This window comes from Bradyrhizobium cenepequi (genome assembly GCF_020329485.1).
In the GTDB taxonomy this organism is placed as follows: domain Bacteria; phylum Pseudomonadota; class Alphaproteobacteria; order Rhizobiales; family Xanthobacteraceae; genus Bradyrhizobium; species Bradyrhizobium cenepequi.
Genome location: NZ_JAGKJI010000004.1, coordinates 1 through 56,743, shown reverse-complemented (window position 1 = coordinate 56,743; position 56,743 = coordinate 1). Strand labels below are relative to the sequence as shown.

Here is a 56,743-nt window from a genome sequence, read left to right as displayed (position 1 = left end):
TAATCAAAATGATCGATGAACTCGAGGATCTCGACGTCTTTGTATTTGAGCTTCATCTCAACGAGACCGTCGTGGAGTTCGTGTTCATTCAGTGTTGTGAGTGCGGACATATAGCAGCCTTCGACCATCTTGAAGTAACGCTCTTTGGGAATGGCATGCGGAAAGTCAACAGAGTTCCACTGAACGCGGAACCCGGCGCGCTGCAGTTGCTCAAAGAGCTCATGTGGATCGGCATGCCAGCTACGGCAGCGCTCCAGCGCCTTTTGGAACAGCGGGTATTGCACGTCAGGTGGAACGTGTACGAGTAGCAGAACGCCGCCTGGCGCAAGCCGAGCATGGAGATTAGCGAACAATTTGCTGCGATCAGCGATGTGATGAATGGTCTCCTTGATCAATATCTTGTCGTAAATTCCCTCCTCTTTGGAGAATTCAAAGCCGTCCATGACGATCGGTCGGATAGGCGCGTCGTCAGGAACCTTGGCTAACATCTCGGCATAGGGATCCACCCCAATCACCGGTCTCTTTAATGCGACTTGCTTTAAGATATCGAGACTATAGATGCAGGTGCCGCACCCAAGATCCACCAACGTATCGTCTTCGTTGAGCCGCAATTGCTCGATCATTTTCGAGCTCAGGACACGTACGAACCTCGGCGAGTAGTACAGAAAGTTATCGTAGTCATTCGCCAGCCTGACGTAGTGAGTATCGAGAACGCGCCTTATGTCGTTGCCGTCTCGACGCTCCTGGACCAAAGGATTTTCCATACCGTTTTATTCCCTCTTGCCGCGACCGATCGCGGTCCGTGTTCCAAAAACGCAATGCATCTCTGCGTCTCGTTCGTTGTGCTGGATGGCCAAGCTCCACCGCTTCAATTATTTCCACCGCTTCAACTTAAAATGAACGCTGGTGGCGCCAGCGCGTGTTCCCGCCCTTGTTGACGCGAAACGCGAAACTGAGAGTTGCCGAAACGGGCTTGTCGGCCGGATGGACGAAAGTGCTAACCAGTGGCGGGATTGAACTCGTCCATCGTGTCGTTCGTGTGATCATCAATTTACATATGAAGAAAGGAAACGTTACCGCGCTAAGCTCATTAGTACCTCATGGAAACTATCGATGCTCTGCGAGAAGATCGTGCCAGTGGGGGGTACTTATTTCGGAAACCCACGGCTGTTGATGGGCGCCCGGTGTGGGAACTGATCGCCGATTGTCCGCCGCTGGATACCAATTCGCTATATTGCAATCTGCTTCAATGCACCCACTTTGCTGACACTTGCGTCGTCGCGGAGGAGGAAGAGCGCGTCCATGGGTGGATCTCCGGCTATCGCCTGCCCACGGAACCCCAAACGCTATTCATCTGGCAAGTAGCTGTTCACCCAGATGCCAGGAAATGCGGTTTGGCGAGGTCATTGATCAGAGTCCTTCTGGCGCGCAACGCGGCCAGCGGCGTACGGCAACTAAAGGCCACCGTGACATCAGACAACCAGGCTTCGTGGGCATTGTTTCGCTCTATCGCCGACTCTTTGCGTGTTCCAATGACAAGCGAGGAGTATTTCAGACGCAAGGCGCATTTTGGCGGACGACACGAGACTGAGCACATGCTGACCATCGGACCCTGGATCGCGTTGGACGCAACCGAGTGTGGTCCCGGTTCCAGTTCAATCGCATAAACTCAATCACATAGAGAAGAGAGGAAGGCATCGATGTCGTTTGACCCGGCTAGCCATGTGAAGACCCGACGATCAACCGTCTTTGAGCGGCGAGAATCGAGAGTGCGCAGCTACGCTCTCAGTTTTCCGACAAAATTCGTGCGGGCCTCTGGCGCTTATCTCTATGGCTCAGACAACAGAGAGTATCTGGATTTCCTGTCGGGGTGCTCATCGCTCAATTACGGACACAACCATCCAATTTTGAAGGATGCGCTGATGAGCTACATCGCGCGCGATGGGCTTGCCCACAGCCTTGATATGGAGACCGATAGCAAGGAAGCGTTTCTTGAAGAGTTCGAGACGACGATTCTGCACCGACGTGACCTTGATTATGTTGTCCAGTTCCCAGGTCCAACGGGCGCCAACGCAGTCGAGGCGGCGCTCAAGATCGCGCGGAAAGCGACGGGGCGCAGTAACGTCATCGCCTTTACCAACAGCTTTCATGGCTGCAGTCTCGGCGCGCTTGCTCTGACAGGTAACGCGCTTCATCGCTGCGGATCTGGCGTCGGCCTCGACAATGTCACACGGATGCCGTTCGACCAATATTTTGGCGGGGACGTCGACACCTCGACCTATCTCGACAAGATGCTGACGGACCCATCGGGCGGCGTTGATGCGCCAGCGGCGTTTATCGTGGAGACAGTCCAGGGTGAAGGCGGCCTGAATGCGGCCTCATTCGAATGGCTGCGTGAGATTGAGCGAATTGCCCGAAAACATGGTGCGTGCTTCATTATTGACGATGTTCAAGCCGGAATCGGCCGGACGGGTACGTTCTTCAGTTTCGAGCCCGCCGGGGTCAAACCCGACATCGTCGTCCTGGCAAAATCCGTGTCCGGGTATGGTCTGCCCATGGCCCTGACTCTTCTCCGCCGCGACCTGGACATCTGGAAGCGCGGCGAACACAGCGGGACCTTCCGCGGCAATTGCCACGCGTTTGTGACTGCGAAGGCCGCACTTGAGAGGTTCTGGCGCGATGATGCATTCGAGAAGTCCGTGCGCCGCAAAGGCCAGATTCTGAAGGATCGGCTTCAAGCCGTTGCTGGCCAGTACAACGGCAAGATTGCGCGGGTAAAGGGCCGCAGCATGATGCGAGGCCTTGACGTGAAGTCGGGCGCGGTAGCAGACAAGATCGTACGCCGGTGCTTTGACAACGGTCTCATCGTCGAGACCAGCGGTGCCGATAACGAGGTGGTCAAATGTCTGGCGCCACTGACGATTGGCGAGCGTGATCTGGAAAAAGGCCTCGATATTCTGGCCGACGCTGCGCACGCTGCACTTGCCGACAGGACCAAGGCCGAAGTCGCTGCCTAGAGAGAGGAGTCGATCGTGATCGTCCGTAGTTACCATGAGGCCAAAGACACTGAACGTCGCGTCGATTCCGAGGGATGGCACAGCGTACGCCTTCTCTTGAAGGACGACGGGATGGGGTTCTCATTCCATATCACAACCATTCACAAGGGCAGCGAGCTCAAGATGCACTACACGAACCACGTGGAGTGCGTTTATTGCATCTCCGGTGACGGCAGCATCGAGAATCTCGCAACTGGCGATATTTTCGAGATTAGGCCGGGCGTAATGTACGCGCTCGACCAACACGATGATCATCTGCTGCGCGCCAATACCGAGATGATAACGGCCTGCATATTCAATCCACCTGTGACAGGCCGTGAAGTGCACGATGAAAACGGCGCATATCCACTTGCAGAGAAACCAGCATCGAGCGTGGAGCCATGACTAACGATTTCTATGTATCTCGTCGATCCACAACGCCTGCGGCCATAGTCCGGCAGGACCCGGTCGTATACAGCGCGTGGAGCCCGCGCTCTCCGCTCACGCGAGAGCAGGCAATGGCCTATGAACGGGACGGCTTCCTTGCTTTAGAGGATCTGTTCACCGCAGCCGAAGTTAAAGGGCTTCAGGCTGAAGCGGTCCGGCTCCAGACCGGTGCGGATAAATTGGAAGGTGAAACGATCATCACGGAGCCCGGCGGCGACACCGTTCGCTCCGTTTTCAAAATCCATAAGCAGAGCAATGTTTTTCAGCGCCTTGCAACGGACGCTCGATTGGCGGCAATCGCGCAATTCCTGCTGGGAGACGATGTCTATATCCATCAGTCACGCCTCAATCTCAAGCAAGGCTTCCACGGCGAAGACTTCTATTGGCACTCCGATTTCGAAACCTGGCATGTGGAGGACGGCATGCCTCGCATGAGGGCCCTTTCTATGTCGGTTCTCCTGATGGAAAATACGCCGGTCAACGGCCCCACAATGTTCATGCCGGGCTCGCACAAGACGTTTGTCAGCTGCGTTGGCGAGACGCCGGGCGATCACTACAAGCACTCGCTCAAGAAGCAGGAATATGGCGTGCCCGACCAGGCGAGCCTGTCCAGGTTCGCGGAAGGAGGAATAGCTATGCCAACGGGGCCTGCTGGAACTGTCGTCATTTTCGACTGCAATACGATCCACGGGTCGAACACCAACATCACGCCATATCCGCGCTGGAATGCGTTCTTTGTCTTCAATGCGGTATCGAACAAGCTCCAGGCCCCATTCGGGCCGGCTAAGCCGCGGCCGGAAATCATCGCAGCTCGAAACGACGTCGAGACGATTAGACCGATTTCGGGCCCGCTGTTCCAGGATGCAGCGTAAGGGACGACGACGCGATCTCGAAATACGGACGGCCGCTCGTCGTCGAAAAGATCTGCGGGCGGCGTCCGAATAGAGATGCGGTGTTTATCATCTCGGCTAACGAGAGCTTACGAGAAGGCAATCAGAGCGAACCGCCACAGCACCGCTGAAAAGGTCACCTGTTCGCCGCGGCTCTGACCGGTTCCAGGCCATGCTTCTGCTTCTCCGCATCGTGGGCACTAATGGTTGGCGCCGAGCCCTCCAATGGTTGCTGCGCCGTCTCGCGCATCATCAGCACGGCGACCAGACCGACCAACGCCGCCAGCATCGCGTAGTAAGCGGGCATGTAGTCGTTGCCGGTGACGCGGACCAATGTCTCGGCCATCAATGGCGCAGTGCCGCCGAACAGGCTCGCCGACACGTTGTACGCAATGGACATTCCGCCGTACCTGATTGAGGTCGGGAACATGGCCGGCAGTGTCGATGGTGTTGTTCCGATGAACAGTGTCTGACACAGCCCCAGAATGAGAAGTCCTGCCAGGATGGTTGCCATCTGGCCCTGTTGCACGAGCCACAATGCCGGCCAGGACAGCACCAAGTATCCCCCGCAAGCTGCTAGCAGCACGGGGCGCCGTCCGACTCGGTCCCCGAGTCGCCCAACGAGGGGGATCGCCGCCAGCATCGCCAGCATGGTCAGGACGTTGAGAAAGAGGCTATGCGCGTTGTCGTAACCGAGCGTCCCTGTCAGGTAATTTGGCATATAGGTGAGCACGAGATAGTTGGTAACGTTGAGAGCGAGCACGAGGGCCATGCAGAGGAGGAGTGCGCGGCTGTGCTCAAAGACGATCTCATGCAGCCTGCTCTCGACTGAGCGCGCATGCGCCTGCTCTTCGATCTCGGCGAAGGCCGGGGTCTCTGAAAGGCGGAAGCGGAGGAACAGCCCGATGACGCCAAGCGGGCCGGCAACAAGGAACGGAATCCGCCAGCCCCACGCCACCATTGCGGCATCACCGAGTGCCACTGTCAGGCCGGTGACCAGCGCCGCACCAGAGACAAATCCGGTGATCGTTCCGAATTCAAGGAACGATGCCAGGAAGCCGCGTTGTCGGTCGGGTGCGAACTCGGTAATGAACGTTGAGGCGCCGCTGTATTCGCCGCCGGTGGAAAAGCCCTGCACGAGGCGAGCGACGTAGAGCAGGATCGCCGCCCAGATGCCGATCGAGGTATAGTTCGGGATCAAGCCAATCGAGAAGGTGGCGGTCGCCATCATTATAATCGTCGTGGCGAGGACTCCCCTGCGACCGATCTGGTCGCCGAGCATTCCGAAGAAGAAGCCGCCGATCGGCCGGACCAGAAATGCCAACGCAAACGCAGCTAGACTGTAAATCAATCCCTTGCTGCCGCTTTCAGGAAAGAACACTTTGCCGAGTACGACGGCAAGGTAACTGTAAATGCCGAAATCGAACCACTCCATCATGTTTCCGATGGCGGTGGCACTTACGGCGCGCTTGACGTCGTCCTCGTGTATAACCAGAGGTGCCGTGGACGAAGCGGCGGTCTTCTGACGTGCATCGATCATCGGGATCCCAACGAAGGGTTGGACGCCAAGCGCTGGGCCGACGCCGTATGCGGAACTCATGAACATGGCCCTGTTCCCGGGATGCGAACGAACAGGGCCATTAACATCCAACAAGCAAAGCTATGTGCAGTTCCGCGCTCCTGCATCCCTTTTGCGCATGCGCAAATTCGCCATCATCAAGTTCGTCAGCAACATCGGCGCCGACGACGTGCATGATTGTGGCACCAGAGAGCGAGATGCAGGTGAAAAACTGCTAAACGGTTGAAGTAGAAGCAAAATACGGAAGATCAAGCGCCTGGCTGTTTTCCGTCGCCCCGATGATGGACTGAAATGAAAGTACAACTCTCTCGATGGGATAGTAGGCGGCGTGTGCACGATATGTGCACTGCGAGATCAAGAAACATCTAGCGAGGACGGTGTCGCGGTCGTTCTTTGGACTGATGTGAGGTCCACCGTGCTTTGGACAACCCAATGATTTGGGTTGCGAGAGCAGGCAGGGCTATCGCATATAGCTGTTTGGTGGCTGTGAACGAGGCGAGCCTCATGGTTCGAGACGCGCCGCAAGCGGCGCTCCTCACCATGAGGGTCTAAGATTCCGCCGCGAAATCCGACCTCATCCTGAGGAGCCGCGCAGCGGCGTCTCGAAGATGGGCCGCGAAGGGACCGCCCACCAAATTCTAATTCATATGCGATTCCCCTGCGAGAGCAGGGGAGGTTGCGTACGACTTACGAGCTGATTGTGCTTGTTAGGAGTAGAGTTCTGTGTTCGCTCAAGCGTTTCAACGACCTCACCACGGCGAAGGGAGCAAAATGGAAGGCGCGCTTTCTGGTGTTCGCCAATATCAAGCGGGAAGGCGACTTCGCGCGCGCCTATTGACGGTGCAAGGTTCGGCCGCGATCGGCGGATGTGGAGAATGACATCTGACACGTCCCCGCTGCTCGGCCTCGACGCCGTACGTGCCAAGCAAGCGCTCGGCGATCGCATCGAGCGTCAAATCGTTCTCCTTGCGCCGCAGCTCCAGGAGCCAGTCCCGATGCGGCTTCAGCACAGAACGCCAGTCCCCACCGGTCGGCAAAGGCGCCGTGCGGGATCTACGCCTGGCGCGGACCGAAGCCGACATCCGCGCAGCCGAAGGCAGAATGGCGGTAGCGATGCCGGCCCTTCGTCCCGGCAGCGCGATGGGCTGGCGGATAGCTACTTCCGTAGGTGTCGGACCAAGCAGACGTCCCGCGCCAAGCAATGGACTGCCACTGCTGTTCGGGATCGGTACCGGGAGCAGTAGGAACCTGCTAGGCTGATGCCCGCGAAGTCCCATGCTGCGGTCCGGTAGCCACGGCACAACCGCCTTATTAGAGGTCGCGATGCAGTTGTCGAAGCAAGCGGTCGGCGAAGCGACCTTCGTCCAGCGCCTGTCCGGTCGGTGGGCGGCTCATGCACCGTCGTTGCCGCTCGTGACGGACGACTTCATCTACCGTTCGGCAGACCGGCAGAACATCTTTCTGCGCACCGCCATCGATGACGAAATCTCGGCGGTGTTTGGAAGGTTCAAACTCGATCGGCCGGCGATCGTCCATCTTCAGCCCGGCTCACGCTTCCTTCTCACATTCTATCTGGCCGGCAACATCGCCGGCGAGACGATCGGTCGACGCTCAATGCCGCTGGACCTCAGGACAGGGTACGCTCACCTGCGCGCGTCCAATGAACGAGGCGGGTTCCTCGTCGGCTTACCGGCGGGGCCGGCCTCATTTTTTCAGGTCAGGTTGACGCCGGGCGCCTTGATGCGTGTTGCCCGTGACCTGCAGCTCGACCTCGACAATGAAAAGGCGCCGGCCCTCGACGCCCATGATGGGAGCGTAATCGTCAATGCGCCGTGGTCGGGGCGCGAGCAGTCGATCCTGGAGGGCTTTGCGCCATGGGAAGCCAGTGAACGGATGATGTTGCATGCGCTTGCCGGCCGTGGCGCCGAACTCACCTGTGCCTTCGTGAGCCACGTTTTCCGCAGCGTGGCGGCCGAGACGCGCACGAGCCGCGAGGAGGGGTTCGAGCACATGCTCGCGGGGCGATCCGCGTGTGCCATCCCCACCCGTCTGAAGGCCGTGGAGAACATGACGGGTCAGGCGCGGTCAACCTTGTGGCGAACCAGCAAGGCGCGACATGGTGAACCGCCTGCGCGGATCATGCGTCACCAGCGGCTCGAGCAAGCCCTCCTGGCCCTGAGATCGACCGATCGCACCGTTACCGACATCGCACTCGATGCCGGATGGGTTTGCCCGTCCAAGTTCGCCGCCGCCTTCCGCCGGCGCTTTGGGCAATCGCCGAGCGAGGCTCGACGGGCCGCAGCCGTGCAACAAAAGGCCTGAACCTGCGCAACATTCGGCACTGCGCCGCTTTCGGAACCCACTAAGCTTTCCCTTGCCGCAAGGAGAGCTCGATGGATCGTCGTCAGTTCGTCGCCGCGATGGTCGGCATGGTTGCCGCAGGGCCGGCGCGTGGCCAGGCCTATCCGGCCCGCCCCATCACCTTCATTGTGCCCTATGCCGCGGGCGGACCGCTGGACGCGACCGCGCGTCTGATTGGCGAGGGGGTGTCCCGACGTGTGGGACAGCCCGTGGTCGTGGAGAACCGGACCGGTGCGAGCGGCATGCTTGGCGCGAACGCGGTCGCCAAAGCGCAGCCCGACGGCTACACGCTCCTGTTCACGGTCATCGACACGCAAGTCAACAATGTCGCGCTGTTCAAGACCATCGCCTATGATCCTGTAAAGGATTTTGCGCCGATAACCCAGGCTTTCCTGGCGCCGATGATTCTGGTGACAGGCGGAAAGTTCACGGCCCACACGCCGCAGGAATTCGCCGAACAGGTCAAGATCGGCGGCCACCCGCTCGCTTACGGTTCGTGGGGCATCGGCGGATCGGCCCATCTCGCCGGCGAAGCGTTATGGAATCGGCACTTTAAGCTTGGGATGACGCACATTCCCTATCGGGGCGAGGCGCCAATCGTCAACGATCTGCTCAGCAGCCAGATTCCGGTGTCGTTCGCATCCATCGCCAATACGCGGCAGCATATCGAGACTGGCGCACTGAAGGCGCTCGCCATCTCCGGTACCAAGAGATCGTCGGCGCTGCCCGACTTGCCGACCCTGACCGAGCTTGGCTTCGCCGATCCGGTGTTCAAGATCGGTGTCTGGCTCGGCGCATTTGCCCCCGGACAAACGCCGCCACCGATCGTCGACCGGTTGTCTCAGGAGATGCGGGCGGTCGTGCGCAGTCCGGAAGTCTCGGACAGGATGGTACGGCTCGGCTTCGAGCCTGTCGCGTCGACGCCGGAGAAATTTGCCAGCAGTCTGGAGACCGAGATTGCCACCATCAAGGCCGTCTTCCGCGACCTCGGGATTGAACAGCAATGAGCGATCCGCTCGATGCACTTCTGGATCATGCCTTTTCCGTCGAGACAGCAAAAATCCCGACGGAGACGATGAATTTCCAACTGCGCCGTGTTCTCGACAATCTTGGCTGTCTCGTCGCTGGCCATGATCAAGCCGGGACGCCTGTGGCGCTGTCGCTTGCACGGCGCTGGAGCGGCGCGCGCGAGGCGACGGTGATTGGATCAACCGAAAAACTTGCAGCGCCGCAAGCGGCTTTCGTCAATGCGGTGAGAGCGCGAGCCCTCGATTTTTGTGATGTGCTGTCGCCCGGATGGCATCCGAGTTCGTCGGATGTGCCGGTCGCTCTCGCTGCGGCCGAACTGTCCGGTGCCGGCGGCGACGCAGTACTTGCCGCCCTGGCCGTTGGACAGGATGTGGGCCAGAGGATCAATCGGGCGGCGCAGGCAAACGGCTTCTTTTATCGAGGCTTCGACAGCAACGTGCTTGGGTTGTTTTCGGGCGCCATCATCGCGGGCCGGCTCCTTGGGCTCACACGCACGCAGATGGGCGACGCCGTCGGGCTTGCCTTCGATTTCGGTATCGGCACCTTCCAGCACTATCAAGACAAGGTGCTTGCCGTAAGGATCAGTCAGGGGCTCGTGGCCCGCCACGCTCTCGAGGCCGTGTTCCTGGCTCGATCGGGGATCACCGGACCGAAGCGGGCTCTTGCGGGTGAATGCGGCTTCTTTCGGCTCTATGGGCCCGCAGAGCCGGATCTGACGGTTCTCGGCGAAAACCTCGGAGAGCGCTTCCTCGGTGAGGAGGCCACCTGCATCAAGCTCTACCCAAGTTGTGGAGTGACCTTGGCGCTGACCGAAGCATTGCTCGCCGCACGTGCGCGCGGCGACATTGCATTCGACCAGATCGCCGATGTAGCGCTGCGCATCTCCCCGACCATGAACGTCATCTGCGGCGGTCCCTACGCGCCCGCGGAGACACCCGAAGTCGACGCGCAGTTCAACGTCCGCTACGTCGCCGCCAATGCAATCATGCGCGGCCGCGCAACCCTGGACGAGTTCACCGCAAGTGCTGCGACTGCGCCAGACATTGTCAGCTTCGCGCAGCGTATCGATGTCGCGGAAGAACCTGCGTTCGGTCATTTCGATCAGTGCGAAGCAATGGTCTCCGGCAAGGACGGCACCAGGCGCATCATCCCGGCGCGGTTCGGACGAGGCTGGCCTGAGAACCCGCCAACGCAAGACGATCTCATCGCGAAGTTTCGCCAGTGTGCCGCCTTTTCCGGAAGGTCGAGCTGGCGCGACGCCGACGCCCTCATTGTGGCGATCAAGGCTCTGCGTTCGGCACCGTCGGTCGAACCGGTGATCGCGCTCTTTGCCGCATGAGGGCCCGTCGCGCCGATCTGATCGGCCTTGTCGGCGGAATGACGTGGCATTCAACCGCGCGATATTACCGTCTGCTGAATGAGCGCAGCGAGGCCTTGCGGGGACCGCGCTCTACTCCGGAAAGTCTCATCATGACGCTCGATTTTGCGCCGTTGTTTCAGATGGCCTTGAAAGACGAATGGCCGGCGATTGCAGACCGGCTCATGGGCGCTGTCGTGACACTTGCGGCTGGCGGTGCGGGCCTGGTGGCGCTCACAGCCGTGACGGCGCACCGGGTGTTTGCATCCGTCGCTGCCAGTACGAGCCTTCCCTGTATTCACGTCCTCGATCCGGCCGGAATGCTTCTGCAACGACGCGGGATCAGACGCATCGGCGTACTGGCGACGCGGTTCACCACCAGCCAGGACTTCATCGACGCGCGGCTCGGGCAGGCCGGAGTGACCGGTGTCTTGCGGCCCGATGCTGCCGACCAGGGCGTGGTCGATGCGATTATCGAGCATCAGCTTGCGCGCGGCGTGATTAGACCCGCCGCACGCCGCACGATCGACGATATTGCCGACGGTCTACGCCGTCGCGGTGCCGAGGCACTCCTTCTGGCCTGCACGGAGCTGCCATTGCTCTACCCGGACGGCGACATGCCGAACGACGTTGTCGATGCCGTCACCCTGCACGTTGATGCGCTTCTAACCCATGGAGGGACGCCATGACCGAAAACCCCGTCAAAGCCATCGACCATCTGCTCACCTATGTCCGCGATCTCGACGAGGCTGCCCGCTTTTACGATCGGCTCGGCTTCACGCTAACGCCCGAGAGCCGAATTGAGGCCATGGGCATCGTCAACCGGCTGATCCTGTTTCCCGACGCGAGCGACGGCTCGGCCAACTTCATCGAGTTGATGAGCGTATTCGATGCGGCCCGGTTGCCACCGGCCATGGCGGCGCTGCTGTCCGGCGACGAGGGAATCAAGTCGATGGTTCTCTCGCTCGGTGATGTCCAGAGGGCCCACGCACATTTCGGCGCGCTCGGTTGTCCGTTCGGCCCGCCGCTTCATGTCCGGCGCGAATGGAAGCTCTCCGCCACTGAGTCCGTCTGGCCGGAATTCGACGTGCTGCTGCCGGTCAATGACGTCGTCACCTTCAATGGCTGCCGATATCACAATGTGGAGCTCTATCGTCGCCCCGCCTGGACCACGCATCCCAACGGCGCCCGTGCGTTCGACCGCGTCTATTGCGCCGCTGCGGATCCGCAAGCTGCCGCGTCTCGTTTGGCGAAAATTCTCGGTGCAACAGCGACCGGCGGTGTCGTCGCGCATAGTGGTGTGACGATAGATGTCCACCACGATGACGCCGCAGCGACCTGGCCGGTCCGTATCGCGGGATATCGCGTAACAGGGCTCCACGAAAATCATGTGGCGCAAACACTGAATCCCCACCGCGACATGGGTCAAGCAAATCAGCTCACGGCTTTCGGGCAAACAATCGAGCTTTCATCCCAAGCGTCAACGCACCGCGCAACCTCGAGGTCTGCTACGGCAAGCTGCGCGCGCTGAACGCGATCAACTTGCAGGTTCACGAAGGCGAAATCGTCGCCTTGCTCGGCGCCAACGGCGCGGGCAAGACCACCGCCTTGCGAGCGATCTCCGGCCTCCGGACGCATTGTTGCCGAAAACAGCGCCGCCGATATCCCTGACGATCCTGATCTCTCCGCGCCTATCTCGGCGCTTGACGCCTGGCTTAGGGGCACGTAAGCACGCCACCAACTGTGCTGCAATTTATGCCGCGCTGACAATATGCGAGAGATCGCTGGCGTGAGGGACTGAGCTCGCAAGACTCTTGCGCCCAGGCTTCGCCAGGTACAGCCGCCTCGAACAACGCCCGCCGTTGGCGCGCAAAGCGGCCGCACTGGGCGTAACATTCAAGTCGGTATCTCTGCGCAGATTGGAAACGTGCGTCCGCGACGAAATTCGCATATGTACGCAGCCCTGGGCATAGTTCCTACATCGGAGCGGGCCTGGTCGAAGCAACAGTCGCCATCAGCCTCAGCTGATCGCGAATCAACGACGGATTCAACGTGGGCCGTTCCAGCAAAGCGCGCGTTGCCGGCAGGGCAACGAAGCGAAAGACGCCTTCATCCCGAACCGCGATCTCTTCTTCATCGCCCCTCGGCATGGTGGCCCTCCATCTGCTCGCGCAGTGGAGGAAGTCTGGCCGCAATGGTGTTGTCTTTCTTTCGGAAAACGAGAACAGGGCCGAGCGGCTGGGTGCTGTCATTCATGCCCTCGATCCGTCGTGCGATGTGCTTGTGTTTCCAAGACTGAATACACTGCCGTTTGATCAGCTGGAGCCGTCGCACGAAATCGCGGGTAGACGAAGCTCGGTCTTGAGGCGCCTTGCCAAGCCTGAGAAGCCGATCCTGCTCGTGTCCACGGCAGAGGCCGTGATGGAGCGCCTGCCTACGGCAGCGAGTTGGTCCCGCATCACCCTGCGTTTGAAGGTGGGCGCCGCATTCTCTGAACAAGATCTCCGCGCGCGGCTTGACGCCCTCGGATACGACCTTGGCGAGGAGGCGGACTATCCCGGCGGCGCGCTATTTCACGGCAAGACATTCGAGATTTTTCCTGCCGGCGCGCTTGGCCCGTTCAGACTGGAACATTCCGGCGGGGTGATACGTCGGATCGTGGCGTTCGATCCGATAGAACATGGCGTCGTTTTTGAGACGAAAGAGCTCCTCATCGACCCGATGTCGGAGCGGCTGGCGTTCGGAAGTATCCGCAAAAAGCGCTCGACCCTGTTCGACTATTGTGGTCGGTCCAAGTGTATCGCGGATGCCGGGGTTTCAGCGCACGCTGATGGCTGGCTTAGCACGATTGAGGACGCGGCCGGCCGCACGGACAGAGAGCGCGAATACCTTGGGAGGCGCGAATGGAAGCAGGCGACTAGGCGTATGAGCGTATTGTCCCAAAAGGCATCATTCGCTCCCACACCGGACTTTTCGCAGGTCGCATCACCCAGGAAGGCGCTCCGCGCGTTCGTCGACGAGACACGACGCGCCGGTTCGCGACTGGTCTTCGTCGCAGCGCAGGAGGACGACCTGCGGGTGATGGAGCGGATGAGCGGGGTCAAGGCGGAGCGCTTTCCTGACTGGAGCGAAGCGACGGCGGGACGCCACCGTGAGGCGGCGATCCTGGCCGACTTCGATAGAGGGTTTGTTCTGCCTGGCCGGAAATCCCTTGTCGTCGTGACGGCTTCCGATGTTCTCGGCAGCAGGGCTCATCATCCACAGCCCATGGCTAGAAGCTGGAGTGCGGCTTTCGAACATGCAGATGTACCGGAGCAGGGTACAGTGGTCGTTCATCTGCAGCGAGGCCTGGCCTTGCTCGACGGCTTGCAGACTGTGCCGACGGGGAGCGGCTCGTCGCGCGAAATGATCAGGCTTGTATTTGCGGGAGACGACGCGGTTCTCGTTCCGCCCGCCGACTTGGCCATGATCTGGCCATATGCGTCGGAACTCGGCGAGCTGAGCCTCGACAAAGCGGATGGAAGCACCTGGTGGACCCGGCGTACCGAGGCGGAGCGCGAAATCCAAGTCGCCGGCAAGCAGCTCGCCAAACATATCAGCCAGCGACGCCGCCGGCGAGCTCCGAAGCTTGTACCTCCAGGTCCCATCTATGAGAAATTCGTCGCGCGGTTTCCGTATTTCACAACGGTCGATCAAGCGAAAGCGATTCGGAACGTTTTGGATGATCTTGCGTCGGGGCACCCCATGGACAGGGTCATTTGCGGCGATGTCGGGTTCGGCAAGACCGAGGTGGCGTTGCGAGCCGCGGCCGCCGTCGTCTTGTCAGGGAAGCAGGTGGCGATCGCGGTACCGACGACAGTCCTGGCACGACAGCATGTCGCGACCTTCCGCAAACGCTTCGCTCCGTTTGGCATCGAAGTGGGAAGTTTGTCGCGGACCGATTCGGGCGCGGAGACGAGAGAGGTGAAGGAGGGGCTGAAGAGTGGAAAATTGAGGGTCGTGGTCGGAACGCAGGCTCTCGCCTCGAAGGATGTCAAGTTCGCCGGCCTCGGCCTGGTTGTGGTCGACGAGGAACAGCATTTTGGGGCGGCTGAGAAGGCGAGACTTTCCGGGCTGGCCAAGAATGTTCATGCTCTTTGGATGAGTGCTACGCCAATTCCGCGCACTCTCGCGGCGGGTCTCGCCGGCTTCAGGGATCTCAGCGTCATTGCCTCTCCGCCCGTTCACCGGCTCCCGGTCGTTACCAGGATCGCTCCGCTTTCCGATGCTGCCATTGCCGGGGCATTGCTGCGCGAGCAAAGGCGCCACGGGCAAAGCTTCTTGATCTGTCCGCGAATTCAGGATCTCGATCCGATGCTGGCGCGCGTTCAATCGGTGGCGCCGGATCTCCGCATCGTCTGTCTCCATGGCAAGTTACCCGCCGACGAAATAGACGATCGAATGATGAGCTTCGTCGATGGCGCGGCGGACGTGCTGCTGGCGACGAACATCGTGGAGAGCGGTCTCGATATCCCGCGTGCAAACACGATCGTGGTTTGCTGGCCCGAAAAGTTCGGTCTTGCGCAGCTTCATCAACTCAGAGGAAGGGTGGGCCGCAGCGGGATACGCGCGTTTGCGCATTTGCTGACCGATTCGGACTCGGAACGATCCGAGAAGCGATTGGCCGTTCTGGAGGAGTTCAACAGACCGGGTGCGGGTTTTGCGATCAGTGCACGGGATCTGGACCTCAGGGGAGCGGGAGATCTGCTGTCCGAACGGCAGTCGGGTCATGTGCAGGTGTTCGGACCCGTGCTCTACAGCCACCTTCTGAAATTGGCCTCGGAGAAAGCCGACGATAGAACGGCCGACCTCTGGGTGCCTGACCTGAATCTACCGGTCGGAGACATGTTGCCGGCAAGCTACGTGCAATCGGAGGCGGTTCGGCTGGAGATCTACGGCCGCGGCGCGAGATGCCGAAGCGAAGATGAGCTGGACGACCTTGAGGAGGAGACGTCCCGTCGTTTCGGTCGATTGCCTCCGGCGGCGCGCGATTTCTTTGCCGCGGCAAGGCTCAGGATCGACTGCAGGCGAAGAGGAATCGTAAGGCTCGATGTCGGACCGGATGCTGTAGCCGCGACATTCTTGCCGGGACGACTTCGGAAATCCAGGGGGCGATCGTTGCAGCGCGATGGCGATCGGGTAGTCTACATCAGCAAAGGGCGCGAAGGGCCGCTTAGAAAGGTCGAAGACTTCCTCGACCTTCTGGACGAGTAATCGGGTCGACGGCTACCGATCTAACGTCGAGGCAACTGATCCCAGACATAAGTGCGGGAGAGGCCGGCCGGGAAACTCGTCAATGGAATTCGGCACTGGGTTGAGGTCTTCTGCGAGCCGCATGAGAATCATCTTACCGGCGACGCGTGCGAGTACATCCCGCGGCCGGGCGTTGGAAGTTTCGCGATCAGCACGCAACCGCTTTCGGATTCGGTAATGTAGAGGTTCCTGTTGTCGGGGCCCCCATAAGCTACGTTGGTGGTCGCGAGGCCTTCGCAGGACCGGATACGATAGAGCGGTTCGCCGACCCGGCTGAACAGCCAAACTGTTCCAAGCGCCGCATGGGCGATTGCGAGGTTATCCTCCGCATCCATCGCCAATCCATCAGGACCGCCAAGGCCGTCCCATCTCGATGAACAGCACCAGGATCACGCCGAACCAGATCGGGTCGATCCGTATTGAACGAGAACCGGGTAGAGCAAGGGTACCGTGACGACGATCATGCCAAGGCTCTCCACCAAGCAACCCGGGACCGTGTACAGCACGAACAGGGTCAGGAAGAATTCCAACTTCGATAATTTCAGGCTGACCAGGAATTGCGTGATCTGTTCGCCGACGCCGGCATAGCTGATCGCATAGGAAAACGCACAGGCCGTGTAGACGATAAAGAGGATGTTGCCGCAAACCTGGATCGTCGTCTGCAGGGCTCCATTGAAAATGGCGAAATTGAACTCCCCGCAGCACGCCGCCAGGATCATCGCCAGCAGGCAGCCGACTGCAGCCGCCTCGGATGAAAAGCGGAATCGCACCCAAGGTTCATGCTACCCCAGCTGATCAGGCCGAGCTTTAAGCCCGGCCGGACGCGATGACGGGTGTGGTGCGGACGCTCCAACCCAACGAGCCCCGGATGCTGCGCTATGCCGCGCAGAATTTCTCGACGATGACCGACCTGGACGATGCCCTGGTGCGCGAGAGCGGGATCGGCTTTCACGAGGCCCAGGAAGTGATCGCGCGTGTGGTCAATGCCGCTGGCGTTCAACTTGAATCGTCAGCAGCCGGATTATCGGTGTCTTTCTGGAGCTTCTACTGCTGAACAGTGGCAGCCGTTTGTGGTGGTTTCAGCTTGTGGGGTGGACCTCCCGAAGCTTTGGATCGGCTCATGCAGCGTGCCCAGGAGTTTTCCGATCACCCTATCGCAATAATCGTGTGCTGCGAATCGCGGGGCTTGAAACTGCCTCGGCAAGCTGGGTCGCGCACGGAATGGCTCAGGCGATTGTCTTAAGGTAAAGACTCGGATCAAAATACTTCGATGCCGGTGTGAAATCCTTGATGCCGGCGTTGGCCATGAAGAAGTCGGTTGACTGCTGGAGCCAGTTAGTGACCGTGCCGTCCGAGTAAAGACGTTTCCAGTCCCGCGACGTGAACATCTTCTGAGCCTTGAATGACTCGTTGATGTCGGCGAGCGGCGTCTGACTGTAGTGAGCTCTTTGCAGCTTTTCCATTGCCTCGGCGCTATTGGCGACAATGTAGTCGTTAGCTTCAGCCCAGCCTTTGATCAGCTTCGAAAGCGTTTCTTTGTTCGGCTCGTAGTAGTCATTGGCAGCCGCCCAGCCGCCAATGATTGCGGCTTGTGGATAGTAGGCGGAAGCGTCGGCCAGCTTGACCGCGCCGGGAACCTTGTCGCGAACCGTCACGTTGAATGGGACCCAGAGCGCCACTGCCGGCACTGCGCCCGAAACGAACGCTGTGACCGCTGCGGGCATGGTCTGATTGATGAGTTCGACCTCCTTGGGCTCGATCTTGTTGGCACGCAAGGCACGATCCAGGAACACATGAGCGGTGGTGCCGGTCGCCGTTGCGATGCGCTTTCCTTTGAGGTCTGCGAAGGTCTTGATGCCCTGATCCGGACGGACCCATAGTTGCGCGGTCGCGACCTCGATGTCATTGATCAGGAAGACCTTGCCCTGGCCTCGGGCCGGAAAATTCGAAAGCACAGCTCCAGTCGCGAGGACGTCCAGGCTGCCGCCAATCAGTGCCTGAAAGATTTCGAGCCCGGTGTTGAACTGCCGAAGCTCCAGATCCAGTCCCTGCTTTTCAAAACTTCCGAGATCCATGCCGGTCCAGATCTGGCCATCGACGGCGACAGTATGCAGATAGCCGACGCGAACCTTGGTCTTGGCTTGCGCTATTGCGGGGGCGGCCGCGGTGAAGCTGCCGAAGACCAGCCCGGTCGTCGTGGTCAGGAATTGTCGTCGATCCATGGCGTCATCCTCCTCGTTATTCTGAAAATGAGACCGGACGCATCTGCGCCTGCTGCGCACGATATTCGTCCATCACAAGCTGGCGTATGTGGCTGCGCAGCTCCCCGAACTCCGGCCTTTCCTGGATCGTTTCGTCTCGCGGATAGGGGAAGGGGACCTCGATGATCTCTTTGATCCGCGCCGGACGCGCGGTCACCACCACTATGCGCGAAGCGAGATAGATCGCTTCCTCCACGGAGTGGGTGATCAGCATGACCGTCTTGCCCTCGGTTGCCAGCACGCGAAGCAGGAGGTTCTGCATGTTTGCGCGGGTCTGGGCATCAAGCGCGCCGAACGGCTCATCCATCAGGAGGAATTGCGGTTTGACGGCGTAAGCCCTTGCAATGGCAAGGCGCTGCCGCATGCCGCCGGACAGATGCTTGGGATAGGAATTGGCGAAATCCGCCAGTCCCATGAGCTCCAGATAGTGATCGCATATTGCGTCACGCTCCGCAGCCGGAACGTGGTTGGCCTTGAGCGTAAGGCCAAAACCGATGTTCTGCCTCACCGTCAGCCACGGGAACACGCCATATTCCTGAAAGATGACACCTCGCTCCGGACCTGGCCCCTCGACGGGACGGCCGTCGAAGAGCACCTTGCCGGTCGTTGGCTTCTGGAATCCGGCCAACATGCTCATCATCGTCGTCTTGCCGCAACCGGATGGACCGATCACCGCGATGAAATCGCCGTCATGGATGTCGTAGCTGACGTCCTCGACGACGTTGAGCCGGCCTTTCAGTGTGTCGAAGGCCAGCGAGACGTGGTCGAACTGCGCGCGTTTCCTCATGCGACCGCTCGTTCCTGCCAGACGAGGAGTCGTGCGCTGATCTTGCGCAGGATCATATCCATGATCAGCGCGATCAGGCCGATACAGATGATACCGACATAGATGACGTCGAGCAGAAAGTATGTCGAGGCATTCTGGATCATCGCGCCCAGACCGCGCTGGGCAGCAATCAGTTCGGATGCCACCAGCGTCGCCCAGGCAACGCCGAGCGCCACACGGAGCGCGGTGAGGATATGCGGCACGGTGAGGGGAATGATGACCTTGCGGAAGATTTCGATCTGGCTCGCGCCGAGTGTTTGCGCAACGCGGATGTAGAGCGGCGTAATCTGCGATACGCCCTCATACATCACGATCACGCCGGAAAAGAACGCGGCGTAGAACAGGATGACGAGCTTGGCTACCTCATCGACGCCGAAATAGACGATCACCAGCGGGATCAATGCGATCGGCGGAAGCGCTCGAAAGAAGTTGATCATCGGATCAGCAAATGTTCGCGCAGGTCGATACCATCCCAGCAGGAATCCGACGGGTACCGCAGCGAGGATCCCCAATAATACGCCGAGGAAAACGCGTCGCGTCGAGACGAAGACGTCCAGCAGCAGATTTTCGCGCGTCAGCAGTTCGAAAAATTTCGCGGCGACTTGATGCGGGGCGGGTATTAGGGAGGCGTTGACGAACCCGCTCCAGCGGACACCGTACCAGAGCAGTACCGCGCCGACCCACGGCGCAAGTCCAAGCAGAAAGCGTCTCACGCCAGCTCCGTCCATCAGACGCCTTCCGCCCTAGATTGCAGTTGATGTTTCGGTTAGTCATATTATAAATAGGATGACCATACAAGAGGGCGCTCTCACATTCGGCGCCGCGGGATTCGCATGACATCGTCGCCAACCACGATCCGGAGCATCCAGGCCTTCGGGTACCGGTACCCTCTGGCAACGCCGGTCATCACTTCGTTCGGCCGGATGTCCGACCGGCCTGCGGTGTTCGTTCGCGCCGAGGACATCGATGGGAATGTGGGCTGGGGCGAGGTCTGGTGCAATTTTCCGGCACCCGGCGCCGAGCATCGTGTTCGCCTCGTCAATGAAATTCTGGCGCCGGCAATTTCGGGCTTTACCGCAAGTGCCCCTTCGGTGATTTTCGATCGGCTGGTGGTGGGCACTTCGGTGCTGGCGCTGCAGTCAGGAGAAGCCGGTCCGTTCGCGCAATCGATTGCCGGAATTGATCTGGCTGTCGGGGATCTTTTTGCGCGTCGCCAGAAGATCGCGCTCTGGAAATTGCTTGGCGGCGCGCGCAGCAGAATCAAAGTCTACGCTAGCGGCATCAATCCGATTGGCTCGGCGCAGATGGCCGAAGTCGCGCTAAGTCGCGGACATCGGGCACTGAAACTCAAGATCGGGTTTGATCCCGCGAGCGATCGGGCCAACCTTGCCGCGCTTCGCCAGCTGATTGGCAACGGCACGCTTGCTGCGGATGTCAATCAGGGCTGGTCGATCGAAAGCGCGATCGAATTTGCGCCGCAGCTTGAGCAATTTGGGCTAGCCTGGCTTGAGGAACCTATCCGCGCCGACCGGCCGCGGCAGGAGTGGAAGCTCTTGCGCGACAACACTCGGCTTCCGCTCGCAGCAGGCGAGAATATTGCCAGTAAGGCAGGCTTTGCCGAAGCCCTGAGCGATGACGTCTTGAGAGTAATACAGCCCGACATTGCCAAATGGGGCGGCCTCTCAGTTTGCATCGGGCTCGCCCGAGACATTCTGAGATCAGGGAAGACCTTCTGTCCGCATTATCTCGGCGGGGGGATCGGCCTGCTCGCATCGGCGCACCTTCTTGCCGGCGTGGGTGGAGAGGGCCTGCTCGAGGTCGACTGCAACGACAATCCGCTTCGTGACCGATTCTGCGGTCCCGTTGCTGATGTAGTCGACGGAATGATTGAACTCGGCGAAGCACCGGGTCTTGGTGTCGAACCGGATCTGGCAGCCATTGAACAATATCGGACCCTCTGACATGCCGAGACGAAGCTACGACTATATCATCGTCGGCGCGGGCTCGGCCGGATGCGTTGTTGCAAATCGACTGTCGTCCGATCCCTCCTGTCGGGTGCTGCTACTGGAGGCCGGCGGACCGGACAGGAATTTCTGGCTCAAGCTTCCTGTCGGATATTATCGCACCATCTATAACGAACGCTTCTCCCGTCTGTTCAAGACCGAACCGAGCGAAGGCAGCGGCGGCCGCTCGATCATATGGCCACGCGGCCGCGTGCTCGGCGGGTCCTCATCGATCAACGGACTGATCTTTATCCGGGGGCAGCACGAAGATTTCGACGACTGGCACCGCCTCGGCGCGAAAGGCTGGAGCTATCGCGAGGTGCTGCCTTATTTCCGGCGCTACGAGCGCTACCGGGGCGGCGAAAGCCAATATCATGGCGGTTTCGGCGAGTTCGAGGTCTCCGACCTGCGCAATGACAACCGCGCATCGGCCGCCTGGGTGGAGGCCGGCGTGGAGTTCGGGCTGCCGCGCAATCCGGACTTCAACGCCGAGACGACCCTTGGCGTCGGTACCTATCAACTCGGCATCGGCCGGCACTGGCGCACAAGTTCGGCTTCGGCGTTTCTTCGGCCAATCGCGCACCGCCGCAACCTCACCATCGTCACGCGCGCACAGGTCAGCAAGGTGACGTTCGATGGCCGTGTCGCGACCGGAGTTGAATGGATCACCGGTGGGCAGACGCACAGCGCCGTCGCCGAGCGCGAGGTGATCTTGTCTGCCGGCGCGCTGCAATCACCGCAAATCCTGCAGCTTTCTGGCATCGGCCCAGCCGATTTGCTTCACAGGCTTGGTATCCCCGTCGTCGCTGATGCGCCCGAGGTCGGTAGCAACCTACAGGATCACTATCAGGCCCGCCTGATCGTGCGGCTCAAGGATCGTATTTCGCTCAACGATCATGTCCGTAATCCGGTTGAGCTTGCGAGGATGGGATTGCAATGGGCATTGGCGGGCAGAGGTCCGCTCACGGTCGGAGCGGGCCAAGTTGGCGGCGCCGCCTGCACGAGATATGCGGTCGGCGGACGCCCCGACGTGCAGTTCAATGTGATGCCGCTGTCGGTCGACAAGCCGGGCGATCCTCTACACGGCTATTCCGGCTTCACTGCCTCGGTCTGGCAGTGTCACGGGCGGTCGCGCGGAAGGCTTGCGATTCATTCCACCGATCCATTCGATCAGCCGCGGATCGAGCCGAACTACTTTGCCGAAGAGCTTGACCGCAAGACCATCGTCGCAGGGCTGAAAATCCTGCGGGAGATCTATCAGCAGAAATCCTTCCGCTCACTCTGGGACGTCGAAATGGTGCCCGGCGACGTCGCCAACAGCGATGCCGCGCTTTGGGATTTCGCGCGCCACACCGGCGGTACGGTCTTCCATTGTGTCGGGACTTGCCGGATGGGCGACGACGACCTATCGGTGCTGGACCCACAATTGCGGGTGCGCGGGGTCGAAAGATTGCGCGTGATCGATGCTTCGGTGATGCCGCAGATCACGTCGGCTAATACCAATGCGACCAGCTTGATGATCGGTGAACGCGGCGCGTCCCTTGTCTTATCGTGATCCGGTCCCCTGATTCCGGAGGACGAGATGGATTTGAGTTCCGACAGTCACGTCCCAAAATATGCGCAGATCGCTGATATTTTCCGGCAGCGGATCGCGCGCGGCATCTGGACGAAGGGGTTTCGATTGCCGGCCAACGAGGAATTGGCGGCTGAATTCGGAGTTTCGCGGGTTACGATCAGGCAAGCGGTCGAGCTGCTTTCGCGCGCCGGTGTCCTCGAGGCGCAGCAGGGGCGCGGGACGTTCGTCACCGGGACGCTTAAACAGGACCGCTGGCTCAAGGTCGAGACGACGTTGTCCGATCTCGCCGAGATGTATCGCGACACGTCTCCCGAGATCATCAACATCTCGGAAAGCCGGACCGATGCGCCTTTGTTTCCCGAGGACGGCAAGCCGGCCACAAAATACGTCTTCATGCGTCGTGTTCATTCTCGCAACAAGAAGCCGTACTGCGTCATTTCCATCTATCTCGACGAGAGGATTTTCCGCAGATATCCGAAACGTTTTCGCAACGAAACGGTGATCCCGATCCTCAGCGATCTCCGCGACCCCGCGATCAGCAGCGCGCGTCAGACTTTGACAATCGGAACGGCGGATATCGAAGCGGCTAAGCTGCTTGGAATACCCTTGAATTCGCCTGTCGCCGAGGTTCGCCGCGTGTTCACAACTGCGGATCGCACCGTGATCTACCTTGGGGAGGTCACTTACCGCGGTGATTTTGTCCGGATCGAGATGGATCTTCGGCCATAGGACGAACTGCTCAGCGAAAAAACAGCTCCTGGTTCCGGCGCTCCAGTTCTTCTCCATACGTGCGCAAGACACGGGTTTCGCTCAAAGTACCGATTGGCGTGCGATGGTCGGGCCGATCGATGACGGCCAGCACGTCGGCCTCGCTGCGCTCAAATGTGCTCAGGATGTCGCGGATCGAGGCATTCGGTAGCAGATACTCATCTTGTTGCTGGGCCAGCGATCCGAGCGGAAGATCATCCTTTGTCGCGATCGAATGCAGGGACGCAGCGGAAACAATGCCTGCATACATCCCGTTGGGATCGCGCAGCACGATTTGCCCCACCTGCACAGGAGAGAACAGCTTTTGGGCCTCGGCAATCGGCATCGTGGTTGGCGCCTGCTCGAAATCGGTGCGCATCAGGGATGCGGCACTCATGTCCCGCACCCAGCCGATATCCTGCGGCCCGCGAATAAACTCGCCGCGAAGATGGAACCGCCAGGTCGCGAAGCTGTAGCCGAACAGTTCGCGCACGATCAATGCGCATACCGATGAAGCGACCACCGCACCAACGGTGACTGAGAAATCGCCGGTGATCTCGAGCGCGAGACAGACCATGCTGAAGGGGGCTCCGAGCACGCCGGTGCCGAATGCCGCCAGCGCTGCGATTGCTGCCGTGCCGGGTTGAAGCGCAAGCGTCGGGAATGGCCCACTCAGAACGATGCTGTAGAGCTGTCCGATGAGCGCACCAAGCAGCAGCGATGCAAAGAAAAGTCCGCCGCGGAAGCCGGAGCCGAGTGATATCGCCGATGCCAGCATCTTGAGCACGATCGTCGTGGTGAGCAAAAGCCAGGTTGGATTGCTGACCAGCAGGATCTGCATCGCGCCGTGACCGGCGCCCAGCACGGAGGGCGTCAGCAATGCGAGGCAGCCGAGAATCGCTCCGCCGACAATCGGCCGCAGAAATCCCCTGAAGATTGACAGACGTTGAAAGCAGCGTTCGGAAAACGCGACTGCCAGCATGACCAGGATGCTGGCAAAGGCGCAGATGACCCCGATCAGGAGGGTCTGCGCGATCATCTCCACGGAAACCGGAGAGGGGAAGCCCGGTACCATCAGAAACGACTGATGTGTCAACTGCCGCGCAACCAGCCAAGAGGTGACCGCGCTCGCGATGACGGGTACGAGTCCTGCGGACGTATAGGCGCCGAGCACCACTTCAAAAGCATAGAAGGCCCCGGCTAGCGGCGCTGAAAATGCCGCGCTGATCGCGCCGGCTGCACCGCAAGCGACCAGCAGCCGCATGTCGTTGCGACGGGCTGCCAGGCGTCGGCCGATATGCGAGCCAAACGTCGAACATATCTGCGTATATCCCGCCTCAAGCCCCACCGATCCGCCGAAGCCGTTGGAGAGCAATGTCTGCAGCGAGATAAGGAGGCTGCCACGAAATGAGACATGTCCTCCGTAGAGCGCGTTGGCCTCGATAGCGTCGGCGAGTTGCGGTCCCTTGATGCGGCCGGCAAAGAACAGCCCGATCAATGCCAGGATTACGCCGCCGAGTGTCGGGATCAGCAACGTGCGTTGCCAGGAAATCACGCCCGTGGCGCTCAGATGCGCGTCAAGCGGAATGTCGAACAGAATTGAATGGGAGACCTGGCTCAGGTGCGAGATCGAGGCAACCAGCGTTCCGCTGAGCAGCCCGACCATAATGGCGACCAGGACCAGGCCGGTTTCGCGGTGGCGCACGAAATTGCGCAGCCCGGCTGGGAGCAGGTAGTTTCCGGGGGCTTGGGGCTGCTTGGTGGGCTTTGGCGTGGGGGCGATCGTCATGCCGACCTCTGCATCACGCCCATGCGAACGCAGGGCCTGTGTGTGAAGGACGTTGCGCGATGACTCATCCCGCAAGAAAACCGCCGTCCACGGCGACCACGGTGCCGGTCGCATATTGCGAGGCTGGCATGCAGAGGAAGGCGACGGCCCCGGCGACATCCTCCGGCCTTCCCCATCGCTTGAAGGCAGTGCGGTCGGCGATGCGTTGATAGTGAGCGAGATCCGATCGGCCTGCGGCATTGATCGCTGTCTCGATGTAGCCCGGAGCGACGGCATTGACCCGAATGCCTTCTTCCGCCCAGGCGAGTGCCAATGCCTTAGTCAGCATCACGACGCCACCTTTGCTCGCGCAATAGGCCGGTATGCGTGGCAGCGCCAGCGTCGCATTCATCGACGCGATGTTGACGATCGCGCCTTTGCTCTTGGCCAGCGCAGAACGAAACGCCATGCAGGTACGGAACGTGCCGACAAGATTGACATCGAGTACCTTCGTGAAGGTGTCGATCTCGTACTCCTTGTCGCGCGCCAGGATGCCGGCGCAGTTGATCAGCGCATCGACCCGCTCGTGGCGAAACGCAAAGGACGCGACCGCTTCGTCGCTGGTGACGTCGAGCGCCGCAATCTGCAGTCCGGGCCGTGGCTTGAGCACTGTTCGCGCGATGTCGTTGTCATCAACGCCGGTTGCCTTGACCGTCGCGCCGAGATCGCAGAAAAGATTGGCTATCGCCGCGCCGATATCACCGGCGCCGCCGATCACAACTGCATGAAATCCGGGTGCCAGCGAGAAGGAAGCATTCATTGATGTCACCTGTGTCATTTCGGAGATCGTGATGGCAGAGCGGTCGATTCGCGAACAACCAGCGAGTAGTCGACTTCATGATGCATGATCGTCTGCTCTCCGGCGAGATGCCGGACCAGATATTCGCCGGCCCGCTGCCAGGTTTCCGCTGTCGGAACGTGGATGGTGGTCAGGCTCGGCCGCAAGTGCCGGCTCCAGTCGAGATCATCAAAGCCAACGACGGATAGCTCGCGCGGCACCGAATATCCGCTACGCTCGGCCTCCAGCAGCACGCCATATGCGATGACGTCGTTGCCGCAAACCACCGCCGTCGGTCGCTCACCAAGACTGAGCAGATAACGGGCCGCTTCACGCGCATCGTCCAGCGTGTAGGGAACCTCGACATGCCATTTCGACGGCAACTCAATGTCAGCTTCGGCAAGCGCGCGACGAAAGCCGGCGACGCGGGCGCTTGCACGATCATTGTTGCGCTGGAGCGCAGAGACAATTCCGATGCGGCGATGGCCGAGCTCGATGACGTGCGCTGCCGCGCGATGGGCTGCCGCCTCATTGTCCGTCCCGACGCAAGGGTAGGGGCGATCAGGCTGATAGATGCCGACATTGATGAAAGGCACGGCATTGTCCGCAAGCATTTTCCGCAACGCATCGTGATGGCAGTCGCCGCGCAGCACCAGGCCGTCCACGCCGCGGCTGACGAGATTGCGCGCCTGCTGCAGTTCAATATCAAGGTCATAGCCGCTGGTCGTCAAGAACAGCATGTAGCCGACGGAGGAGAGATATTTTTGCAGCGACGCGATGCCGCGGGCAAACATGGTATTGTCTATGGTCGGCACGATCGCGCCCAGCGTACGCGAGCGGCGAGATGACAGGATGCGGGCCGGCGCGTGTGGGATGTAGCCGACAGCTTCAATCGCTTGTGCGATGCGCGCCCGTAAGGAGGCGCTGACGGATTCCGGATTGTTGATCGCGCGCGAGACGGATGCGGTCGAGACCCCGGCGCGCTTGGCGACGGCGCGGATGCCTTGCTTGGCAGATCTGGCGGTCAACAGTCCCATGAATGTAACGTTACATTGATATGCGGGTGGCTTTAGCGTGGCAGCAGTTCCGACAATGTGCCGCGACTTGGTCAAATTGTCCATTGCTTGACAGGTCGGACTTAAGGGATAGGATGTAACCGTTTTCAGAAAAGCGCTGCCGGGGAAAGAGCGGCCGGGCCGAGTCAGGGAGGGAGTTCAATGAACGCCAGGATGTTTGCGGTGCGCGCGGCCGTGTCGGTTCTCGCCGTCGCTGTCGTCAGCGCGGAGGTGCGCGCGGCTGATTTCAACTGGAAGAAGTTTCAGGGCAAGACCGTCACGTTTCTCGCCAATAACAATCCCGTCGCCCAGGCGCTGCTCACTTATAAGAGTGATTTCGAGAAGCTGACCGGCATGACCCTCAAGGTCGATGGCTACCAGGAACAGCAGATGCGTCAGCGCCTGGTCACCGTGATGAACGCGCACAGCGACGAGGTCGATGTGTTCATGACCTTGCCGTCGCGCGAAGGCGAGCAGTTCGCTGCCGCGGGGTGGTATGCCGATCTCTCAGCAATGGCAAAGAATGATGTGGCCAAGGAGTACGATCCGTCCGGTCTCAGTCAGGCGTTGCTCAAGGCCGCCACCTTCGGCAGCAAACTGACCAGCATGCCCATGAACATCGAAGGGCCAATCTTCTACTACCGTACCGACATCTTCAAGAAGTGCGGCATCGAGAAACCGGTGAGCATCAAGGATGTTGAGGCGGCGGCAGCGAAGATCAAGGCGTGCGACAGCGTGGTCACGCCATTCGTATCGCGCGGCTTGAAGCCTGCGGTCGCCTACACCTTCAGCAACATGCTGCACAACATCGGCGGCACTTACATCGCCAATGGCAAATCGAACCTCTGCTCACCGAAAGGTAAGGAGGCGCTCGACACCTATAGCCGGCTCTTGCGCGACTTCGGGCCGCCCGGCGTCGTCAACTACAGCTTCCAGCAGATCTCGGCGCTCTATCGCGGCGGTCGTGCGGCTATGTCGTTCGAATCCTCGAATGAACTGCGTACTGTGATGGAGGGTGGCGCGCGCCTCAAGGATACCGCGCTGATGCCGTTCCCCGCCGGCGAGGCCGGACAGGTACCGACCGTGATCGGCTGGGGCATGGCAGTCTCCTCGTACAGCAAGCAGCCCGATGTGGCCTGGTATTTCGTGCAATGGGCGACGAGCCCGGACGTGCAGAAGAAAATGGCTCTGCAGGGTATTGCACCACCGCGGCCTTCGGTCGCAAACGATCCGGAATACCGCAAGTGGATCGACGAAGAACCGGTGCGAAAGCAATGGCAGGCTGCGCTCGACGTGCTCGCGACGAAGGGATCCTCCGAAGTCGGCTATCCCATCGTCGCAAATCCCGAGTCGCGCGAATTCATCGGCCAGGCGGTGCAGGATTTGATCCTGAAACAGAAGAGCGTCGACCAGGCTTGCGCCGATGCCGACAGGGCCCTCGACGCATTGATCGCCCAGAAGTAACGGCACAAGGCGCAGGCCGTGATCACACGGTTGCGTCCCATTGGATCAGGGAAAGGCGGGCATGTTGGACGCGGCTGCGACCTTGACGCAGGACCGGCAGAGGCTGGAGCTGTCGGCGTTATCGGCGCCGGCTGTGATCTTCACGGTCGCGATGATCGCGTTTCCGGTCGTCTATACGATTTGGCTCGGATTCCAGAGCTTCTCGTCGACCGGCAAGCAATCCTTTGTGGGTTTGGCCAACTATTCCAAACTGATTGTCGACACCGAGTTCTGGCACGGGCTGTGGGTCACGATCGCGCTCTACGTGCTCTCGCTGGTGCTGCAGCTCGTCTTCGGCATTTGGCTGGCGCTGGTTCTGTTCCATGCCAAGCGCCTGCCGGGTATCGTGCGCTCGCTGTTCATTTCGCCTTTCATGATGCCGCCGGTGGTGGCGGGCATGATGTGGCTTGTGATACTCGATCCGTCGCTGGGGGCGGCCAATTACATCCTGCAATGCTTCGGGCTGCCGCCGTCGGAGTGGCTGGCGTCGCCGACCTGGGTCATTCCGACCGTCGCGCTGATCGATAGCTGGCAGTGGACACCCTATGTGGCGCTGATTGTTCTCGGCGGATTGCAGTCGCTGCCTCCGAGCGTCTATGAGGCCGCGCAGATCGACGGTGCGTCGCCGTTCAAGACTTTCCAGCGCATCACGCTGCCGCTGTTGCTGCCGACGATCGTCACCGCCGCGATCCTGCGAAGCGTTGACCTCCTGCGCTTCTTCGACATCATTTATATCACCACCCAGGGTGGCCCCGGCAATGCGTCGAACACGCTCAACATCTACGGCTTCCGGGTCGGCTTCGAATTCTTCAATATCGGCTATGCCAGCGCGTTGATGCTGACGCTGACCGCGATCGTATTCGGCGCGGTGCTCGCCTTCAACCGCCTGCGCGGCGCGGTGGCCTGGTAGGTAATGCCATGATGGATGCGCCGACGACCGACCGCTGGATTCGCCGCCTCAATTTGCTGCAGCTCGTGCTGGCTGGCATCATCATCATGACACCGACGGTTTGGATGGTGCTGTCCTCATTCAAGCCTTCGTTCGAGGTCACCGCTTATCCGCCGACGCTGATCTTCACGCCGACGATGGAGAATTACATTGAGCTCACGAAGACGACGCCATTCGTAAGCTACGCCATCAACAGCCTGATCGTCACGGTCGGCTCGACGGGCCTTGGGCTTCTCTTCGGCATCCCCGCCGCCTTTGCCGTGTCCTGGACGCGGATTTCCTGGCCTGCCATTCTGACGCTCGCCGCACGCATGGCGCCGGGCACGCTGTTTCTGCTGCCGTGGTATGTCATGTTCCGGCAGATCGGCATGATCGGCTCCTACACGGCGCTCATTCTGAGCCACGCCGTCATCACTCTGCCGATCGTCATCTGGGTGCTGTTGCCATCCTTCGACAGCATCCCGCGCAGCGTCTTCGAGGCCGCGCAGGTCGACGGTTGCAGTGTCACGCGGGTCCTTTGGCGCATCGCGCTTCCTTTGGTGGCCTCCGGTGTTGCGATCGCAGCGATCCTCGCTTTCGTATTCTCCTGGAACTACTTCCTGTTTGCGCTGGTGCTGTCGAATGGCGACACCAAGACGTTGATCGCAGCCGCCTTCAACTTCATCGGCGAAGGATCGACGCAATGGGGCGCGCTGATGGCTGCGGCAACGCTGATTGCACTGCCGCCACTCATTCTCGCTGCGCTGGTTCAACGCTGGCTGGTGTCCGGGCTGACGCTTGGTGCGGTGAAAGGTTAGGTATTCGATGAACGTATCGCCACGTCCCAATTCGCTCATGCAGGCCGCCGTCTTCCACGGTCACGAGCGCATCACGATTGAAACCATGCGGATGCCCGAGGTCGGAGCAGACGAGGTTCTGGTGCGGGTCTTGCGCACGGCGCTGTGCGGTTCGGATTTCAAGCTCTGGCACAAGGGCGCCGAATTCACCGCTGGCCACGAGATCTTTGGCGTGGTCGAACAGCCCGGCCATCGTCTGCATGGCCGTCGCTGCGCCGTCTATATTCCCCTGCATTGCGACCGCTGCGCCGCCTGCAAGCGCGGCGACACCCAGATGTGCCTGGAGGTATCGAGCCTGATCGGCTGGAACCGGCCGGGCGGCTATGCCGAATATGTGCCGGTGCCGCAGAACTGCCTGCTGCCGGTGCCCGACGACATTGAGGACAGTCTTGCGCCACTCCTGCTCGACGTGATCGGCACGTCGGGCCATGCCGTGCGATTTGTCAGCCGCGTCGTGCCGCCTCGTGAGGCGGGGCCGGTGCTGGTGATGGGGGCAGGGCCGGTCGGGCTTGGCGTGGTGCTCGCGCTACGCAGCCTTGGCTATGAGGATGTTCATGTCGCCGATCCCAACGCGGTCCGCTTGAAGATCGCGCAGTCCTTCGGTGCCAAGGCGCATCCGGTCGGCGATGCATCAAGGCGCTTTTCGCTCATCATGGAGTGTTCGGGCGCGCATGCCGCTCGCAATCTCGGGATCGAGCTGATTCTACCGCGCGGCGCGCTGGTGCTGGTCGGCGAGAACGCCGCGCCCTGGACCATCGAGGAAGGCAAGGTGTTTCGCCGTAAGGACTTTTACATGATCCGAACGTTCTATTTCCCAGTCGGCGATTTCGAGCCGAACATCGCGCTATTGCGCCAGTACAAGGACGAGTATCGCCTGCTCGTCGATGACGAATTCGGCCTCTCCGCACTGCCGGAGAATTTCGCGCGCTTCGCCAGGGGCGAGCTGATCAAGCCGGTATTGGCGCTGGACTAGCGATCATGGCTTCGATCTCGATCCGCAACCTCGTCAAGCGGTACGGCAATTTCACGGTGATTCCGGATTTGAACCTGGAGATCGCGGATCACGAGTTCGTCGTGTTCGTCGGTCCTTCCGGCTGCGGCAAGTCGACCTTGCTGCGGATCATCGCAGGTCTTGAGCCGATCACGGCGGGCGATCTCTATATTGGCGACAAGCGTGTCAACGGTGTGCAGGCGGCGCAGCGCGATATCGCCATGGTGTTTCAGGACTATGCGCTCTATCCGCATATGCGCGTCTACGACAATATGTCGTTTGCGCTGGAATTGCGGGGAACGCCGAAGGCGGAAATCGATTCGCGGGTGAAGCGTGCGGCCGCTCTCCTGCACATCGAAGACTATCTCGACCGAAAGCCGAAGGAACTGTCCGGTGGCCAGCGCCAGCGTGTGGCGATGGGACGCGCGATCGTGCGCAATCCGAAGGCCTTCCTGTTCGACGAACCGCTCTCCAACCTCGATGCAAAGCTGCGCGGACAGGTGCGTGCCGAGATCAAGGCGCTGGCGCAGGAGCTCAAGACCACCATGGTGTTCGTGACCCATGATCAGATCGAGGCGATGACCATGGCCGATCGTATCGTGGTGCTGCAAAGCGGCATGGTGCAGCAGTACGATACACCGGAAACAGTGTACGAGCGGCCGGCCAACCAATTCGTGGCCGGGTTCATTGGTTCACCTGCGATGAATTTCTTCCGCGTCGCATGGCGTGAGGATCGCGTTGTCCTTTCTGAGGTCGGTACGGCGGTGCCGTTGGACGGAGAGGGCACTAACCGGTTGCGGCAGGCCGGCGAGGGCCTGCTCGGAATTCGTCCTGAGCATTTCGCTGTCGTGCCGGATTCAGCTGATGGCATCGAAATTGGCGTCAAGCTGGTCGAACCGCTCGGCTCGGATACGCTGATTCACTTTGATCTTGCCGGCGCCTCGGCAATTGCGCGGATCGATCCGTCGCTGCGCCCGAAAGTTGGCGATCGCCTAAGCCTTCGGCCGCAGTCCGGGAAGAGTCATTTGTTCGATAGCCGCAACGGGCAGGTGCTGCGGTGAACCAGCCCGCCAAAATCGGAGACCGCACTGCGCTTTCCGACATCGCCTCCGAGGCCGGACGCGTCCGGGTCATATGCCTGGGCTTGTCCGCGCTCGACCAGATCTGGCGCGTCGACCGGCTCTTCAGCGGTCAAAGCGAGAAGATCAGAAGCCTGGACTACACGCAGCTCGGCGGCGGCATGGCGGCGAACGCCGCGGTGACCGTGAGTCGGCTCGGCGGTTCGGCCGCCTTCTGGGGACGGGGAGGCGACGACGCCGCAGGGCACGAGATGCGATCCGCGTTTGTCGCCGAAGGCGTCGAGGTCGAAGATTTCCGATTGTTCGCCGACGGGCGATCGTCCGTCTCCGGCATCTTGGTCGACAAAACCGGCGAGCGGCAGATCGTGAACTTTCGCGGTCTCTATCCTGAGGCGGCCGATTGGCTTCCACTGGATGAGGTGGCACGCGCATCTTCGGTGCTGGCCGATCCGCGTTGGGTGGAGGGAGCTGCGGTCCTGTTTGGCAAGGCGCGCACGCTTGCCATCCCCACCGTGCTCGATGGCGACGTCGCCGATCGCGAGGTTTTCGAACGGTTGCTGCCGCTTACCGATCATGCGGTCTTCTCCGAGCCGGCTCTCGCGTCCTTTGCAGGTTCCGCGAACGATGAGGCTCTGGCGGACTTGGCGCGGTTCGGGTGCCGCATCATCGCGGTTACGCGGGGCCACGACGGAGTGAGCTGGTGGGAGAACGGGCGCCTGCATCGGCAGGCCGCTTATACCGTCGATATCGTGGACACTACCGGTGCCGGCGACGTCTTCCACGGCGCCTATGCGTTTGCGATCGGCGCCGGGCTCGAGGTGCACGACGCAATGGCATTTGCCGCAGCAGCAGCGGCGCTGAAATGCAGCCACTCCGGCGGCCGCGTCGGGATCCCCTCCATCAACGATTGTCTTGCATTCATGAGGAACCATCCATGAGAACGATTGGAAAGAACCGCGGCCTTGCGCGCCTGGCGGATGTCGATGGCCACTTTCGGATGGTGGCGCTGGATCAGCGGCCGCCGCTGTTCGACGCCATCGCGCAGGCACGGGGCATCACGCGGGATCAGGTCGAATACGCCGACGTAGCCGCGGCCAAGCGGCTGCTCGTCGAGAATCTCGCACCCCACTGTAGCTCGATGCTGTTCGATCCGAATTTCGCGGTGCCCGCGGCGATCGACCTGTTGCCGGCGCGCTGTGGCCTGATCATGACGCTGGAGGAGCATCGTGTCGAGGAGACGCCGGGCGGCCGCAAGTCGCGAGCGATCACCAATTGGAGCGTGGAGAAGATCCGTGCCATGGGTGGCGACGCGGTTAAGGTGCTCGCCTGGTATCGGCCTGATGCCGATCCTGCCGTAAATGAACATCAGAGGAGATTCGTGCGCGAGATTGGGCAGGACTGCGCGCGCTACGACATTCCCTACGTGCTGGAACTCCTGATCTATCCTTTCCTCGGCAGCGCCAATCACACCGCCGATTACGTGGAGTCGCCGGGCAAGCTTCCCGGTCTCGTGATCGAAAGCGTGCGCGAGTTTGCCAAGCCGGAATATGGCGTCGACCTCCTGAAGCTGGAAAGCCCGCTTGCCGCAAGCAGCCTGCCGGCCCGCGATGGCGGTGCTGCCGCCCTGGCCGCGCAGAAGGAATTTGACGCGATCGGCGACATCTGCGGCGAACGCGGCATTCCCTGGGTGCTGCTGTCGGGTGGTGCAGCGCCGGAAAAGTTCGAACGCGTGCTGGAGTTTGCCTATGCGGCGGGCGCCGGCGGCTTCCTCGCCGGCCGCACGATCTGGCTCAGTGCCGTGCTCAAGAATTTTCCGGACCGTGCGGCAGTGGCGGCGAGCCTGCGCAAAGACGGCGTTGCCGTGCTCAAGCGTCTCAACGACCTCACCACCGCGAAGGGAGCAAAATGGAAGGCGCGCTTTCCGGTGTTCACCGATATCAAGCGGGAAGGCGACTTCGCGCGCGCCTATTGACGGTGCAAGTTTCGGCTGCGATCGGCGGATGTGGAAAGATATCTAGACACATTCACCCGCCATCGACCCCTCTGGTACTCTGGTACGTCCTTCGGGGCGATGCTGAACCGCCCTGCCGTCTTCATTCGTACGGTTGATGAAGGCGGCGTCGAGGGCTGGCCGAGGCCTGCTCGAATCTCCTGGTGTTCGGGCTCCCCCTCGGGCCAGCCTGAGGGCATGCTTTCGGAGAACAACACGTGACGCAAAAGCACGTCACAGCAAGGAAAGGTCAATACTCCAAATGGAGGGCCTGCATTGGAAATGGTAGACGCTGGCACACCTTTGGCTCACCGAAAACGGTCTGAAATTCGCACCAGCGGATATGCTTTTGAATCTGCTGATGAAAACTTGGTCGGTTGAACTGGAAAAGCAGTTAAGTCATTGATATGAAATGGAAATTTAATGTCGCCCCAATGATGGATTGCGAGAGTTCAAGTCTTTCAATCGGTTAGAAGGCTGCGTGTGCACGACGTGTGCACCGGGAGATCAAGAAAAATCTTTTCACAGCCAACGTGAGCAGGCAGCGACGATAGAACGAGGGGCAGGCCGTCAACAGACGCGGGGGGGTCGCCGCCGACAGACTAGCCCGAGCCCGCGCTGCAGCTACGCAGCGGGAAAGGCGGCAGCAGGGATCCGGGAATGGACGAGATACACATCGCAGCCACTTCGGATGTGCTCCCGCTTTCCACGCGACTTTCTTCGGCAAATGACTATTGGCTTTCGCTGATCTCATGCGTTCGGCCTGAAGGCTTGGTGTACATGCAGCTGGGCCGATGTAGTGGTCCAATACTTGGCCGCCCAGCCCGAGACGACAGAACAGAAAGATGTCGTTCGTTGGTGCGTTTCCTCCCAGACTAAGCGCCTTTCGGGCTCTTCACGCGATTGGTGTCTCAGCGTTTGAACTGCCGAGTGTCCTCCACGAGGACAACATAGATCTAATCACCACCTCGATCATCGTCCTCGGATTGCTCCAGTCCATCGTGCGCGTGTACATGGGAAATGAGACCATGCCGTGCACGGCCGCGATCAGGCTATCGACGGCAAGTTTGGCGTCTACCGGTTCACGCTCGTAGGTCGCGAACAGATCGCGGACGATCCGATCGTAGAGCGAGTAGGAGCGGGTGACAATTGGAGACCGGCCGAAGGGAATGCCGGCGTCATCCTTGACCGCGAGCTTATAAGGCGACAGCGAGAATAGCGTTTGATAGTGGTCGAAATTACCAATCCAGTATTGCGCGACGCCCAGGAACACATGAAGCACGCGCTGCTCGGGATCACGCTCGCTCTCGGCAATTTTCTCGAAAGCAATAATTGCGGTCAACATGTCCTCTTCTCGAATGGCGAGCAGCAGGGCGCGATGATCACCAAAGTACTGGTAGATCGTACCCGGGGAATATCCCGCAGCGGCGGCAATGCCACGCAACGAGGCTTGCTTTGAACCTTTTGCGGCCAGCAGTCGTCGTCCGGCCGCAATGAAGGCCGCTCGCACTTCGCTTTTCGCCTGCACGGAATGCGCCCGGGCACGCGCCGGTCGGGCAGTTTTCTCTTTTCGCGCAAGCACCTGAGCCGCTCTCTTTGCCATTCAATCTCCTGCCTATCCAACGCGACGCTCAGTGTAATTCACACATCTTCTGCGATAAATAAACGCGTTCATCAAAGTGCTTGCATTAATGAACGCGTTCACATACGGTCGAATACGACGGTTCGGATCGTCCAACAAGCGGCAGGGAGGCTTATTGTGGCTCGCATCGACGGTGGCCAGGCGCTGGTCGCGACGCTGAAGCGGTTTGGCGTCGACACGATCTTCACGCTACACGGCGGTCATCTTGACTGCATCTATCAGGCGGCCGTCGCCGAAGGATTTCGTATCATCGATCACCGGCACGAGCAGGCCGCGGGCATCGCCGCGACCGGCTACGCGCGCACGACCGGCAAAGTCGGCGTCGCCATAGTCACAGCCGGTGGCGGGGTCACCAACGTGGTTACGGCGATCGCAAATGCCTATGCCGATTGTATCGGCAGCGTATTCATCGGCGGCGGGCCACCGCTGCGGGACTACGATGCATTGCCAGTCAATAGCGGGTATGACCAGCTCTCGGTGATGGGCGGCATTACCAAATGGGCACATCGCGTGAGCCATGTCGAGCGTCTACCGGATCTCGTCGGACGAGCGTTTCACATTGCCAGAGAGGGGCGACCCGGCCCGGTCTACCTCGATCTTCCAAGCGACGTGCTCTACGCGCTCCTCGAAGAGGGCGATATCGTCTATCCCAGCGCGATGCGCGTGTTGCCGCCAGCGCCGGCGCCTTCGGCTGTTACGGCTGCGCTCGAACTTCTCCGCGGAGCGCAGCGCCCGGTCATTCTTGCTGGAGGCGGAGTGGCTTATTCCGCCGGCTCCGACCTTCTGAACCGCTTTGCCGAACTGTCCGGTATTCCCGTGATGACCAACAACAAATCGCGCGGCTCGCTGCCGACCGATCATCCGCTATGGGCGCGCGGGTTCGGTGCGCTGGGCTCAGCCGTCGGCCGCGGTGCGGGCGCGCCGGACGTGGTGTTGCTGCTCGGTGCGCGGCTCGGGCTCTATACCGGGGGACGGCGGAAGTCGGTCATCCCGAGGGACGCGAAGATCATTCAGGTCGATATATCTGCCGAGGAAATCGGCCGGGTCCGCGATGTTGAACTCGGCGTGGTGTCCGATTGCCGCGAAATGCTGGCGGCATTGATCGCACAGGCGGGAAATGGTCCTTGGTCGGATCGCAGCGCCTGGGTCAGCGGTCTTCGCGGCGACGATGCGCCGAAACCACCGGCGCCAAGCGCGGCCGATGGACTGACGCCGGGGCTGGTTGCTTCGACGCTGGCGTCGTCGGTGCCGGCCGACGCGATCTTGGTGCTTGACGGCGGCGAAACACCGGCATGGTTCGATGGCTTCGCCGCAAGCCTCAAGCCGGATCGCTGGCTCGGTCACGGCTATATGGGGATCATGGGTGAGGGCCTGCCGCTCGCTGTCGGGGCGCAGACCGCGCATCCAGACAAGCGCGTAATCTGCTTCTCCGGCGACGGCGCCATCGGCTTCAACTTCGCCGAATTCGATACGATGGTTCGCCACAATCTTCCAGTGGTCGTGGTCGTCAACAACGACCAACAATGGGGCATGTCGGCCCATGGTCAGGACCTGATCTACGGCCCCGGCAAGCGCGTCGCCTCCGATCTCGCCGCGACGCGTTACGACGTCGCAGCCTCCGGGTTCGGCGCCCACGCGGAATACGTCGCGTCCTTCGAGGAACTCGGACCCGCGCTAAAGCGTGCCCTAGAATCGAACCGTCCGGCCTGCGTCAACGTCATGACCAAGCCGGTGATGAATCCGATTACTCAGCGCTTCATGGGGTTGGCGGCGGAGAGCTTGCGCAGCCCGGAGGGCAAGGCTCGGGTGCCCTACGCCGACGTGCTGGAGGTGTGAGCGTGCCAGAGTTAAAGCGCAGTCTCGACGGCAGAGTCGCAATCGTGGTTGGCGGAGGGTCTGGCATGGGCCAGGCGGTCGCGCAGCGTTTATCCCGCGATGGCGCGCGGATCGCCGTCGTCGATCGCGATCTCCACGCTGCTGAGGCTACAGTTGCAACGCTGCCGGGGCCTTCGCTCGCTCTTGCCGCCGACGTCGTCAACGAGCCGGATATCATCCAGGCAATCGAGTCGGTGGAGAAGTTCTTCGGCAAGACCGACATCGGTGTCAACGCTGCCGGGATCGGCATCAGTGTGCCGCTGCTCGATCAATCGCTCGAGCAGTGGCAGCGCGTCCAAAATATCAATCTCGCCGGGCTGTTCCTCTGCTGCAAGCATCAGGCGCTGCGGATGAAGGAGCGCGGCGGGGTGATCGTCAATTTCATCTCGACAAACGCGGAGCAGCCGGGGGAGGGACTTTCAGCCTATTGCGCTTCCAAGGCCGGGGCTGCGATGCTGACGCGGGTCGCAGCAATGGAGTTCGCCGCACATAATATTCGCGTCGTTGGCGTCGGTCCTGGGCTGACCGAGACGCCAATGGTCAAGCGGCTGCTGGCGATGCCCAATGCTCGCGCCGAATTCATCGACAACATTCTGCTTAGCCGGCCAGGTCGGCCGGAAGAAGTCGCCGCGTTGGTCGCGTTTCTGGTGTCCGACGAAGCAAGCTATATCACCGGCGACACGATTTACGTGGACGGAGGCGCGCTGAACCGGCGCTATCCGAGCCTAGCGTCGCGTACCGCACCCGTCGCACCGCGTGGTGCGGCATGAAAGCGCTTGTCTACGCGGGCGATCGGGCGGTGCGGTGGACCGACGTGTCCGCGCCTCAGACTTCGGACGGCGAGGACATCGTAACTGTGCTCGCGGCCGGCATTTGCGGGACCGATCTCGGTGCCGTGAGAAATGGTCGGCCGCCGATCCCCGTAGGCATGACGATAGGCCATGAATTCGTGGGCCGCCGTGAACGGGACGGCGCGCTCGTGGTCGCCAATCCCATCCTGTCCTGTGGCGAGTGTCGCGCCTGCTGCGAAGGGCACCCGCATCTGTGTGAAAAACGGCAAGTTCTCGGGGTTCACAGGCCCGGCGCGTTCGCCGAGCGCGTCTCGGTGCCGAAGCGCAATCTTTCGGAGGCAAACAATCTCGATCTGACGCGCGCGGCGATGGTCGAACCGATCGCAACCGCCCTTCATGCGTGGCGGCTGTCGCCGATGCCCAGCGAGAACGTAGCCATCCTCGGGGCCGGGCCAATCGGCATGTCGCTCCTCCATGTCCTCAAGGCAAATGGCATCGGCAATATAACGGTAACCGACATCACACCCGAGCGCAGGATGCTGGCACTGGCATGCGGCGCCGACTGCGTCGCGGAAACGGCAAACGCAACCTACGAGGTCGTGTTCGATACGGTGGGCGCGGTGGCAACGCGACGCAATGCCGTCGAAAACGTGCGGGTCGGCGGCACGGCTGTGCTCGTCGGCCTGCATGCACCCGAATTCGCCGTCGCAGGAGGTCCGGTCGTCGCCGGCGAGCGAACCATTCGCGGATCTTTCGCATACACGCCCGACGAGTTCCGCGAATCGATCGATCTTGCCGTCAGCCTAGACACGCGCTGGATCGCGAAGTTTCCGTTTGAACAATGCGCGCGGATCTTCTCGGAGCTTGTCGCGGGCGATGCCGATCCCGGCCGCATCAAAATACACTTTGCCATCGCAAACTGAAGCCGGCGCAGACCGGTCGGTTGTCTAGGGAGATTGAAAATGAATCTAGGTGCGAAGAGCTTGTTGGTGGCAGCTGTCATTGCCGCAAGTCCGCTTCCGGCGTCCGCAGCGGAAGACCCGATCAAGATCGGCTTGCTGCTATCGACCACCGGCGTGGTCGGATTCATCGGCGATCCCGAGCAAAAAGCCGTCGAACTCTACATCAGGAAGATCAATGACGCCGGCGGTGTGCTCGGACGGAGGATCGAACTGGTATCGTACGACGATGCGTCGGAACCGGCACGCGCAAGCACCATGACCAAGCGGTTGATCGAATCGGACCACGTCGATCTGATCATCGGGGGAACGGTCACACCATCGGCGATGGCGATGATACCGTTGGCGGAGCGGGCCGAGATACCCTACATTTCGGTCGGCGGCGGCCTGGCGATCGTCGTTCCCGTGAAGAAATGGGTATTCAAGACGCCGCATACCGATCGCCAAGTGGCGAAGCGAATCCTGCAGGACATGAAGCAACAGGGATACAGCAGGATAGGCCTGTTATCGGAAACTGCCGGTTTCGGCCAGTCGGGGCGCAAGGAGATCATGGAGGCGGCGCCGGAGTACGGTATCTCGATCGTTGCCGACGAGAAGTACGGTCCAAAAGACACCGACGTCACGCCGCAATTGACAACGATCAAGGATGCGCCCGGCGTGCAGGCGATTCTGATCTTTTGTGGAGCCGGGACCAGCCCTTCGATGGCCGTCAAAAACTATGCCCGGCTCGACATCAAGCTTCCGCTATTTCTGCCCCACGCGGTCGTCAATCAGGAGTTCCTCAAATTGACGGGCGCGGCCTCCGAAGGGGTTCGTACGCCGACCGCGATCTTCGTCGTCCCAGATATGGTTCCAGCGAACGATCTGCAGAAAAAGGTGATCGACGACTTCTACAACAGCTACAGGGATGCGTACCATGAGACGGCTTCCCCGTTCGCCGGCAACTCCTATGACGCCGCGGTCATCGCGGTGGATGCGATCCGTCGCGCAGGGACCACGGATAAAGCCAAGATGCGGCAAGCGATCGAGGAGACGAAGAATCTCCCAGGGCTCAACGGCGTGTTTACGATGTCACCGACAGATCATCAGGGATTGGCAATCGAGTCGTTGCGGATGTACGTGGTGAAGAACAACAAGTTCGTTCCGCTCCAATAGGGGCAGCGTGTGACGCTCGGGTCAACCGGACGCGCAGTGAGAGGAAACGATGCTGTCGCAATTCCTACAGTTCCTGTTTGCAGGACTTACGGTAGGTGCAACCTACGCGTTGGCCGCGCTCGGCTATACGCTGGTCTACAGCGCGAGCGGCATGATCAACTTCGCCCAGGGCGAATTCATCATGCTGGGTGCGATGACCGCCTCGGCGCTCGTCGCCGCGGGCGTGCCATTGCTGCTCGCTCTCGCACTGGCCATCGCCTTCACGACCCTGGTCGGCGTGACCATGGCTAAGTTCGCCGTCGAGCCGGCCAAGACCACGTCGATGACCTCATTGATCATCATTACTCTCGGTGCCGGCCAAGTCATCCGCGGCGCGGTTCAGATCAGTCTCGGCAAGGGAAATCATGCGCTACCGGGTCTTTCGGACGAGCGCCCCCTGCACATTCTCGGCGCGGCGTTGGTCCCCCAAGCGATCTGGATCATGGGGCTGGCGCTCGTCATCGTGCTCGTGCTGTTCTGGTATTTCAATGCCACCATGCACGGCAAGGCGCTGGTCGCGACCTCGCATAATCGTCTCGCTGCCCAACTGGTCGGCATCAACACCATGGGTATCCTGACGTTTTCTTTCGCATTATCGGCGGCGCTCGGAGCCATCGGCGGCGTGCTGCTGGCACCGATCACCTTCACGAGCTACGACGCTGGTACCATGCTTGGCCTTAAGGGCTTTGTTGCCGCAGCGCTCGGCGGGCTGGGTAGTGCCCTAGGCGCCGTGATCGGCGGACTGGTCCTGGGGATCATCGAAGCCATGACGGCGGCCTATGTTTCATCGGCCTACAAGGACGCGGTCGCCTTCATCCTGATCATCCTTCTGTTCGTGGTAGCTCCGCACGGCCTGTTCGGCGCCAAGTCATCGCACCGAGTATGACGATCGCACCCCGAACCCTCGGTCTGGTGCTGCTGGCCATCGGTCTGGCGGCATTTCCTCTGCTGTCGCCCAATGCTTTCGCGTACGATCTCGCCGTTCGTGTCCTCATCAACGCGGTCGTGGTGATCGGACTCAACCTGCTATTCGGCTACACCGGTCAAATCAGCCTCGGACACGCGGGCTTCATTGGGCTCGGGACCTACGCTTCGGCGGTCCTGACGACGCACTTCAACTGGCCGCCGCTCGTCGCACTCGTCGCGGGCGCAGCCGGCACCGGACTTCTGGCGTTCGTGATCGCGCGACCGATACTGACCCTGAAAGGTCACCATCTGGCGATGGCCACGCTCGGTATGGGCATCATCATTGCAATCGCCCTCAACAACGAGATGCACTACACCGGCGGCTCGGACGGCATGTCCGTGCCCGCTTTCACAATCGGGTCTTGGACGTTGAGCGGGGACCGCAACTGGTATGCGCTGCTGTCGATTCTGCTGCTAGCCGCGGTCTGGACGGCGAGCAACCTGGTCGACTCGCCGGCGGGCCGGGCGCTACAGGCCATCCACGGATCCGAGGTCGCCGCCCGCATTGCAGGCGTCGATGTCGCCGGCGTTAAAGTGAAGGTATTCGTACTCTCGGCGATCGTCGCGAGCGTCATGGGTAGCTTGGAGGCGCATTATCTCGAATTTGCCACGCCCGACACCGCGGGCTTCGTGCGCTCCATCATCTTGATGACGATGGTGATCGTTGGAGGCATGGCGTCCATTCCGGGCTCTCTGGTCGGAGCCGCATTGCTCACCCTCTTGCCTCAAGTGCTCTCGACATTCGAGGACGGCGAAACCATCGTATTCGGCATCATTCTGATCGTAACCATGATCTTCATGCCAAACGGCCTGGTACCGACGTTGTCCAATCGACTGACGAGACTACGGTCATGAGCGCGCTGGAAGTAAGCCGCTTGTCGAAGCACTTCGGGGGCGTAGCGGCGGTCGACGACCTTTCGTTCACGGTCGAGGCAGGATCGATTCACGCCATCATCGGCCCGAACGGCGCCGGCAAGACCACGCTGATAAACTTGTTATCCGGCATCTACGCACCGAGCGCCGGCGTAATCACCATGATGGACGAAACAGTCACCGGATTTTCGCCCGACCGGTTGGCGCGTCTGGGCCTCAGCCGGACGTTTCAGAACATCCAAGTCTGCATGAATATGGATGCCATCTCCAACGTCATGGTGGGTGGCCAAACCCGGGTAGATTCGGGATTTTTCGCGGGGCTGCTGCACCTGCCGCATATTCGCAAGGCAGACGCCGCATTGCGGGAAGAGGCCGCGGCGTTGATGGCCTATGTCGGTCTGTCGCAATACAGGACCGCGCAGGCATCCCAGATGCCCTACGGAGCTCTGAAACGCCTCGAGATCGCACGCGCCCTAGCGGCGAAACCGAAGATCCTGCTGCTCGACGAACCCGCGGCTGGACTGAATCACAGCGAGACCGACGAAATCCGTAAGCTCATCGAGCACATTGCCAAGGCCGGCGTGACCGTCCTGCTCGTCGAGCACGATATGAAACTTGTGATGCAGGTCTCAACACGCATCCTTGTACTCGACTACGGTAAGAAGCTTGCGGAAGGAACGCCCGAGGTCGTCCGTGCCGACCCACAGGTGATCGCCGCCTATCTAGGGGTCGCCGCATGAGGTTGGCCGAACAAGCTGCCCCTATGCCGCTCGCGCCCGACGCGAGGGCGCTACTGGAGGTGAAAGGCCTCAAGGTGCGCTACGGTCCCATCGAAGCACTGCACGGAATTGATTTTGCCGTCGCCAAGGGACAACTGGTCGCGCTGGTAGGCGCGAACGGCGCCGGCAAGACCACGCTCTTGCGCGTGCTGTCGGGAGTTCATCGCCAGAGCGAAGGCACGATCGGTTTCGACGGCACGGACATCTCTCGTTTGGCTCCCCACAGACGGGTCGCGCTTGGGATCTGCCAGGCCCCCGAGGGACGGCAGGTATTCGGCCCGATGTCGGTCGAGGACAACATCAGACTTGGCGCGTATCGTCGCCAGAGCGCCGATTTGAACGAGCGCATCGATCAGGCTTATGTTCTGTTTCCCGTGCTGAAAGAGAAGCGGAAGCTTTCGGCCGGAACGCTATCCGGCGGTCAGCAGCAGATGTTGGCTATCGCGCGTGCACTGATGGGCGAACCAAAGCTACTGCTGCTCGACGAGCCCTCGCTCGGTCTCGCACCGCTTCTGGCAGCGGAAATCCTGCGCGTGGTGGATCGGTTACGGCAGCAAGGCATCACGATCCTGTTGGTCGAGCAGAATGCCCGCGCGGCTCTCGCGATCGCCGATTTCGGCTACGTGATGGAGACTGGCCGGATCGTCAAGGCAGGCACGGGCCCCGAGCTCCTGCAGAGCGAAGACGTCAAGCGAGCCTACCTCGGCATGTGATCCCGTCCCGGTTCTCTAGGCAAAGGAGGAAATGCGATGGCCGTATCCGAGCTCGGGGACACCACTCCCGCAGCAGTCGACGTCTCGAGGTTTCCCATTCTGGATTCCATCCAGATCGGGCATCTACGCCATATCGAAAACCTTGCCGCGCAGCCGGACGGCGAATGGTCGAAGATGGGTATCCCGGATCCGGGGCAAGAGTGGCTCGATTCCTACCGTTACCAACTTGCGCAAATGGCCTACGCTCTAGGCCTCGCGCATTACCATCGCTTGCCGGCCGCGCCGGCCGTATTCCGCGAAACCTTCGGCAACCTGATCCGCAAGATGCTCAGACGCGAGGTCTGGAGCTACTGGAAAGACACCAGCCAGTCCGGTCCCTACGTCAACCCGGGCATCAAAGAACTGCGCAAGGGGTGGACCGATCCGGTGGTGCGCGAAAACATCATGTACAGCGGGCATCTGTCAGCGATGGTGGGCATGTACGCCATGCTCTTCAATGACGACGTTCATGACCAACCGGGCGCTCTGACATTTCTGCACAATCCGATCTTTTGGGGTATGGGCCCGGAAAGATACGAATACACCCGCACTTCGCTGAACGAAGTGATCTACTGGCAGATGGTGGAGAACGGCTGGCTTGGCGTCGCCTGCGAGCCGAACTGCGTCTTCATCGTCTGCAATCAATTTCCGATGCTCGGCTTCCGCTTTGCCGATCTGCGAAAAGGTACATCGGTGGCCGAAGAAGCGACGCGAAGCTACCGTACCGCTTGGGACAAGAAAGGCATGTTGTCGGCCGAGGGCTGGTTTCATGGTTGGTGGCGCGTCGAGCAGGATGATTTCGTGCCACCGAAAAGCGTCGGCTGGACGGCGTGGGGCGGCGCGATAATGAACACCTGGAACCGCGATTTTGTGCACGGCATTTATCGCGATCAGTTGCATGGAGTCCTCAAATACGGCGACGATGGTCTAGTCTCGCTCCACCCGAATTCCGTTGTGCCGCGGGTGCGCGAGGCACTCGTCAACCGTCTCTCGATCGACGGCATCGAAGATCGCGCCTATCCTTGGCCAATGCCGGATTTCGGGTATGTCGCGATGTTGCTCTCAGAAATGGGCGATACCGATCTCGGTCGCATGCTGGCGCATGCCGACCGCTATATGTCGCCGACATGGAGCGAAGGCGGGCTCTACTATCCGCGGAACGATCAGGCCTACGATCAGGGAGGCAACCTCATCCGGATGGACCGGCTAACCGGCAACGCGATGCTGGCCTACTCCCGGCTCAACGTACCCGACGGATTGTGGGCGATGTACAATAAGCCTTGGCGCGCCGAGCATTTCGCGAGCCCAGCGTTGCAGCGAACCACGAGTGGAGTAGATGTAGCGCGTGCCGTGTACGACGAGAAAGCCAAGCTCTTGGTTCTGACGCTCCAGCCGCGTGACGGCCGCTCCTTGCAGGTTCGCTTGGAAATAGGACCTGTACGGGTTGAGGCAGACTGGGCGCTTTTCGTGGATGGCGTGGCGATTGCTGCCTGTCGCGACGGGGCCTTGTCGAACGCGGGCGCGGTGCACGTTTTCGCATGCGACCAGATTATTGCGGTGGACCTGCGAATGGAGAGGCCGACAATGCTCGTTATAGAGTTCGATGATGTCTGACTTCTGTGGCGGCACATCCGGCAAAAAGGCAGTTCGGCTCGGCGGCTCTTTCGAGCTGATCGATCATCACGGTCGTTCCGTATCCGATTGCAGCTATCGTGAACAATTCATGTTGCTGTTTTTCGGCTTCACTCATTGCCGCGTTGTCTGCCCGGGTGCGCTGGCGCGTCTTTCGAAGGTCATCGATCGGCTCGGGCCGTTGTCCTCGCGCCTCCAGCCACTCTACGTCACCATCGATCCCGATCGCGACACGCCCGAAGTCATGAAGGCGTTTCTGGAAGAAAATTATCCGCATTTCATTGGCTTGAGCGGCTCACGCGAGAATATCGAGCAGGTCAAAGCGCTATACAAGGTCTTCGTCAAGCGCACTACTGATCCGGATGATGCGACCGGATATCAGATGCCTCATACGGCGTTCACCTATCTGATCGGTCCTGATGGCCGCTATGTCGCGCACTTTACCGATGCGATCGGAGAGGACGAGCTGGTCGACCAAATCATCAGGCGGTTAGTCTAAATGTAAGACAGGCAATACGCATCACGTATCGGATTTAGACCAAGTCACCAGCAGCGCATCTAGGACTTGCTCCGACATCCTGATGGGGTTCGACCATTCGAGCGTGTGTGTATGCAAGGTAAAAGCGATGATACCATGTGTTGCGGCGATTAAGGTGTCGGTTGCCAACCGTGGAGCACATGGTGGGACGGGATAGGTAGCGAACAGATCGTCGACAAGCCGCCGATATAGCGAGTAGGAACGCAGCACAACCGCCGACTTGCCGAACGGTTGGCGATCGGGCTTGCTGGATTGTTCCGGGCGAATTGAGAACAGAACTCTAAATTCCTCTGGATATTTTAGCCAGTGCCGGACGGCCGCGACAAAGACCCCTCTCAAACGCTCTTTTGGATCAGCAACCCGTTCGGCCATCTTCTCCAGATTGTCCACGACGCGAGACATGTCCTGCTCACGTATGGCGATGAATAGCTCGTGCTGGTCTCTGAAGTACTTGTAGATTGTCCCAGGCGAATAACCCGTTTTGACGGCGATCTTGCGCAGAGAGACTGTCGAAGGATCCTCAACAGCGAACAAGTGCCGTCCGACGGCAATAAGGTTTTCCCTGACATCTTTTTTCTGTTCGTCGGTCCGCGCCCGGGCACCGGGAGCGGGCCGCCTTTTGAGGGCGGGAGTGCCTTGATTGCTCGATCGTTCGCGTCTCATGTTCATGGCTTTCGGGCAGGGATACGGCTCGCATTCGCGGCGTGCTGGGACTTGCGTGTATTCGATTTGGAGCGTCTTCAGTCGACCGAATGGTTACGCACGTTGTTTCGTGCGATGTCCAGCTACGTCTGATCTAAAGAATTAACGATCTTGGTCGGATCGTAGTCCGATAATGGCGGGCCGATCTCTCGTTCCATTAAGGCGATCCGTCCTTCAAGGTGCTGCGCCGTCCAGATGAACGTCTCGATCTGATCTCGAGTCAGGTCGCCGACCAGGCGCTGATGCCGAACAATGATTTCATCAAACGTCCGATCATGAAGTCTGCGTCCGGCCTTTGTCAGAGACACAACGGAGCGACGGCGGGCACTTTTGCGATCGTTGCGGACAACGATGATGCCGCGATCGACGAGACCTCTCAGTGCCCGGCTCACGGCGGCCTTTTCCAGGCTTCCAAGCGTCCAGATGTCGTACGCGCTGGACGGCCCCTCCGCGGCCAGAAATGAAATGATGCGCCAGTCGAGCAGGGTGATGCCGTAGCTTTCCTGGAAAAAGATCTTGGCCGATGCCCGCAGCTTTACCGACAGCCGCGACACCACTGTCGGAACGTAGCGTTCGAAGTCGATGGCCTGCGATGCCGAGGCGCGCAGCCCCTGCGGGGTGCCCGCGATCTCCGTCTTCTTGGTTTGCGCCATGCCGATCCCTTTGCGAATCCGGCCGTCATTAAGCACGGATCGCCCAGGTTTGGCGCCGTATCCGTCATTGCAATAGGTGTAAAAACAACTATAGTCGATCGGGCGTCCGGCAAAGTGCGTTTCCCCGCACGCGTCGTGCAAGCATCAAAAAGGCTGCAAGGCCAACGAAGGGTCCGAGGGAGGACAACATGATCGACCGCCGGCGGTTTCTCGCCGCAACGTCCGCGTTTGCCGTCATGCGCCCTGCCGCGACGGCATTGGCGCAGGACAAGTTTCCCTCGCACAACGTGCGCATCATCGTCCCGTTCACGGCCGGAGGGCCGACCGATGTCGTCGCCCGCGTCATTAGCGATGCGATGGCGGCGAAATGGTCGGTGCCGGTGATTGTCGAGAACAAGCCCGGCGCCGGCACCTTGATCGGGACCGACCTGGTGGCCAAATCGGCGCCCGACGGCCATACCATCGGGGTCGTCATCACCGCCCACGTCATCAATCCGGCGGTGCGCGACCAGATGCCGTTCGATACGCTCCGCGATCTGCGCGGGCTCACCCAGCTGGCCGAAGCGCACTTGGTGGTCGTCGCCAATGCCTCGTTCCCGGCCGATGATATTCCAGGTTTGGTGCGGACCGCCCGCGCACAGACCGAGCCGCTGGCCTATGCCACACCGGGCGCCGCCACTGCGACGCACATGGCGGCGGAGCTTTTGCAGAAGGTAGCGGACGTCAAGATGCTGCATGTACCCTACAACGGCAGTGCCAATGCACTCACCGACGTGCTGGCCAACCGTGTTCCTCTGATGTTCGACGTCTGGCACTCGGTGCAACAGCATGTGCAGGAGAAGACCATCAAGGTGCTTGGCGTCACCAACGCAACGCGCATTCCGAACGCGCCGCAATACGCCTGCATCGGCGAGACCTATCCGGGCTACGAGGCAAACTCGATGTTCGGATTGGTGGTCACGGCGAAAACGCCCGATACGTTGGTCAAGAGGTTGTCCGACGATCTGATCGCGTTCGTGAAGTCACCGGTGTTCGCCGCCAAGGCGGAAACCTTCGGCATGCAGCCGGTCGGCTCGACGCCGGAGGAATTCGATCGCTTCGTCGCCGGCGAAATCGGCAAATGGAGGACGATCGCCTCCAGCGCCAATATTCACCTGAACTGACAGATTCGGGAGAGGAGCGGCCTATGAACATCCACCATCCTCGGGAACGGCTGATCGACGACCGGCCGTCTGACAAGGCTTTTCACGTATCCCGCGACGCGTTCACTGACCCTGACGTCTTCGAGCTGGAGATGACGCGCGTCTTTGAGGCGACGTGGTCGTTCGTTGGGCTTGAGACCCAGATTCCACGCCCGCACGATTACATCACCACCTTCATCGGCCGCCAGCCGGTGCTGTTGATGCGCGACGGCGAGGGCCGGATCGGCTGCTTTCTCAACACCTGCCGCCACCGCGCCACCATGGTCTGTCCGTTCAAGCGTGGCCGGCAGAAGTTTCATGTCTGCCGCTATCACGGCTGGGCCTATGACAGTGCCGGCCGAAACACCGCCGTCACCGACAAGGCGGATGGTCAGTACCCGGCGGGCTTCGATCAGGCCGACCGCAACCTGCTCCCCGTTGCCCGGCTGGAGAGCTATCGCGGCCTGATCTTTGCGAGCCTATCGGCCGATGTGCCGTCGCTGTACGACTACCTCGACGATGCCCGCACCTTCATCGATCTGGTCGCCGACCAGAGCCCGGTCGGACAGCTCGAATTCGTTCCGGGCGATATAACCTACACCTTCGATGCCAACTGGAAACTGCAGTTCGAGAACGGTCTCGATTACTATCACTTCAACTCCACACACAGCTCTTACGTCGACATTCTGGCGCAGCGCGCCAGGTCCGGCGATGCCACCGGATTTACGACCGAGCTGGCGGACGAGGTCGAAGGCCAGGGCAGCTTCAATTTCAGGAACGGTCACGCCGTCAACTGGTCGATCAAGAAGCAGGTGCGCTACGGCCGCGCGCTGGCGTCCGATCCGGCCGGGCTCGCCGAGGTGAGGTCGCGCGTCGGCGACATCAGGTTGAAATGGATGTTGCGCCAGCGCAACCTGACGATCTTTCCCAATCTGCAGATCATCGATATCAGCTCGGCGCAGCTGCGCACCTGGCGGCCGCTGGCAGTGGACAAGACCGAGATGACGTCGCACTGCCTGGCGCCGGTCGGAGAGAGTGCGGAGGCGCGCAGGTTCCGGATTCGGGCCTATGAGGATTTCTTCAATCCCAGCGGTCTTGCCACCTCCGACGACAACGTCATGTACGAATTCTGCCAGACCGGCTATGCGGCGCGGGCCGGCCACACGTTGGGGCATTTGCGGGGCCTCGACCGGGGGCAGGGCACGCGCGGCGATCATGCGCGTGAGCTCGGCATCGCGCCGATCGATGACGCGTTCGGCGGGTCCGGATTTGGCGGCGAAACCAACTTTCACCCCGGTTACCGGGAATGGCGGCGGCTGCTGGAGGGTGGCGCGATGGAGGCGGCAGATGCTTGATCGTGGATCACCCGATCGTCCGTCGACCGCGTCGCACTGTTTGGCGGATGTGGAAAGGCTGCTGTTCGTCGAAGCGCAGCACCTGGACGACAAGACCTGGGAGACTTGGGCCGATCTCTATCTGGATGATGCCCACTATTGGGTGCCATCATGGCTCGATGAATATGAGCTGGTGGCCGATCCCGACACCCAGGTGTCCTATATCTATCACACCTCCCGGGCGCAACTGCGCGAGCGGATCGGGCGTATCCAGTCACGTAAATCGATCACCGCGCTGCCGCTGCCACGCACCCTGCATGTGATCTCGAACATCGTGCTGACGGAGCGCGACGAACTCAGTGTCGATGCACGGTCGTCCTGGACCACTCATGTGTTCGATCCGCGAACACGGCGGCAACATCTGCACTTCGGAACCTACGAGCATCGCCTGGTGCGCAACGCCGATAGCTATCGGATCGCGCGCAAGAAGATCGTCATCATGAATGACTGCATTCCAACGGTCGTCGATTTCTACAGTATCTAGGGGGCGATATGACCGACGATCGGGCGGATGGTACATGGCAGGCCGCGGTGGCGGTTACGGACGTCAAGGTCGACGAGCCAGCTGCATGCAGCCTGGGGCCGCATGAAATTGCGATTTACCTGGTCGACGGTAGCTACTACGCGACGTCGAATATCTGCACCCATGCTTCAGCATTGCTGACCGACGGCTTCATGGACGGCTGCGAGATCGAGTGTCCGCTGCACAACGCGCGTTTCGATGTCCGAACGGGCAAAGTGCTGACCAGCCCGGCCGAAGTAGACCTCGAAATCTTCCGGACCAGGGTTGTTGGTGACCACGTCGAAGTGCTGATCCCAGAATAGGCGCCGGCTGGCTACCGGCCCCAGCCGTTGCCGACGGCAGTCGGAGGTGTTGCTATCGCGTCATGCAAGTCCTCGCCGTTTAGCGCTTGACGGCCGCCAAGGTAAATCGGCACTCGGCGACGATTTTTCTTCGGATCGCTATGCAGGCAGGATTGTACTTGAGATTCCGTCGGAGTACCCGCTTCAGGATCTCGGCGAGAGTGCCGGGCCTTTAAGCCCAGTGGCTAATCGCACCGCGGCCACGAGCACAGCTCGCCACAAATTATCACTTCAAGGGTTTCGGGCGCAGCATCGTCGACGGCCAAGAGATTGAATGGAAAGGCGGGCGATTTCCCGCTCTCCGCGCCGTCCCGGCCCGAGCATGCGCATTGTCCGGGTCGGGGAGGCCACAGCATCCTGACGATCCAGGATCATCCGCTGCAGATCTGCATAGAGTCGTTGAATCTGGCAAGGGATGGACGCCCGTTCCTCACCCTCGGCTCCGACCCCGGACATCGCGCCAGCAAGGTTCGTAGCGACAAAAACTGAAACACACCGGCCGATGCGTTTCTTCGCATTGACTAGGAACGTTCACCATCGAGTGAAGGCAAACCTCCGCAGGTCGCTGCCGTGGTCAATAGCGCGGTGCCATTAGTACCTCTTTTGGCGGTGCGTCGATCCCGCGTCCTCCTTGTTGTAATCGAACCTGATCCAAGAATACACCTCGGTTTTGTTATGCGCGAGGTTGTTCTGGCTGGAGCAGGTTTCTACGCAGTTGCCCTCGCCCCTTACTCGTTAGGATATTGCCGCCGGCGCTTGGTCAGCTGGGGAGGTTACTCCGCCGATGCTGATTGCCAGATGGAGGCAGCGATGCTTGATGGGTCCGCGATACTTCGTATTTTTAGACAATCGACACCGCGCGCCAATGATATTGGCGCATCCGACACGATTCGAACGTGTGGCCTTCGCCTTCGGAGGGCAAAGCTCATGGGGCAGGCTACCGCCTGAAACAGCAATTTGAGATGGTTGCAGGTCCGGGATATGAACCTACCTGCGGGCCACTTTACGAAACGATGAATCGCGCACGAACGGCGGTGTATGGCGGATTATCAAAATATGAAATGCCGAGTTACGCTGCTCGCCGGTAGCAAAATAGGGCTTCCGAAATAGTGGGTTTAGCGATGTAGCAGACCAGCGACTCGAACCCCGACGGTCCACAAGCAAGGTTCTCAAGCAACATCAGGAAAGATCGCGTGTGAGTCGCTGTTCTCGAGCAACGGTCATTTCGACGGCTCCTGTAAGGGGCGAACTTTCTCCTTGTTCAAGTTTGGGTCGCAATTCTGAAACGCCTTGAAAAACAATCAGACACTTCCTGCCCAAATAATTCCGTAAGGCACTGAATTCATTGTTTTGTTTCGCTTCCCTAGGGAGCGCCACTCATCTTTCTCGACCCTACGCTCAACAACTCGCAGCGCTGCGAGCGCATCGCGCAACTGTGCTGGGCGGATCTTAGGGTCACAAGGGTATTTCAAAACCGGCCAGTGACCTTCCCTCTTCCTCCATAGGCAGACCCTTTCAGAGGCAAGGCGGACTTCGCGCTTCATCTTCGAGAAACATCAGTGGAATCAACGCGCCGAGGGAATGCGAGGATTTGAGCCTCGAGCTTGGCGAATATCCGGGGCGTTGAAGAAGCTCACGTGCAACGCGTCGTTAAATCGTAATATTTGCCGTCTAGTTGCCTATGATTTCCGATTTTTCCGACGACTGGTTCGGCGTGACGAACAACAGATGCTGCAATGGTTAGGCGATAAGTTTGCGAGCTCGAATGTTCGTCCTGCAGTTATCGCAGCATGGATGTTGTTTCCCGCGTTGAGCGCCGTGCATGCCGCCGAAGAGCGCTTCGCACGTGAGGTCGGGGTGACTGCCGATTCGGCGCAATTCGATATACCCTCTCAGCCGCTCGAAGACGCATTGATGTCTTATGCGGCCATAACCGGCGTTGAAGTGTTTATCGATCACGCCCTGGCGGCCGGCCAGAAATCGGCGCCCGTGCAGGGCGTGTACACCTTCGAAGAGGCATTGCGTGCGTTGCTGCGGCCGACCGGGCTGTACATCCGTCGTGCGGCCGATCAGGGCTATACGCTGGTTGCTCCCGCGGCTCAGGAGCCGCCAATCGGCCAGATGCCGGTATGGTCTGCCGATCCGGCTCGCAATCGCTTCTTCGCGGCGCTTCAGGTCGCGCTGAAGCGTGCCTTGTGTAGATCGCCTGAGACAGCTCCCGGGCAATACCGCGCCGCGATCGCGATCTGGATCGGGCCCGCCGGTGATATCGTGAACGCTCGCGTTCTCGGGGCGGATGCCGAGGACCAGGCTGCATCGAACCTCGCGGCACGGATCGGCCGCGTCGCGGTGGGAGAAGCTCCGCCACCCGGTCTCGAGCAACCGGTGACCTTTGTCATATTGCCGAGGTCGCCTGAACATACAAGAGATTGCCAGTCGCAAGGTGCGGCAAGAGAATGAGGCGAACTGATCCGACGATGGGGGCTCTGCAATCCAGACGTCCGGCTGCATCTGACTGCTTCGAATGACAAACTCATCCCGTTCTTCGCTCCGGCAGTTGCTGGTCGCCGGTTACGCCGAGCTTAGGCGTCGCCTCGTGCGTCGTCTAGGTTCGGAGGAACTCGCAAGCGAGGCGTTGCACGAGGCCTATCTGCGGCTGGACGGGAGAGACGGAACGCTATTTTTGCGGCCACATGACTATATCGTCCGTGTGGCCTTGAACATTGCCCATGACAAGCGCCGGTCCGAAGATCGTCGCTTGAGTTATTCCGAAGTCGACGCGTTATACCACTATGCCGACGCGGCCATCGATGCTGAACAGGACATGGAGGCTCGCGCCGAATTCGCCGCGCTCGTTCGCGCCTTTGACGCGCTCACACCGCGCCAGCGCGCGATCCTGATCGGCGTGCGCGTCGATGGAACACCTCATGCCGAGCTCGCCAAGCGCTTTGGCATCTCGGAACGGATGGTCGACAAGGACCTGCGGCGAGCACTGGAATATTGCGCCGATCAGCTTCAAAGAACTCTGATTACGCGGTTCGGTTCGCATCCTCCCAAATCGTCTAGTGAATAGAGGCATGTCACAAGGCGTCATGGGAAACGTGGAGAATCCGCCAGACAACAACCGACAATCGCAGCCGGCCAATCCAGAGCGGCTGCAGCGGGAAGCCATGGCCTGGCTGTCGCTGCTGTCATCCGGGACCGCGACGCAGGCTGACGCGGAGGCGTTGAAGGCATGGTGCCGACAGGATCCGTCGCACGCCAGGGCCTATGCCAGGGCGGCACGGGTCTGGGACAGGCTTGGCGAAGTCGCCGCGCAGGCGGAACGGCCGCATATTGCGCGTCCTGCGGCAACTTCAACGCCGGTTCTCGCGCGGCGGGCGTTCCTGACAGGTGCCGTCGCGGCATCAGCCGCATGCGCAGCCTACGTCGCCATCCATCCCCCGCTAGGGCTCTGGCCTTCATTGGCCGAACTGAGAGCGGACGTTCGCACCGCGCCCGGTGAGCGGCGCCGACTCGACGTCGCCGAAGGCGTCTCGGTCGACCTCAATACGCGGAGCAGCTTGGCGCTGGCCGCTGGGAGCGAGGCGGGGATCGAACTGATCAGAGGCGAGGCGATCATCGCAGCCGCGCCGAAAGCGGACAAATCCTGCACCGTCGTTGCAGGCGGAGGACGTATCGTGGCCGCCCGCGCAAAGTTCGACGTGCGTCACGACGCCGGCGATCGCGTGGCGGTGATTTGCCTGGATGGCCGCGTCAAGGTCGAACGTGAGGAGCAGGCTGTCGTTCTCGAGCCGAACCAGAAAGTCATCTACGACCGCTTCGGCATCGGCGCGACGGAACGTGTCGATCCCGTAACGGCCATTGCCTGGCAGGAAGGGCGGCTCGTGTTTCGCAAGGCACCCTTGTCGGATGTCATTTCCGAAGTCAACCGCTATCGGTCCGGGCGGATCGTTCTCGTCAACCGCCATCTCGGAGAGCGCCTGATCGACGCGAGCTTTCAGCTGAATCGGCTCGAAAACGTGCTCGTTTATCTTCAGCAGGCCTTTGCGGTTGCTGTCAGGCAGTTGCCGGGTGGTCTCGTTCTGGTGGGATGATCTCTCCTTCCAGAGCCGCCTCAGGAAATTTCACCCCGGTTCGAAAAATTTCTCCGCCCCGGTTCTGATGGCGGCCTGCCCAGTCGTCAACGAATAGGGAGCTGTTCGGCCGTCGCGGTCCGGCTTGCTCTTCGAGCTCAAGATCGTCGCAGCCGCGACATCGGGGTCAATTGCATGTCGCTAGCCGAAGGTCAGAGCTGCGCGCTCGCAGCAACGGCGCACGTCTTGCGAAAGGGGAGCTAGAATGCAGGTTCATCGCAATGGCAGCCGCCCGCGCCGCATCTCTTTGCCGGACCCGCAACTCCCTCCGCTGGTCACGTCGCGCCGCGTCGTGCGCAAGGCGCTGTTGACCGGAACCAGCATGTTGGCGCTTGCGCTGGGAGGTATCGAGGGAGCCGCTGCGCGTCCGCTCGGCGGCAACTCGGTGAGTGCGCCGCTGACGGCGGTCAACGATGCGGTCGCGAATGCGCAGCAGGCGGCGCAGGCGGCGCGGCAGGCGCAGCAATCGCTCACTCGCGCGACGCAGGCGTTGCAGGCGATGCGGAGCTTGCAGGATGCGGCGCGTGCGGCGGCGCAGGGTGTGCCGCATTCCGCGCGGTTGAACCTCAATATTCCGAACGGGCTTAGGCCGGGCGGCCTGATGCCGGACATGGCGGCGGGCTGGAGCGGGGCCAATGCGCCGACGGAGGCTGCCGGCGGCGGACAGACGGTGGTCGGCATCCAGCAGACCGCGCCGCAGGCGATCCTGAACTGGCAGACCTTCAACGTCGGCGCGCAGACCACGGTCAACTTCAACCAGCAGGGCAATGCCGACTGGGTGGCGCTGAACCGGATCACGGCGAGCGGGGCGCCGAGCCAGATCCTGGGCGCGATCAACGCGGACGGGCAGGTCTATCTGATCAATCCGAACGGCATCATCTTTGGCGGCGGCAGCCAGGTCAATGTCGGCGCGCTGATCGCCTCGACCGCGAAGATCTCGAACGACCAATTCCTGCGCGGCATCTATTCGACCCAGACCGGCTCGACCTGGACGCCAAGCTTCACCGATGCGGCCGCGCTGCTCGGCAATGGTTCCGGGGGTGGTGTCGTCAGCGTGGAAGCGGGCGCCCAGATCCAGACCCATGCGCCGGCGTCCGTCACATCCGGCGGCGGGTTCGTGCTGCTGATGGGCGGGCAGGTCGTCAATGCCGGCGCGATCACGACGCCCAACGGCCAGGCCCAGTTTGCCGCAGGCGATGACTTCGTGCTGCGGCGCGGCTATGGCACCGACCAGAACGTCGCATCGACCACCCGCGGCAACGAGATCGCGCCAGTGTTTCGTGCCGGGAGTCTCGCGGGACTGGTCCGCAATGACGGCATGGTTTCCAGCGCGCAGGGCGACATCACGCTGGCGGGCCGCACGATCGAACAGAACGGCGCGCTGATCGCCTCGACCTCGG

At 60.7% G+C, this 56,743-nt stretch carries 55 protein-coding genes (1 of these 55 cut by a window edge); 41 read left to right on the top strand and 14 right to left on the bottom strand.

Features of this window, described 5'->3' with window-relative positions:
- On the bottom strand, nt 1-623 hold the 5' portion of the coding sequence (locus J6497_RS07285; protein ID WP_225703582.1) for a class I SAM-dependent methyltransferase. It extends 22 nt beyond the left edge of the window; 623 of the gene's 645 nt are visible here — the first part of the coding sequence; it begins with the start codon at nt 621-623; its stop codon lies off the left edge, out of view.
- A gap of 477 nt (nt 624-1,100) precedes the next feature.
- On the opposite strand from J6497_RS07285, the gene ectA reads away from it, so the two are divergent.
- From ectA to thpD, 4 genes are read left to right on the top strand one after another with little or no spacing between them, the layout of a single operon-like run.
- Complete coding sequence (gene ectA, locus J6497_RS07280) at nt 1,101-1,667, top strand: diaminobutyrate acetyltransferase (protein ID WP_225703581.1); 567 nt, start codon at nt 1,101-1,103, stop codon at nt 1,665-1,667.
- Between the two features lie 33 nt (nt 1,668-1,700).
- A complete protein-coding gene (gene ectB / locus J6497_RS07275) occupies nt 1,701-3,017 on the top strand; it encodes a diaminobutyrate--2-oxoglutarate transaminase (RefSeq protein ID WP_225703580.1) in 1,317 nt (438 codons plus the stop codon).
- A 15-nt stretch (nt 3,018-3,032) separates the two neighbouring features.
- Nucleotides 3,033-3,440, top strand: a complete 408-nt coding sequence (locus tag J6497_RS07270) for an ectoine synthase (RefSeq protein WP_225703579.1) — start codon at nt 3,033-3,035, stop codon at nt 3,438-3,440.
- Nucleotides 3,437-4,354 (top strand): ectoine hydroxylase, encoded by a 918-nt coding sequence (gene thpD / locus J6497_RS07265; RefSeq protein ID WP_225703578.1) that lies wholly within the window; start codon nt 3,437-3,439, stop codon nt 4,352-4,354. Before J6497_RS07270 ends, thpD begins: the two co-directional genes overlap by 4 nt.
- Nucleotides 4,355-4,508: 154 nt before the next feature.
- Here the strand turns inward: thpD and J6497_RS07260 are convergent, their stop codons facing one another.
- Nucleotides 4,509-5,972, bottom strand: coding sequence for an MFS transporter (locus J6497_RS07260; RefSeq protein WP_225703577.1), 1,464 nt, complete (start codon nt 5,970-5,972; stop codon nt 4,509-4,511).
- Between J6497_RS07260 and J6497_RS07255 the strand changes: the two genes are divergently transcribed.
- The 7 genes from J6497_RS07255 (at nt 5,971) to J6497_RS42430 (ending at nt 12,369) form a co-directional block, all read left to right on the top strand.
- Nucleotides 5,971-6,177 carry a hypothetical protein gene (locus J6497_RS07255; protein WP_225703576.1) on the top strand — a complete coding sequence of 69 codons (207 nt, stop codon included), beginning with the start codon at nt 5,971-5,973 and terminating at the stop codon, nt 6,175-6,177. The two genes, J6497_RS07260 and J6497_RS07255, sit on opposite strands and share 2 nt — an antisense overlap.
- Nucleotides 6,178-7,226: 1,049 nt before the next feature.
- Nucleotides 7,227-8,273 carry a helix-turn-helix transcriptional regulator gene (locus J6497_RS07250; RefSeq protein WP_225703575.1) on the top strand — a complete coding sequence of 349 codons (1,047 nt, stop codon included), beginning with the start codon at nt 7,227-7,229 and terminating at the stop codon, nt 8,271-8,273.
- Nucleotides 8,274-8,344: 71 nt separating this feature from the next.
- The gene (locus J6497_RS07245; RefSeq protein WP_225703574.1) at nt 8,345-9,319 is read left to right on the top strand and encodes a Bug family tripartite tricarboxylate transporter substrate binding protein; all 975 of its coding nucleotides are present in this window, start codon (nt 8,345-8,347) and stop codon (nt 9,317-9,319) included.
- Nucleotides 9,316-10,680, top strand: a complete 1,365-nt coding sequence (locus J6497_RS07240; RefSeq protein WP_225703573.1) for an MmgE/PrpD family protein — start codon at nt 9,316-9,318, stop codon at nt 10,678-10,680. The genes J6497_RS07245 and J6497_RS07240 overlap by 4 nt, the downstream gene beginning before the upstream one ends.
- Nucleotides 10,677-11,387 carry an aspartate/glutamate racemase family protein gene (locus tag J6497_RS07235; protein WP_225703572.1) on the top strand — a complete coding sequence of 237 codons (711 nt, stop codon included), beginning with the start codon at nt 10,677-10,679 and terminating at the stop codon, nt 11,385-11,387. The genes J6497_RS07240 and J6497_RS07235 overlap by 4 nt, the downstream gene beginning before the upstream one ends.
- On the top strand, nt 11,384-12,229 hold the full coding sequence (locus tag J6497_RS07230) for a VOC family protein (protein ID WP_225703571.1): 846 nt from the start codon (nt 11,384-11,386) through the stop codon (nt 12,227-12,229). The genes J6497_RS07235 and J6497_RS07230 overlap by 4 nt, the downstream gene beginning before the upstream one ends.
- A gap of 11 nt (nt 12,230-12,240) precedes the next feature.
- The gene (locus J6497_RS42430) at nt 12,241-12,369 is read left to right on the top strand and encodes an ATP-binding cassette domain-containing protein (protein WP_225703570.1); all 129 of its coding nucleotides are present in this window, start codon (nt 12,241-12,243) and stop codon (nt 12,367-12,369) included.
- Nucleotides 12,370-12,831: 462 nt separating this feature from the next.
- Here J6497_RS42430 and J6497_RS41185 read toward each other — a convergent pair whose 3' ends face one another.
- Nucleotides 12,832-12,954, bottom strand: coding sequence for a hypothetical protein (locus J6497_RS41185; RefSeq protein WP_283844398.1), 123 nt, complete (start codon nt 12,952-12,954; stop codon nt 12,832-12,834).
- 105 nt (nt 12,955-13,059) lie between these two features.
- Here J6497_RS41185 and J6497_RS07220 point away from each other — a divergent pair, with 105 nt between their 5' ends.
- Nucleotides 13,060-15,951: a DEAD/DEAH box helicase gene (locus J6497_RS07220; RefSeq protein WP_225703569.1), complete on the top strand. Its 2,892-nt coding sequence runs from the start codon at nt 13,060-13,062 to the stop codon at nt 15,949-15,951.
- Nucleotides 15,952-16,079: 128 nt separating this feature from the next.
- Here the strand turns inward: J6497_RS07220 and J6497_RS07215 are convergent, their stop codons facing one another.
- A complete protein-coding gene (locus tag J6497_RS07215; RefSeq protein ID WP_249793430.1) occupies nt 16,080-16,325 on the bottom strand; it encodes an SMP-30/gluconolactonase/LRE family protein in 246 nt (81 codons plus the stop codon).
- A gap of 54 nt (nt 16,326-16,379) precedes the next feature.
- Nucleotides 16,380-16,760 carry a TRAP transporter large permease subunit gene (locus J6497_RS07210; protein WP_225703567.1) on the bottom strand — a complete coding sequence of 127 codons (381 nt, stop codon included), beginning with the start codon at nt 16,758-16,760 and terminating at the stop codon, nt 16,380-16,382.
- A 98-nt stretch (nt 16,761-16,858) separates the two neighbouring features.
- On the opposite strand from J6497_RS07210, the gene J6497_RS07205 reads away from it, so the two are divergent.
- Nucleotides 16,859-17,044, top strand: coding sequence for a hypothetical protein (locus tag J6497_RS07205; protein ID WP_225703566.1), 186 nt, complete (start codon nt 16,859-16,861; stop codon nt 17,042-17,044).
- Between the two features lie 172 nt (nt 17,045-17,216).
- On the opposite strand, the gene J6497_RS07200 is transcribed toward J6497_RS07205, so the two are convergent.
- Genes J6497_RS07200 through J6497_RS07190 form a run of 3 tightly spaced genes read right to left on the bottom strand, consistent with a single transcriptional unit; the run spans nt 17,217 to nt 19,778 of the window.
- Nucleotides 17,217-18,212 (bottom strand): ABC transporter substrate-binding protein, encoded by a 996-nt coding sequence (locus tag J6497_RS07200; protein ID WP_225703565.1) that lies wholly within the window; start codon nt 18,210-18,212, stop codon nt 17,217-17,219.
- A 16-nt stretch (nt 18,213-18,228) separates the two neighbouring features.
- Complete coding sequence (locus J6497_RS07195) at nt 18,229-19,038, bottom strand: ABC transporter ATP-binding protein (RefSeq protein WP_225703564.1); 810 nt, start codon at nt 19,036-19,038, stop codon at nt 18,229-18,231.
- Entirely contained in the window at nt 19,035-19,778 is a 744-nt protein-coding gene (locus J6497_RS07190; protein WP_376708177.1) for an ABC transporter permease, read from the bottom strand. Before J6497_RS07190 ends, J6497_RS07195 begins: the two co-directional genes overlap by 4 nt.
- A 132-nt stretch (nt 19,779-19,910) precedes the next feature.
- Here J6497_RS07190 and J6497_RS07185 point away from each other — a divergent pair, with 132 nt between their 5' ends.
- Genes J6497_RS07185 through J6497_RS07175 form a run of 3 tightly spaced genes read left to right on the top strand, consistent with a single transcriptional unit; the run spans nt 19,911 to nt 23,385 of the window.
- Nucleotides 19,911-21,038, top strand: a complete 1,128-nt coding sequence (locus tag J6497_RS07185; RefSeq protein ID WP_225703562.1) for a mandelate racemase/muconate lactonizing enzyme family protein — start codon at nt 19,911-19,913, stop codon at nt 21,036-21,038.
- A gap of 1 nt (nt 21,039) precedes the next feature.
- Nucleotides 21,040-22,635, top strand: a complete 1,596-nt coding sequence (locus J6497_RS07180; RefSeq protein WP_225703561.1) for a GMC family oxidoreductase — start codon at nt 21,040-21,042, stop codon at nt 22,633-22,635.
- Nucleotides 22,636-22,662: 27 nt separating this feature from the next.
- Nucleotides 22,663-23,385: a GntR family transcriptional regulator gene (locus tag J6497_RS07175; protein ID WP_225703560.1), complete on the top strand. Its 723-nt coding sequence runs from the start codon at nt 22,663-22,665 to the stop codon at nt 23,383-23,385.
- A 10-nt stretch (nt 23,386-23,395) separates the two neighbouring features.
- Here J6497_RS07175 and J6497_RS07170 read toward each other — a convergent pair whose 3' ends face one another.
- From J6497_RS07170 to J6497_RS07160, 3 genes are all read right to left on the bottom strand, one after another.
- Nucleotides 23,396-25,192, bottom strand: coding sequence for a chloride channel protein (locus tag J6497_RS07170; protein ID WP_225703559.1), 1,797 nt, complete (start codon nt 25,190-25,192; stop codon nt 23,396-23,398).
- 64 nt (nt 25,193-25,256) lie between these two features.
- The gene (locus J6497_RS07165; RefSeq protein ID WP_225703558.1) at nt 25,257-25,991 is read right to left on the bottom strand and encodes an SDR family NAD(P)-dependent oxidoreductase; all 735 of its coding nucleotides are present in this window, start codon (nt 25,989-25,991) and stop codon (nt 25,257-25,259) included.
- Between the two features lie 14 nt (nt 25,992-26,005).
- Nucleotides 26,006-27,046, bottom strand: a complete 1,041-nt coding sequence (locus J6497_RS07160) for a LacI family DNA-binding transcriptional regulator (RefSeq protein WP_225703557.1) — start codon at nt 27,044-27,046, stop codon at nt 26,006-26,008.
- Nucleotides 27,047-27,226: 180 nt separating this feature from the next.
- Here J6497_RS07160 and J6497_RS07155 point away from each other — a divergent pair, with 180 nt between their 5' ends.
- The 7 genes from J6497_RS07155 to J6497_RS07125 all read left to right on the top strand — a co-directional run bounded on the left by J6497_RS07155 (nt 27,227) and on the right by J6497_RS07125 (nt 34,394).
- The gene (locus tag J6497_RS07155) at nt 27,227-28,528 is read left to right on the top strand and encodes an ABC transporter substrate-binding protein (protein ID WP_225703556.1); all 1,302 of its coding nucleotides are present in this window, start codon (nt 27,227-27,229) and stop codon (nt 28,526-28,528) included.
- Between the two features lie 61 nt (nt 28,529-28,589).
- Entirely contained in the window at nt 28,590-29,477 is an 888-nt protein-coding gene (locus tag J6497_RS07150; protein ID WP_225703555.1) for a carbohydrate ABC transporter permease, read from the top strand.
- A gap of 8 nt (nt 29,478-29,485) precedes the next feature.
- Nucleotides 29,486-30,313, top strand: coding sequence for a carbohydrate ABC transporter permease (locus J6497_RS07145; protein WP_312010237.1), 828 nt, complete (start codon nt 29,486-29,488; stop codon nt 30,311-30,313).
- Between the two features lie 7 nt (nt 30,314-30,320).
- On the top strand, nt 30,321-31,325 hold the full coding sequence (locus J6497_RS07140; protein ID WP_225703553.1) for an alcohol dehydrogenase catalytic domain-containing protein: 1,005 nt from the start codon (nt 30,321-30,323) through the stop codon (nt 31,323-31,325).
- A 5-nt stretch (nt 31,326-31,330) separates the two neighbouring features.
- Complete coding sequence (locus tag J6497_RS07135; protein ID WP_225703552.1) at nt 31,331-32,404, top strand: ABC transporter ATP-binding protein; 1,074 nt, start codon at nt 31,331-31,333, stop codon at nt 32,402-32,404.
- On the top strand, nt 32,401-33,360 hold the full coding sequence (locus tag J6497_RS07130) for a sugar kinase (RefSeq protein ID WP_225703551.1): 960 nt from the start codon (nt 32,401-32,403) through the stop codon (nt 33,358-33,360). The genes J6497_RS07135 and J6497_RS07130 overlap by 4 nt, the downstream gene beginning before the upstream one ends.
- A complete protein-coding gene (locus J6497_RS07125) occupies nt 33,357-34,394 on the top strand; it encodes a tagatose 1,6-diphosphate aldolase (protein ID WP_225703550.1) in 1,038 nt (345 codons plus the stop codon). The genes J6497_RS07130 and J6497_RS07125 overlap by 4 nt, the downstream gene beginning before the upstream one ends.
- A gap of 913 nt (nt 34,395-35,307) precedes the next feature.
- Here the strand turns inward: J6497_RS07125 and J6497_RS07120 are convergent.
- Nucleotides 35,308-36,015 carry a TetR/AcrR family transcriptional regulator gene (locus tag J6497_RS07120; RefSeq protein WP_225703549.1) on the bottom strand — a complete coding sequence of 236 codons (708 nt, stop codon included), beginning with the start codon at nt 36,013-36,015 and terminating at the stop codon, nt 35,308-35,310.
- 156 nt (nt 36,016-36,171) lie between these two features.
- On the opposite strand from J6497_RS07120, the gene J6497_RS07115 reads away from it, so the two are divergent.
- Genes J6497_RS07115 through J6497_RS07070 form a run of 10 tightly spaced genes read left to right on the top strand, consistent with a single transcriptional unit; the run spans nt 36,172 to nt 46,374 of the window.
- On the top strand, nt 36,172-37,890 hold the full coding sequence (locus J6497_RS07115) for a thiamine pyrophosphate-binding protein (RefSeq protein ID WP_225703548.1): 1,719 nt from the start codon (nt 36,172-36,174) through the stop codon (nt 37,888-37,890).
- Nucleotides 37,891-37,892: 2 nt separating this feature from the next.
- Nucleotides 37,893-38,699, top strand: coding sequence for an SDR family NAD(P)-dependent oxidoreductase (locus J6497_RS07110; protein WP_225703547.1), 807 nt, complete (start codon nt 37,893-37,895; stop codon nt 38,697-38,699).
- Nucleotides 38,696-39,643 carry a zinc-dependent alcohol dehydrogenase gene (locus J6497_RS07105; protein ID WP_225703546.1) on the top strand — a complete coding sequence of 316 codons (948 nt, stop codon included), beginning with the start codon at nt 38,696-38,698 and terminating at the stop codon, nt 39,641-39,643. Before J6497_RS07110 ends, J6497_RS07105 begins: the two co-directional genes overlap by 4 nt.
- A gap of 39 nt (nt 39,644-39,682) precedes the next feature.
- Nucleotides 39,683-40,834: an ABC transporter substrate-binding protein gene (locus J6497_RS07100; RefSeq protein WP_225703545.1), complete on the top strand. Its 1,152-nt coding sequence runs from the start codon at nt 39,683-39,685 to the stop codon at nt 40,832-40,834.
- Nucleotides 40,835-40,886: 52 nt separating this feature from the next.
- Nucleotides 40,887-41,759, top strand: coding sequence for a branched-chain amino acid ABC transporter permease (locus tag J6497_RS07095; protein WP_225703748.1), 873 nt, complete (start codon nt 40,887-40,889; stop codon nt 41,757-41,759).
- Nucleotides 41,756-42,694 carry a branched-chain amino acid ABC transporter permease gene (locus tag J6497_RS07090; protein ID WP_225703544.1) on the top strand — a complete coding sequence of 313 codons (939 nt, stop codon included), beginning with the start codon at nt 41,756-41,758 and terminating at the stop codon, nt 42,692-42,694. The genes J6497_RS07095 and J6497_RS07090 overlap by 4 nt, the downstream gene beginning before the upstream one ends.
- A complete protein-coding gene (locus J6497_RS07085; RefSeq protein WP_225703543.1) occupies nt 42,691-43,452 on the top strand; it encodes an ABC transporter ATP-binding protein in 762 nt (253 codons plus the stop codon). The genes J6497_RS07090 and J6497_RS07085 overlap by 4 nt, the downstream gene beginning before the upstream one ends.
- Nucleotides 43,449-44,204 (top strand): ABC transporter ATP-binding protein, encoded by a 756-nt coding sequence (locus J6497_RS07080; RefSeq protein WP_225703542.1) that lies wholly within the window; start codon nt 43,449-43,451, stop codon nt 44,202-44,204. Before J6497_RS07085 ends, J6497_RS07080 begins: the two co-directional genes overlap by 4 nt.
- A 36-nt stretch (nt 44,205-44,240) precedes the next feature.
- Nucleotides 44,241-45,857, top strand: coding sequence for a linalool dehydratase/isomerase domain-containing protein (locus J6497_RS07075; protein WP_225703541.1), 1,617 nt, complete (start codon nt 44,241-44,243; stop codon nt 45,855-45,857).
- Entirely contained in the window at nt 45,850-46,374 is a 525-nt protein-coding gene (locus J6497_RS07070; protein ID WP_225703540.1) for an SCO family protein, read from the top strand. Before J6497_RS07075 ends, J6497_RS07070 begins: the two co-directional genes overlap by 8 nt.
- Before the next feature lie 21 nt (nt 46,375-46,395).
- On the opposite strand, the gene J6497_RS07065 is transcribed toward J6497_RS07070, so the two are convergent.
- Complete coding sequence (locus tag J6497_RS07065) at nt 46,396-47,082, bottom strand: TetR/AcrR family transcriptional regulator (RefSeq protein WP_225703539.1); 687 nt, start codon at nt 47,080-47,082, stop codon at nt 46,396-46,398.
- Nucleotides 47,083-47,198: 116 nt separating this feature from the next.
- Complete coding sequence (locus J6497_RS07060) at nt 47,199-47,768, bottom strand: MarR family winged helix-turn-helix transcriptional regulator (RefSeq protein ID WP_225703538.1); 570 nt, start codon at nt 47,766-47,768, stop codon at nt 47,199-47,201.
- A 188-nt stretch (nt 47,769-47,956) separates the two neighbouring features.
- Between J6497_RS07060 and J6497_RS07055 the strand changes: the two genes are divergently transcribed.
- The 8 genes from J6497_RS07055 to J6497_RS07020 all read left to right on the top strand — a co-directional run.
- Complete coding sequence (locus J6497_RS07055) at nt 47,957-48,931, top strand: Bug family tripartite tricarboxylate transporter substrate binding protein (RefSeq protein WP_225703537.1); 975 nt, start codon at nt 47,957-47,959, stop codon at nt 48,929-48,931.
- Between the two features lie 23 nt (nt 48,932-48,954).
- Nucleotides 48,955-50,304 (top strand): aromatic ring-hydroxylating oxygenase subunit alpha, encoded by a 1,350-nt coding sequence (locus tag J6497_RS07050; protein WP_225703536.1) that lies wholly within the window; start codon nt 48,955-48,957, stop codon nt 50,302-50,304.
- Nucleotides 50,297-50,827, top strand: coding sequence for an aromatic-ring-hydroxylating dioxygenase subunit beta (locus J6497_RS07045; RefSeq protein WP_225703535.1), 531 nt, complete (start codon nt 50,297-50,299; stop codon nt 50,825-50,827). Before J6497_RS07050 ends, J6497_RS07045 begins: the two co-directional genes overlap by 8 nt.
- Nucleotides 50,828-50,835: 8 nt before the next feature.
- Nucleotides 50,836-51,168: a non-heme iron oxygenase ferredoxin subunit gene (locus J6497_RS07040; protein WP_225703534.1), complete on the top strand. Its 333-nt coding sequence runs from the start codon at nt 50,836-50,838 to the stop codon at nt 51,166-51,168.
- A 1,662-nt stretch (nt 51,169-52,830) separates the two neighbouring features.
- Nucleotides 52,831-53,667: an STN domain-containing protein gene (locus J6497_RS07035; protein WP_225703533.1), complete on the top strand. Its 837-nt coding sequence runs from the start codon at nt 52,831-52,833 to the stop codon at nt 53,665-53,667.
- A 97-nt stretch (nt 53,668-53,764) separates the two neighbouring features.
- Nucleotides 53,765-54,280: an RNA polymerase sigma factor gene (locus J6497_RS07030; protein WP_249793428.1), complete on the top strand. Its 516-nt coding sequence runs from the start codon at nt 53,765-53,767 to the stop codon at nt 54,278-54,280.
- Between the two features lie 4 nt (nt 54,281-54,284).
- Nucleotides 54,285-55,304: a FecR family protein gene (locus tag J6497_RS07025; protein ID WP_225703531.1), complete on the top strand. Its 1,020-nt coding sequence runs from the start codon at nt 54,285-54,287 to the stop codon at nt 55,302-55,304.
- A gap of 244 nt (nt 55,305-55,548) precedes the next feature.
- Nucleotides 55,549-56,743, top strand: a 1,195-nt coding sequence (locus J6497_RS07020) for a two-partner secretion domain-containing protein (RefSeq protein WP_225703530.1), incomplete at its 3' end; no start/stop codon positions are given.

Excerpts from the sequence above, each read along its gene's own strand:
- ectA (WP_225703581.1), top strand. The coding sequence starts at position 1,101 with ATGGAAACTATCGATGCTCTGCGAGAAGATCGTGCCAGTGGGGGGTAC.
- ectB (WP_225703580.1), top strand. The coding sequence starts at position 1,701 with ATGTCGTTTGACCCGGCTAGCCATGTGAAGACCCGACGATCAACCGTC.
- thpD (WP_225703578.1), top strand. The coding sequence starts at position 3,437 with ATGACTAACGATTTCTATGTATCTCGTCGATCCACAACGCCTGCGGCC.
- J6497_RS07255 (WP_225703576.1), top strand. The coding sequence starts at position 5,971 with ATGAACATGGCCCTGTTCCCGGGATGCGAACGAACAGGGCCATTAACA.
- J6497_RS07260 (WP_225703577.1), bottom strand. The coding sequence starts at position 5,972 with ATGAGTTCCGCATACGGCGTCGGCCCAGCGCTTGGCGTCCAACCCTTC.
- J6497_RS07250 (WP_225703575.1), top strand. The coding sequence starts at position 7,227 with ATGCTGCGGTCCGGTAGCCACGGCACAACCGCCTTATTAGAGGTCGCG.
- J6497_RS07245 (WP_225703574.1), top strand. The coding sequence starts at position 8,345 with ATGGATCGTCGTCAGTTCGTCGCCGCGATGGTCGGCATGGTTGCCGCA.
- J6497_RS07240 (WP_225703573.1), top strand. The coding sequence starts at position 9,316 with ATGAGCGATCCGCTCGATGCACTTCTGGATCATGCCTTTTCCGTCGAG.
- J6497_RS07235 (WP_225703572.1), top strand. The coding sequence starts at position 10,677 with ATGAGGGCCCGTCGCGCCGATCTGATCGGCCTTGTCGGCGGAATGACG.
- J6497_RS07230 (WP_225703571.1), top strand. The coding sequence starts at position 11,384 with ATGACCGAAAACCCCGTCAAAGCCATCGACCATCTGCTCACCTATGTC.
- J6497_RS41185 (WP_283844398.1), bottom strand. The coding sequence starts at position 12,954 with ATGAATGACAGCACCCAGCCGCTCGGCCCTGTTCTCGTTTTCCGAAAG.
- J6497_RS07215 (WP_249793430.1), bottom strand. The coding sequence starts at position 16,325 with ATGGATGCGGAGGATAACCTCGCAATCGCCCATGCGGCGCTTGGAACA.
- J6497_RS07205 (WP_225703566.1), top strand. The coding sequence starts at position 16,859 with ATGCTGCGCTATGCCGCGCAGAATTTCTCGACGATGACCGACCTGGAC.
- J6497_RS07200 (WP_225703565.1), bottom strand. The coding sequence starts at position 18,212 with ATGGATCGACGACAATTCCTGACCACGACGACCGGGCTGGTCTTCGGC.
- J6497_RS07195 (WP_225703564.1), bottom strand. The coding sequence starts at position 19,038 with ATGAGGAAACGCGCGCAGTTCGACCACGTCTCGCTGGCCTTCGACACA.
- J6497_RS07185 (WP_225703562.1), top strand. The coding sequence starts at position 19,911 with ATGACATCGTCGCCAACCACGATCCGGAGCATCCAGGCCTTCGGGTAC.
- J6497_RS07180 (WP_225703561.1), top strand. The coding sequence starts at position 21,040 with ATGCCGAGACGAAGCTACGACTATATCATCGTCGGCGCGGGCTCGGCC.
- J6497_RS07175 (WP_225703560.1), top strand. The coding sequence starts at position 22,663 with ATGGATTTGAGTTCCGACAGTCACGTCCCAAAATATGCGCAGATCGCT.
- J6497_RS07170 (WP_225703559.1), bottom strand. The coding sequence starts at position 25,192 with ATGACGATCGCCCCCACGCCAAAGCCCACCAAGCAGCCCCAAGCCCCC.
- J6497_RS07165 (WP_225703558.1), bottom strand. The coding sequence starts at position 25,991 with ATGAATGCTTCCTTCTCGCTGGCACCCGGATTTCATGCAGTTGTGATC.
- J6497_RS07160 (WP_225703557.1), bottom strand. The coding sequence starts at position 27,046 with ATGGGACTGTTGACCGCCAGATCTGCCAAGCAAGGCATCCGCGCCGTC.
- J6497_RS07155 (WP_225703556.1), top strand. The coding sequence starts at position 27,227 with ATGAACGCCAGGATGTTTGCGGTGCGCGCGGCCGTGTCGGTTCTCGCC.
- J6497_RS07150 (WP_225703555.1), top strand. The coding sequence starts at position 28,590 with ATGTTGGACGCGGCTGCGACCTTGACGCAGGACCGGCAGAGGCTGGAG.
- J6497_RS07145 (WP_312010237.1), top strand. The coding sequence starts at position 29,486 with ATGATGGATGCGCCGACGACCGACCGCTGGATTCGCCGCCTCAATTTG.
- J6497_RS07140 (WP_225703553.1), top strand. The coding sequence starts at position 30,321 with ATGAACGTATCGCCACGTCCCAATTCGCTCATGCAGGCCGCCGTCTTC.
- J6497_RS07135 (WP_225703552.1), top strand. The coding sequence starts at position 31,331 with ATGGCTTCGATCTCGATCCGCAACCTCGTCAAGCGGTACGGCAATTTC.
- J6497_RS07125 (WP_225703550.1), top strand. The coding sequence starts at position 33,357 with ATGAGAACGATTGGAAAGAACCGCGGCCTTGCGCGCCTGGCGGATGTC.
- J6497_RS07120 (WP_225703549.1), bottom strand. The coding sequence starts at position 36,015 with ATGGCAAAGAGAGCGGCTCAGGTGCTTGCGCGAAAAGAGAAAACTGCC.
- J6497_RS07105 (WP_225703546.1), top strand. The coding sequence starts at position 38,696 with ATGAAAGCGCTTGTCTACGCGGGCGATCGGGCGGTGCGGTGGACCGAC.
- J6497_RS07100 (WP_225703545.1), top strand. The coding sequence starts at position 39,683 with ATGAATCTAGGTGCGAAGAGCTTGTTGGTGGCAGCTGTCATTGCCGCA.
- J6497_RS07090 (WP_225703544.1), top strand. The coding sequence starts at position 41,756 with ATGACGATCGCACCCCGAACCCTCGGTCTGGTGCTGCTGGCCATCGGT.
- J6497_RS07085 (WP_225703543.1), top strand. The coding sequence starts at position 42,691 with ATGAGCGCGCTGGAAGTAAGCCGCTTGTCGAAGCACTTCGGGGGCGTA.
- J6497_RS07080 (WP_225703542.1), top strand. The coding sequence starts at position 43,449 with ATGAGGTTGGCCGAACAAGCTGCCCCTATGCCGCTCGCGCCCGACGCG.
- J6497_RS07075 (WP_225703541.1), top strand. The coding sequence starts at position 44,241 with ATGGCCGTATCCGAGCTCGGGGACACCACTCCCGCAGCAGTCGACGTC.
- J6497_RS07070 (WP_225703540.1), top strand. The coding sequence starts at position 45,850 with ATGTCTGACTTCTGTGGCGGCACATCCGGCAAAAAGGCAGTTCGGCTC.
- J6497_RS07065 (WP_225703539.1), bottom strand. The coding sequence starts at position 47,082 with ATGAACATGAGACGCGAACGATCGAGCAATCAAGGCACTCCCGCCCTC.
- J6497_RS07060 (WP_225703538.1), bottom strand. The coding sequence starts at position 47,768 with ATGGCGCAAACCAAGAAGACGGAGATCGCGGGCACCCCGCAGGGGCTG.
- J6497_RS07055 (WP_225703537.1), top strand. The coding sequence starts at position 47,957 with ATGATCGACCGCCGGCGGTTTCTCGCCGCAACGTCCGCGTTTGCCGTC.
- J6497_RS07050 (WP_225703536.1), top strand. The coding sequence starts at position 48,955 with ATGAACATCCACCATCCTCGGGAACGGCTGATCGACGACCGGCCGTCT.
- J6497_RS07045 (WP_225703535.1), top strand. The coding sequence starts at position 50,297 with ATGCTTGATCGTGGATCACCCGATCGTCCGTCGACCGCGTCGCACTGT.
- J6497_RS07040 (WP_225703534.1), top strand. The coding sequence starts at position 50,836 with ATGACCGACGATCGGGCGGATGGTACATGGCAGGCCGCGGTGGCGGTT.
- J6497_RS07025 (WP_225703531.1), top strand. The coding sequence starts at position 54,285 with ATGTCACAAGGCGTCATGGGAAACGTGGAGAATCCGCCAGACAACAAC.